At 43.8% G+C, this 57,671-nt stretch carries 44 protein-coding genes (1 of these 44 running past the window's edge); 15 read left to right on the top strand and 29 right to left on the bottom strand.

Annotated elements, in window-relative coordinates; genetic code table 11:
- The 4 genes from IW644_RS17855 to IW644_RS17840 form a co-directional block, all read right to left on the bottom strand.
- Nucleotides 1-1,461: the 5' portion of a M36 family metallopeptidase gene (locus IW644_RS17855; protein WP_269918731.1), read on the bottom strand. Its footprint begins 1,968 nt before the window's first position; 1,461 of the gene's 3,429 nt are visible here — the first part of the coding sequence; it begins with the start codon at nt 1,459-1,461; the stop codon falls past the left edge of the window.
- Nucleotides 1,462-1,662: 201 nt separating this feature from the next.
- Nucleotides 1,663-2,067, bottom strand: a complete 405-nt coding sequence (locus IW644_RS17850) for a hypothetical protein (RefSeq protein ID WP_269918730.1) — start codon at nt 2,065-2,067, stop codon at nt 1,663-1,665.
- Between the two features lie 98 nt (nt 2,068-2,165).
- Nucleotides 2,166-3,080, bottom strand: a complete 915-nt coding sequence (locus IW644_RS17845) for a PA2778 family cysteine peptidase (protein ID WP_269918729.1) — start codon at nt 3,078-3,080, stop codon at nt 2,166-2,168.
- 31 nt (nt 3,081-3,111) lie between these two features.
- Complete coding sequence (locus tag IW644_RS17840; protein ID WP_269918728.1) at nt 3,112-3,492, bottom strand: PA2779 family protein; 381 nt, start codon at nt 3,490-3,492, stop codon at nt 3,112-3,114.
- Nucleotides 3,493-4,024: 532 nt separating this feature from the next.
- Between IW644_RS17840 and IW644_RS17835 the strand changes: the two genes are divergently transcribed.
- Nucleotides 4,025-5,617, top strand: a complete 1,593-nt coding sequence (locus IW644_RS17835; protein WP_269918727.1) for an ABC-F family ATPase — start codon at nt 4,025-4,027, stop codon at nt 5,615-5,617.
- Nucleotides 5,618-5,734: 117 nt separating this feature from the next.
- On the opposite strand, the gene IW644_RS17830 is transcribed toward IW644_RS17835, so the two are convergent.
- The gene (locus IW644_RS17830; RefSeq protein ID WP_269918726.1) at nt 5,735-6,631 is read right to left on the bottom strand and encodes a hypothetical protein; all 897 of its coding nucleotides are present in this window, start codon (nt 6,629-6,631) and stop codon (nt 5,735-5,737) included.
- 411 nt (nt 6,632-7,042) lie between these two features.
- Here IW644_RS17830 and IW644_RS17825 point away from each other — a divergent pair, with 411 nt between their 5' ends.
- On the top strand, nt 7,043-7,810 hold the full coding sequence (locus tag IW644_RS17825; protein WP_269918725.1) for a MipA/OmpV family protein: 768 nt from the start codon (nt 7,043-7,045) through the stop codon (nt 7,808-7,810).
- A 154-nt stretch (nt 7,811-7,964) separates the two neighbouring features.
- Here the strand turns inward: IW644_RS17825 and IW644_RS17820 are convergent, their stop codons facing one another.
- From IW644_RS17820 to hutC, 4 genes are all read right to left on the bottom strand, one after another.
- Nucleotides 7,965-8,507, bottom strand: coding sequence for a CreA family protein (locus IW644_RS17820; protein ID WP_442864463.1), 543 nt, complete (start codon nt 8,505-8,507; stop codon nt 7,965-7,967).
- Nucleotides 8,508-8,576: 69 nt separating this feature from the next.
- Nucleotides 8,577-10,169, bottom strand: coding sequence for a histidine ammonia-lyase (gene hutH, locus IW644_RS17815; RefSeq protein WP_269918724.1), 1,593 nt, complete (start codon nt 10,167-10,169; stop codon nt 8,577-8,579).
- A gap of 2 nt (nt 10,170-10,171) precedes the next feature.
- Nucleotides 10,172-11,932 (bottom strand): urocanate hydratase, encoded by a 1,761-nt coding sequence (gene hutU / locus IW644_RS17810; protein WP_269918723.1) that lies wholly within the window; start codon nt 11,930-11,932, stop codon nt 10,172-10,174.
- Between the two features lie 106 nt (nt 11,933-12,038).
- Nucleotides 12,039-12,761 carry a histidine utilization repressor gene (gene hutC, locus IW644_RS17805; RefSeq protein WP_269918722.1) on the bottom strand — a complete coding sequence of 241 codons (723 nt, stop codon included), beginning with the start codon at nt 12,759-12,761 and terminating at the stop codon, nt 12,039-12,041.
- A 166-nt stretch (nt 12,762-12,927) separates the two neighbouring features.
- Between hutC and hutI the strand changes: the two genes are divergently transcribed.
- Both hutI and hutG read left to right on the top strand, forming a co-directional pair.
- Nucleotides 12,928-14,205 (top strand): imidazolonepropionase, encoded by a 1,278-nt coding sequence (gene hutI / locus IW644_RS17800; protein ID WP_269918753.1) that lies wholly within the window; start codon nt 12,928-12,930, stop codon nt 14,203-14,205.
- Nucleotides 14,198-15,166 (top strand): formimidoylglutamase, encoded by a 969-nt coding sequence (gene hutG / locus IW644_RS17795; protein WP_269918721.1) that lies wholly within the window; start codon nt 14,198-14,200, stop codon nt 15,164-15,166. The genes hutI and hutG overlap by 8 nt, the downstream gene beginning before the upstream one ends.
- 18 nt (nt 15,167-15,184) lie before the next feature.
- On the opposite strand, the gene sstT is transcribed toward hutG, so the two are convergent.
- The 5 genes from sstT to IW644_RS17770 form a co-directional block, all read right to left on the bottom strand.
- Nucleotides 15,185-16,405 (bottom strand): serine/threonine transporter SstT, encoded by a 1,221-nt coding sequence (sstT, locus tag IW644_RS17790; protein WP_269918720.1) that lies wholly within the window; start codon nt 16,403-16,405, stop codon nt 15,185-15,187.
- Between the two features lie 115 nt (nt 16,406-16,520).
- Nucleotides 16,521-17,942, bottom strand: a complete 1,422-nt coding sequence (locus IW644_RS17785) for a S41 family peptidase (protein ID WP_269918719.1) — start codon at nt 17,940-17,942, stop codon at nt 16,521-16,523.
- Nucleotides 17,943-18,066: 124 nt separating this feature from the next.
- A complete protein-coding gene (locus IW644_RS17780) occupies nt 18,067-21,804 on the bottom strand; it encodes an AAA family ATPase (RefSeq protein ID WP_269918718.1) in 3,738 nt (1,245 codons plus the stop codon).
- A 4-nt stretch (nt 21,805-21,808) separates the two neighbouring features.
- A complete protein-coding gene (gene sbcD, locus IW644_RS17775; protein WP_269918717.1) occupies nt 21,809-23,347 on the bottom strand; it encodes an exonuclease subunit SbcD in 1,539 nt (512 codons plus the stop codon).
- Nucleotides 23,348-23,607: 260 nt separating this feature from the next.
- On the bottom strand, nt 23,608-24,900 hold the full coding sequence (locus IW644_RS17770; RefSeq protein WP_269918716.1) for a TMEM143 family protein: 1,293 nt from the start codon (nt 24,898-24,900) through the stop codon (nt 23,608-23,610).
- Between the two features lie 208 nt (nt 24,901-25,108).
- On the opposite strand from IW644_RS17770, the gene IW644_RS17765 reads away from it, so the two are divergent.
- A complete protein-coding gene (locus IW644_RS17765; RefSeq protein WP_269918715.1) occupies nt 25,109-26,407 on the top strand; it encodes a PAS domain-containing methyl-accepting chemotaxis protein in 1,299 nt (432 codons plus the stop codon).
- Between the two features lie 119 nt (nt 26,408-26,526).
- Here the strand turns inward: IW644_RS17765 and IW644_RS17760 are convergent, their stop codons facing one another.
- Nucleotides 26,527-26,850, bottom strand: a complete 324-nt coding sequence (locus IW644_RS17760) for a DUF3718 domain-containing protein (protein ID WP_179982493.1) — start codon at nt 26,848-26,850, stop codon at nt 26,527-26,529.
- A gap of 328 nt (nt 26,851-27,178) precedes the next feature.
- On the opposite strand from IW644_RS17760, the gene IW644_RS17755 reads away from it, so the two are divergent.
- Entirely contained in the window at nt 27,179-27,775 is a 597-nt protein-coding gene (locus IW644_RS17755) for a YigZ family protein (protein ID WP_269918714.1), read from the top strand.
- A gap of 168 nt (nt 27,776-27,943) precedes the next feature.
- Entirely contained in the window at nt 27,944-28,483 is a 540-nt protein-coding gene (locus IW644_RS17750; protein ID WP_269918713.1) for a hypothetical protein, read from the top strand.
- Between the two features lie 144 nt (nt 28,484-28,627).
- Here IW644_RS17750 and IW644_RS17745 read toward each other — a convergent pair whose 3' ends face one another.
- The 3 genes from IW644_RS17745 to IW644_RS17735 form a co-directional block, all read right to left on the bottom strand.
- Nucleotides 28,628-29,164, bottom strand: coding sequence for a redoxin domain-containing protein (locus tag IW644_RS17745; RefSeq protein ID WP_269918712.1), 537 nt, complete (start codon nt 29,162-29,164; stop codon nt 28,628-28,630).
- Between the two features lie 244 nt (nt 29,165-29,408).
- Nucleotides 29,409-31,349, bottom strand: coding sequence for a M1 family metallopeptidase (locus tag IW644_RS17740; protein WP_269918711.1), 1,941 nt, complete (start codon nt 31,347-31,349; stop codon nt 29,409-29,411).
- A gap of 145 nt (nt 31,350-31,494) precedes the next feature.
- Nucleotides 31,495-31,923, bottom strand: coding sequence for an organic hydroperoxide resistance protein (locus IW644_RS17735; RefSeq protein WP_269918710.1), 429 nt, complete (start codon nt 31,921-31,923; stop codon nt 31,495-31,497).
- Between the two features lie 139 nt (nt 31,924-32,062).
- Between IW644_RS17735 and IW644_RS17730 the strand changes: the two genes are divergently transcribed.
- From IW644_RS17730 to IW644_RS17720, 3 genes are all read left to right on the top strand, one after another.
- On the top strand, nt 32,063-32,503 hold the full coding sequence (locus IW644_RS17730; protein ID WP_269918709.1) for a MarR family winged helix-turn-helix transcriptional regulator: 441 nt from the start codon (nt 32,063-32,065) through the stop codon (nt 32,501-32,503).
- A gap of 153 nt (nt 32,504-32,656) precedes the next feature.
- Nucleotides 32,657-33,313, top strand: coding sequence for a PAQR family membrane homeostasis protein TrhA (gene trhA, locus IW644_RS17725; RefSeq protein ID WP_269918708.1), 657 nt, complete (start codon nt 32,657-32,659; stop codon nt 33,311-33,313).
- Between the two features lie 24 nt (nt 33,314-33,337).
- Nucleotides 33,338-33,853, top strand: coding sequence for a hypothetical protein (locus IW644_RS17720; protein ID WP_269918707.1), 516 nt, complete (start codon nt 33,338-33,340; stop codon nt 33,851-33,853).
- A 57-nt stretch (nt 33,854-33,910) separates the two neighbouring features.
- Here the strand turns inward: IW644_RS17720 and IW644_RS17715 are convergent, their stop codons facing one another.
- Nucleotides 33,911-34,819 (bottom strand): hydrogen peroxide-inducible genes activator, encoded by a 909-nt coding sequence (locus tag IW644_RS17715; protein ID WP_269918706.1) that lies wholly within the window; start codon nt 34,817-34,819, stop codon nt 33,911-33,913.
- 309 nt (nt 34,820-35,128) lie between these two features.
- Here IW644_RS17715 and IW644_RS17710 point away from each other — a divergent pair, with 309 nt between their 5' ends.
- Entirely contained in the window at nt 35,129-36,106 is a 978-nt protein-coding gene (locus tag IW644_RS17710; protein WP_269918705.1) for a universal stress protein, read from the top strand.
- A gap of 87 nt (nt 36,107-36,193) precedes the next feature.
- Here IW644_RS17710 and IW644_RS17705 read toward each other — a convergent pair whose 3' ends face one another.
- From IW644_RS17705 to IW644_RS17685, 5 genes are all read right to left on the bottom strand, one after another.
- Nucleotides 36,194-37,465, bottom strand: a complete 1,272-nt coding sequence (locus IW644_RS17705) for an inorganic phosphate transporter (protein ID WP_269918704.1) — start codon at nt 37,463-37,465, stop codon at nt 36,194-36,196.
- Nucleotides 37,466-37,805: 340 nt separating this feature from the next.
- Nucleotides 37,806-38,522, bottom strand: a complete 717-nt coding sequence (gene phoU, locus IW644_RS17700) for a phosphate signaling complex protein PhoU (protein WP_014948403.1) — start codon at nt 38,520-38,522, stop codon at nt 37,806-37,808.
- A gap of 170 nt (nt 38,523-38,692) precedes the next feature.
- Nucleotides 38,693-39,499 carry a phosphate ABC transporter ATP-binding protein PstB gene (gene pstB, locus IW644_RS17695; RefSeq protein WP_269918703.1) on the bottom strand — a complete coding sequence of 269 codons (807 nt, stop codon included), beginning with the start codon at nt 39,497-39,499 and terminating at the stop codon, nt 38,693-38,695.
- A gap of 15 nt (nt 39,500-39,514) precedes the next feature.
- The gene (gene pstA / locus IW644_RS17690; protein ID WP_269918702.1) at nt 39,515-41,074 is read right to left on the bottom strand and encodes a phosphate ABC transporter permease PstA; all 1,560 of its coding nucleotides are present in this window, start codon (nt 41,072-41,074) and stop codon (nt 39,515-39,517) included.
- Nucleotides 41,067-43,244: an ABC transporter permease subunit gene (locus tag IW644_RS17685; protein ID WP_269918701.1), complete on the bottom strand. Its 2,178-nt coding sequence runs from the start codon at nt 43,242-43,244 to the stop codon at nt 41,067-41,069. Before IW644_RS17685 ends, pstA begins: the two co-directional genes overlap by 8 nt.
- Before the next feature lie 209 nt (nt 43,245-43,453).
- Here IW644_RS17685 and IW644_RS17680 point away from each other — a divergent pair, with 209 nt between their 5' ends.
- The 4 genes from IW644_RS17680 (at nt 43,454) to IW644_RS17665 (ending at nt 48,702) form a co-directional block, all read left to right on the top strand.
- Nucleotides 43,454-43,960, top strand: a complete 507-nt coding sequence (locus IW644_RS17680; RefSeq protein ID WP_269918700.1) for a glycine cleavage system protein R — start codon at nt 43,454-43,456, stop codon at nt 43,958-43,960.
- Nucleotides 43,961-44,135: 175 nt separating this feature from the next.
- Nucleotides 44,136-46,208: a polyphosphate kinase 1 gene (gene ppk1, locus IW644_RS17675; RefSeq protein ID WP_269918699.1), complete on the top strand. Its 2,073-nt coding sequence runs from the start codon at nt 44,136-44,138 to the stop codon at nt 46,206-46,208.
- A 16-nt stretch (nt 46,209-46,224) separates the two neighbouring features.
- On the top strand, nt 46,225-47,787 hold the full coding sequence (ppx, locus tag IW644_RS17670; protein WP_269918698.1) for an exopolyphosphatase: 1,563 nt from the start codon (nt 46,225-46,227) through the stop codon (nt 47,785-47,787).
- Nucleotides 47,788-47,934: 147 nt separating this feature from the next.
- Nucleotides 47,935-48,702, top strand: a complete 768-nt coding sequence (locus tag IW644_RS17665) for a substrate-binding periplasmic protein (RefSeq protein ID WP_269918697.1) — start codon at nt 47,935-47,937, stop codon at nt 48,700-48,702.
- Between the two features lie 51 nt (nt 48,703-48,753).
- On the opposite strand, the gene IW644_RS17660 is transcribed toward IW644_RS17665, so the two are convergent.
- The 5 genes from IW644_RS17660 to IW644_RS17640 form a co-directional block, all read right to left on the bottom strand.
- The gene (locus IW644_RS17660; RefSeq protein ID WP_269918696.1) at nt 48,754-50,880 is read right to left on the bottom strand and encodes an alpha/beta hydrolase family protein; all 2,127 of its coding nucleotides are present in this window, start codon (nt 50,878-50,880) and stop codon (nt 48,754-48,756) included.
- Nucleotides 50,881-51,065: 185 nt separating this feature from the next.
- Entirely contained in the window at nt 51,066-52,571 is a 1,506-nt protein-coding gene (locus IW644_RS17655) for a TolC family protein (RefSeq protein WP_269918695.1), read from the bottom strand.
- On the bottom strand, nt 52,561-55,746 hold the full coding sequence (locus tag IW644_RS17650; RefSeq protein WP_269918694.1) for an efflux RND transporter permease subunit: 3,186 nt from the start codon (nt 55,744-55,746) through the stop codon (nt 52,561-52,563). The genes IW644_RS17655 and IW644_RS17650 overlap by 11 nt, the downstream gene beginning before the upstream one ends.
- A gap of 10 nt (nt 55,747-55,756) precedes the next feature.
- Nucleotides 55,757-56,845 (bottom strand): efflux RND transporter periplasmic adaptor subunit, encoded by a 1,089-nt coding sequence (locus tag IW644_RS17645; RefSeq protein ID WP_269918693.1) that lies wholly within the window; start codon nt 56,843-56,845, stop codon nt 55,757-55,759.
- Nucleotides 56,846-57,078: 233 nt separating this feature from the next.
- The gene (locus IW644_RS17640) at nt 57,079-57,393 is read right to left on the bottom strand and encodes a hypothetical protein (protein WP_269918692.1); all 315 of its coding nucleotides are present in this window, start codon (nt 57,391-57,393) and stop codon (nt 57,079-57,081) included.
- Between the last annotated feature and the right edge of the window lie 278 nt (nt 57,394-57,671).

Genomic DNA, 57,671 nt, shown 5'->3' with positions numbered 1-57,671 from the left:
TTCACCCGCAATTTCCTGTGATAACGGCACTGCAAATGCGTTGTCTAACCCCAACAGCTTCGCCATAAATTCAGGATCTGCTGGATTATCTGGTGGATCCAGCACATTCGGTATATGTACCACACCGGTTAACGGTACCGCTTCGTTAGGATAGCTATTTGGAAACGAGCCATCACCCACGCCACGACTATGCACAGCATCGCCGTCTTTATGAAGGTAATCTAAATATTCGAGTAATGTGGTGATGTAAATAAACTGGCTGATGCCATCAATGTGGTGTGCCGTTGAAGGTGTTACATGATCATCTTCGACAGGTCTTGCCTCTATGGCAGCATCTTCACTGAAGTGATACGTGCCCGTTGCTGCCTGTGGGAACGGCCCTTTTGTCAGCAGCGCGCTTTCAATAAGCGCGTGCTTACCGGTAAGTAAACCTTCAACGCCTGTTACTAAGTTTGATTCATCAAACTTCCGTAAGTTGATGCGTTCCATTCCTTTTGGTTTCCCCGTGTAGCCACCTGCATCATCCTCTATTAAACATTCGCTTTGCATCGATGGCGTAACTGGCGGGAAGGTTGGAAAATAATCCGCAGTCTGCTGAACTAAGCCAATCTGCTCGGTTTGCGTAGCTTCGTTTTCACCTGTAGGAAGAATGGTTTTAACTCGGTCATTACGCGCCAGAATCTCTCCCGACTGCGCATCGATAACATATTCAAAGACACCAAACGGGTTCGTAGAGTAATAGAAAAACTTCCATGCCAGTTTAAGTTTATTGTTATCTTGTACGACTATTTTCTGTGGAACAGGCTTGGCGAATACGCCGAGGCTTTTCTCTATTTGAGAAAAAGCAGGGTCCAATACATCAAGAGCTTCTACTGGAAGTGTTCGCTTGTAAGACGCTAAATCGGCGGTTGCCACGCTGATGGCGCTATTAGCAGAAAGAACCTGTGTGTTTGCAATAGGCGTATTTATAGCAGTATCGGCGAACACTGCTCTTACCACCTGCGACTCGTCAATTAAAAGACCGACGCCTCTGTCTTTGATTTTTACACCATCTATAACTTGGTCAAATCTTACTAAATGACCACCCAATGCAGCTTTACTGCGGTGAGGGTTAAAAACGAAATCTCCATCACTCAGGCCGCCTAGAAGAGCTGAATGACGACTTATAAAGTCATACCCCATTTGTTCAGGCGACGCCCCCGAAACGTCAATGGCAATACCAAAAACACTGTCTAGATGGCCATTAGCCGTTCTTAACGTAGATGATGGGAACGAAGTTTGCAGTTGGTCTAACGCCATTTGAAACAAATCATTTGCCGGCGGGTTAACAACATTATCAGTGAGATTTATTTCAGCAATACGGTGCGATGAGGTATCTAAAGGAGCGTGTACCGCAGAGGCGCTTGCTACAAAAGGTAAAGCAGCTGCTATCGCAGCATAAATAAGGGTTCTTTTTTTCATTATTCAATCCTTAAAAATCGGAGCTACCAATGCGCTCAGCGTTAATACTGAACTTCCACTTGATAGCGTTAACCAAATTAGGATCGAGCAAAAAGAGAGCATTCACCATAGGGGTTAACCACTAGAGCGAACTGCACCAACCAGATAAGGAGAATTAAGCTTCCTCTCCGCTTAAATGTATTGATTATTAATAGGTTATAACTAAGAAAGAGACTGTAATTTGCTTTTATATTCTTGTTCAAGCCATTCAAAAGCACTTTCAAAACGTGTAAAAAACAAGTAATCCATTGCAACAAGCTCTGGGATCCGTTGATACATTATTCCGCGGATCACCGGCCCTTTGTATACATAGGCTTTTGCAACGAGACCCATTTCGGGAAGACGATTAATAATGTGCTTAACCATATCAAACGCTTCGGGCGTAGCGCCTTCTACTTGGCTAATGTCGGCAAGTAAGGCAAAAGGCTTTCCCTTCAACCCCATAACTAATTTGAAAAGCTCTGCTCGATAGCTTTCGGCGCTACTTTCATTAAAGATGCCATAAAGCTTAGTTGTAATAATCCCATTTGCGTGGGATATCGAAGCGTTGCTCAAATTCTTTGACATATCCAACGTTAGTTTTTCTAAACACTACTAAAGGATAGCTGAAAAAGTAACGTTGGCATTAAATTCGCGAAGTTCTCACTAAGATTCACTGAAAGTTACTACTCTTTTAGTGCTAGCAACCTGTCGTTATCAGGAAAGCGTGCAAGTGCTTGTTTAAGCACGTTGTTTGCTGACTCAAGCCTATTGCCTTTACGCAATGCAATAATATAGTTATGCACATACGCTTGTTGATGTTGGCCTACGTTATACCCTTTTTCAAACCAGGTTATCGCCAGTTTGTTGTTGCCTTCGATATCAGGGTGTTCGAGATAATAATTTGCAATCAGAAAGTAGCTTAACCAATAAGAAGGCCAGGTCTGGGATGCGGTTTCTAAAAACGCTAGCGACTGCGCTTTGTCTCCCACTTTAAGCATATCGTAGGCTGCACTTACATAAGTAAAAGGCCTCATCTCAGAAGACGTCACTTTGGGAGGGACCGGAGCTAAATACCAGTAATTTCCTCTTGCCCAGGTTCGTTCAAAAAGCTCAAGGGACATTTCGTGATTAGGCGTAAGGCCCGTATGTAAAGTGACTGTTCCCCTATCACTATCGAACCCGATAACAACGGCGTAGTGCCACTGGGGTATTAATTGGATAGATAAATTTTGAAAAACAATCACCGGGATGTCTTCTTTAACTAACGATATAATGGACGATAATGTTCCTCGCTCAGTATATGGCAAGAAACCAAATTGTCGTGTGGCGCTAACCATTTCTAGCTGCAGACTCCCTTCTTTATCGGGAATGAACAACTTAGGCGCAATGTCGTTTGGTGAGGTATTTTTTCCATAGTAACCAAACACTTCAGAAAGTGTGGTAGGTCCGCAATAAAACTGCTCTTGGGGAAAAAACGGCACAGATTCAATAGTGTGGGATTCGGGCAACGAGACGAGTCCCTCTTGCCTTAGTTTGTCAGCTTGAGGTGTAGACTGACAGCCTGAAAGTAAAAATAGAAGCGAAAGGCCTGCTAACATGCAGACCTTTTTAACTGAATTTATCATCCAATTAGCTGTTAACTGGACGAATAAACGGGTAAACGTCAGTTACACCAATGAGATCCAAAATTGCGATAATAGCAAGTACAGTAAGCACTGCGCCTACAACACCACCCGCTGGCGCTTGATTAATTTCATCATTTAGTTGCGCAATCTCGCTGTCGGTCATACCGTTGATTCTGGCAATAGCTTGGTTGCTATCTACACCTAAGCTCACTAGTTTACTCTGCACGTCTGAACGGTCGACCATGTCAATAAGCTGCTGCTTATTGTAGTGAGCGGCTTGAGTTTGCATTACAGAGTCTGAGCTAATTGCTTCTGCGTGAACACTACCAGACATTAGAACTGTTGCCGAAAAGCAACCAATCGCAATTTTTTTTAAAAACTTCATGATGTTTCCCTCTTTAAAATGCACAGTTTTATTCTTCTTTTGCGTTACCTAACGCACAGTAAACTAAAGTGAGATAAAACTTCGCACTGATTCAACAGGCGCAAACGCGACCTGCGGTTTATTTTCAGTAGGTAGGTGCTGCAAAATTAAGACCAACCAATAAAGTCTCTTATTTACATTAAATAAGGTTCTACGTTTTTCCATGCTGAAATAGTAGTTTAAGCGAATCTTTAGTACCAAAATGGATGAAAAATTTAACTTCTTCTCTCCTGAATTAAGCATTCACCATACACTCACTTTTATGTAATATTTTCTTTATACTGGAACGATTTGCTCAACGTTAATATAGAGATTAGGCGGTAAACAAATACAACGCGTCACTCTTTCTTGTGAACCCCGTGCAAAAGCTGTTCAAAATTTCCTCGACATAAAGCGCTCAATTCCTTATAGTGCGCGCGCTTTTATATATTAGTGGAGCGATAAACGCTTTCACTACTATCTCTTCTCATCGTTTTACCCCTGGATACCTGTTTTGATTACCACCGCAAATATCACAATGCAGTTTGGCTCTAAGCCATTATTTGAAAATATTTCCGCAAAATTCGGCAACGGCAACCGATACGGCCTTATTGGCGCAAACGGTTGTGGTAAGTCTACCTTTATGAAAATTTTGAGCGGTAAACTTACGCCAACCTCGGGCAACGTCTCGATGGCGCCGGGTACGAAGCTAGGTATATTAAGTCAGGACCAGTTTGCGTTCGAAGAATACAGTGTGGTTGACACCGTGATCATGGGTGACCGTGAATTATGGGAAGTTAAGCAAGAGCGTGACGCCATTTACAGCAAGGCTGAAATGAGTGAAGAAGATGGTATGCGCGTAGCAGATTTAGAGACCCAGTTTGCCGAAATGGATGGCTATACAGCCGAATCCCGCGCCGGTGAAATTCTAACATCTGCTGGCATTGATGAAGACTATCACTTCGGTTTAATGAAAGAAGTGGCTCCAGGTAAAAAAGTACGTGTACTTTTAGCCCAAGCCCTATTTGCCGAGCCTGATATTCTGCTTTTAGACGAACCAACCAACAACTTGGATATCTACACTATCAGCTGGCTTGCAGAGGAACTTAATAAGCGTAAGTCGACTATGCTTATTATTTCGCACGACAGACACTTCTTAAACTCTGTGTGCACACATATGGCCGATATCGATTATGGTGAACTACGTGTTTACCCAGGTAACTACGACGATTACATTCAGGCGGCCATGCTAGTTCAGGAGCAGCTTCATGCAGAAAATGCTAAAAAGTCAGCGGAAATTGAAGAGCTGCAAAGCTTCGTAGCGCGATTCTCTGCCAACGCATCGAAAGCAAAACAAGCTACCTCGCGTGCACGTCGTCTTGAGAAAATTGAACTGGCTGAAGTAAAAGCGTCTAGCCGTCGTAAGCCTTATATTGTGTTTAAGCAGCACAAGAAACTTCACCGCCTTGCTATCACCCTTGAAGAACTGGGACATAGCTATCCAGACCTTCCGTTGTTCGACAAGGCTAATTTATTGTTGGAAGCAGGGCAGCGCTTAGCCATAATCGGTGAAAATGGCGCAGGTAAAACTACGCTTTTAAAATGCCTAGTGAATGACATTGAGCCTACCGCTGGTAGCTATAAGTGGGCAGAAAATGCCGCAATCGGCTACATTCCGCAGGACAATGCCAAGTACTTTGCTGAAGATATCACTATGTTTGAGTGGATGAGCCAATGGCGCAGTCCGAAACACGATGACCTTCAAATTAAGGGCATGTTAGGCCGTTTATTGTTTACTTCTGACGATTTCAATAAGCGTGTGCAGGTATGTTCTGGTGGTGAGAAAAACCGTTTATTGTTCGGAAAGCTTATGCTTGAAGACATCAACGTATTGGTAATGGACGAGCCTACCAACCACATGGATATGGAATCGATTGAAGCGCTAAACAATGCACTTTATAAGTTTGATGGCACAGTGATTTTCGTAAGTCATGATCGCGAGTTCGTTTCATCACTGGCTACCCAGATCATTGAAATAAAAGACAAACAGCTGAACCACTTTGATGGAAACTACGAAGAGTTTTTGGCTCATAAAGAAAACGCATAGGTAACGTAAAAAGGGGCGTACAAATCACCAACATCACCTACACGCCTTTTAGGTTTGGATGGTAAACCCCAAAAAAACGGGCACTTAAATAAGTGCCCGTTTTTGTTTTTTTATAATCTATTTATTGGAAAAGTACTTGGCCACCGTTTCAGCTAAACGATCGAAGTAACTAATGATTGAATCTTTGATAGGCGCTAGCTCTTTTTCTGTAACTTCATCAAAGTCTTCAGGTGGGACAAATTCTTCAATGCGCACGTTCTTCATTGCGTCATCTTGTAACTCTTTAAACAAAGGTTTCGACGCTATGTCTACGGGCTTGTCTAAGCTTTCAATGCTGATATCAAAACTTGCTGACGCGATGTAATAATCGGTTCCCAAGAAGCTCCTAGTAAATAGGCCGAAACCTTCACTTTGATGTTCTGAGCAACCATAAGTACCGCATTCTGTAATGGCTACTGTTGGTGCCTCTTGAACAATAATAATTTTTGTAACACCGTCAGCTAACAGCGATTTTCTAAGTGCATTTTGATTTTCATTAAAAGACCAATTATTGTCTTGCTTCACCACAAAATCTAGTTGCCATGCTCCTTTAACTTTGGGTGATACATCAACCACTTCAAATCGGCTTGATTGCTCTATTGCTGTTTTAAGTTTAGTAAAAAGCGTAGACACTATCTGCCAGTCGTATGCGTACTCTTTCGTGAAGTTATTAAACTTAGTCGTACCAACATGGGTGTGCGATGGGAATTCATTAGCATTGATGAAAACCCCTATCTTTTGCTTCGGTACTTCTGTCGGCTCTTTAGCTTCATCGGCTTCGTCCTCGCTTACTTGCTCTGAACCATCAACCTCTTTATCTAGCGCATCATTGTTTGTTTGTTCACCTGAACTTGGTTTATCGGCATTAATCTCTGTAGGAACACTTTCATTTGGATCCACACCTCTTTGCGTTACACATCCTGTTGCCAGCATTAATATGGCAACCAGCACACTAAACTTTGTCACAAACTTCATAACACTTCCCTATTTCAAAGCTAATGAGCTTAATACTGAATTTAGACTATTCTGGTTTTGCACAAACCCTGCTCTCAGTGTATTAAAAGCAATTTTCACTATCGATAGAAAGTTACTTTAAGCATTCTCATATACAGTTTAACTTCCCTAAACACTTTAAATTTACCTGTAACAAACAACCTTCACACGGCTTCCAGTGATTTCGTTTTCTCATAAAGGAAAAGCTAACAATAGAGGGGATTATCGCCGCTACTGCAATAGTGAGTTAGTTGATTTAGTAGCCACTCATTTTGAGAAAGAGATAGCCCTTTTAGATTACACCTTTGAATAAACACTGTACGTGAAGAGCAGGCAAAGAATTGATCGAACCTGAAGTTTAGGCTGTATTGTGATTAAAAAGGAAATTAATTAATGACTCTATTAAAGTGTTTAGGCTCAGTAAGCCTGTCAACATTACTCGTGTTCTCCTCCACCGTTTCTGCACAGCAGTCAGCAAGACCACAACAGCCTCAAGGCTGGATGTGGGGTTTTGGTGTTGCCGCATCTCAAGACGTTTATACCGACTTTGATAACCGTATTGTGCCTATTCCTATTATTGGCTACACAGGTGAAAAGCTTAGGGTTTACGGGCCATTCATAGGTTACGAGTTATTTAGAGAAAAGGGCCTCACCCTTGATGCCCAACTTGTGCCGGTATTTGCAGGTTATGAAGAAGATGACAGTGCCGTGTTTACAGGTATGGAAGATAGAGACTTTAGCTATGCGGCTGGCGTTGGCCTCAACTATACTGCGGGCAGCTGGGTATATTCATTATCAACCAATGCGGATATTTTGGGCAAGTTCGATGGCTACCAAGCGTCTGCTCGAATAGGCAAACAGTTTAGAGTAGATAACTTCATGATAGAGCCATCGGTCGGCGTTACCTACCAAGACAGTAACTATGTCGACTACTATTACGGTGTACGTCCCGAGGAAGCTACTGCGTTTCGAAACACATATAACGGCGATAGCGCGCTTAATACAGAAGTCCGCATTGCTGTTTCTACCCGCCAGTTTTTAGGCGGTATGACGCGTTTAGAGGTTGGCGCGACTTTCTTTGACGATAGCATTAGCGATAGCCCGCTAACCGACGATGACACCGCATTAAGTGCCATGCTGGTTTATACGCGCTTTTTCTAAGCGTTTACTACCTTCTCACCAAAGATGTGTAAAGTTTCATAGCTAAGCTTTTTTACTAGTACATAAACGCTATTGCGCTTAGCCTTAAAAGCTATGAACACCATTAAAAATGCCCTCACTTTCGAGGGCATTCGCGTTATATTCACATTAGTATTTACGTTGACTTTTTGAAGGCAAGCGTCTCCCACAGGGGAACAGTAGACAAGCTATGTTTGTAACTTCCTGATGTTTCTTTAGTACTGTAAGACAAGTAAATAAGCGTCTTCGAGTCTGCATCATAAATTCGTCGAAGCTTCATGTTTTTGAAAAACACGCTTTTAGATTTTTTAAATATCACTTCACCGGAATCTGACTTATCAATAGCTTCTAGCATCTCTGCTGTGATTGGGCCGGTTTGTCTGCACGCTATAGAGCTGTCTGATGGGTCAGACAAATCTAAATTCGCTTCAATACTTGAAATATGACAGGTAACGCCAGTGACAACAGGGTCTTGAAGCGCATCAATTTTAATATCTTTTGTGGTAAAGAGCCCAAGCGACACGTCGCCAACTTCGCTATCACTACAGCCTGCTAATGTAAAAAGCGAAGCAGTGAGTAGCCCAAGCACAGAACCTTTGAAAGCGGTGCTTTTTATTGAAATCTTATTTGAAAAAGCACGGTGTTTTTTGAACTTCATCCCACGTCCGCTTGTTTTCATACCTTTATCGCCTCTATGCTAATTATAACCTTTTATGTACCTACTCGAATTACCGAGTCTGTGATCATTTTAGCCTAACAGGTTTAGCTGTATTTTATCCATAAGCGCATACTGTTTTATAAGTTGCTTGGCTTTTTCTATATCTGGCGCGAAATAGCGGTCCTTGTCGTAAAAAGGCACCTGCTTTCTTAGCAGCTGTATTAATTCCTGCAGCTTTTCACTCGTTGTTAAAGGTTTTCTAAAATCTAAACCTTGGCAGGCCGCTAACCATTCAATGGCTAAAATGCCCGCTACGTTGTCAAAAATGTCTCTTAATCGCCTTGCCGCAAATGTAGCCATAGACACATGGTCTTCTTGGTTAGCAGACGTAGGCAAAGAATCGATGGATGCGGGGTGCGCCAAGGTTTTATTTTCACTAGCAAGTGCAGCACAGGTCACCTGCGCAATCATAAACCCTGAATTTACCCCACCGTTTTCAACCAAAAATGGCGGCAAGCCGCTTAAGTGAGTATCTATCATTAGCGACATTCTGCGCTCTGACAGTGCGCCAATTTCAGACAGCGCAATAGCCAACATGTCTGCTGCCATCGCCACCGTTTCCGCATGAAAGTTTCCGCCAGACAAAATATCGCCAGCGGTCGCTTCGCCAACATTCGAACCATCAATGCTTTCAACAAAAACTAGCGGATTATCGCTAACGCCATTAGCTTCAGTCACTAGAATATCTTGGGCGTAGCGCATTTGCTGTAAACAGGCCCCCATTACTTGCGGCTGACAGCGCAATGAATACGGATCTTGCACTTTTTCACATTTTTGGTGTGAGTTACCAATCTCAGAGGTATCTAACAATGCTCTAAACGCAGTCGCCACATCACACTGGCTTTTATGGCCTCGTACCTCGTGAATGCGCGGGTCGAAGGGCACCCGAGAGCCTAACGCGGCTTCAACCGTAAGCGCACCAATACCGATAGCACTATGAAGCGCATTTTCAGTATAAAACAGCCCCTGAAGAGCAAACGCTGTTGATGCCTGTGTACCGTTTAACAGTGCCAAGCCCTCTTTGGGTGCCAGCGCAATAGGCCGCATACCAGCTATTTCTAATGCTTTGGCCGCACTAATACGTTCTCCTTTATAGAAGGCTTCACCTTCCCCTAAAAGCACTACACTCATGTGTGCTAAAGGGGCTAAATCCCCACTAGCTCCTACCGACCCTTTTTCAGGAATGGCAGGGTAAACCTGTGCGTTAAATAAAGTAATCAGCGCCTCTATTACGCTCAACCGAATGCCCGAATAACCCCGTGCTAGCGAATTAATCTTTAGCAGCATAAGTAAACGCACAGTGTCCTCTTGCATAAAGTCACCGGTACCGGCCGCATGAGAAAGTACTATACTGCGCTGCAATAACTCCAATTCATCGACATCAATTCGCGTATTAGCCAATAACCCAAAGCCCGTGTTAATGCCGTACACGGTTCGATTTTCTTCTATGACGTTCAGCACTACTTGCTCGGCAGCGTTTATGGCAGGTATCGCACTTTCAACCAGCGACAAGTGAATATGGTTTCGATGTACTTCTCTTAACTGTTCTAGGGTCAATGTGCCAGGAACCAGCATTAGCTTTTTAATACCGTCTTGCTCAGTGAAAAAAGACGTCTGGGACATAACTACGCCTCCCCGTCTAAGTTTTGGTGTGAACTATTTTGGTGTGAATGAAAGCTAGAACTTGAACCTTCATTGCCAGCCCCTTGATTATTAGCCATGGAATTTACCATAGGAAGGTCAAGGTTGTGTTTGGCGGCACAATCTTTTGCAATGTCATAGCCTGCATCGGCATGACGCATTACGCCTGTGGCGGGGTCGTTATGAAGTACCCGAGCTATACGCTCGGCCGCTGCATCAGTACCGTCACAGACAATAACCACGCCTGAATGTTGACTGAAGCCCATTCCTACGCCACCGCCATGATGAAGGCTCACCCAAGTCGCACCGCCTGCGGTGTTTAATAGCGCGTTTAATAACGGCCAGTCCGAAACCGCATCTGAACCATCGAGCATGGCCTCAGTTTCTCTATTTGGGGAAGCGACCGAACCAGAGTCGAGATGATCTCGACCAATCACTACCGGAGCGCTTAGCTCACCACTACGCACCATTTCGTTAAACGCAAGTCCAAGCTTTTGTCTTTCACCTAGTCCAACCCAGCAAATACGCGCAGGCAGGCCCTGGAACTGAATGCGTTCTTTGGCCATATCTAGCCAGTTATGTAGATGTGGATTATCGGGTATAAGCTCTTTAACTTTAGCGTCCGTTTTATAGATATCTTCTGGGTCGCCAGATAAAGCAGCCCACCTAAAGGGGCCAATACCCTGACAAAACAGCGGTCGAATATAAGCGGGTACAAAACCCGGGAAATCAAAAGCATGCTCAACGCCTTCTTCCAGCGCCATTTGCCTAATGTTGTTGCCATAATCGAGCGTTGCCGCGCCTGCCTGTTGAAAGCCCAGCATGGCTTTAACCTGTAATGCCATCGACTGCTTCGCTTTTTTAATCACACAAGCTTCGTCTTTTGTACGCTGCGCTTCGGCTTGATCTAGCGTCCATCCAACCGGCAGATAGCCATTAAGCGGGTCGTGAGCACTGGTTTGATCGGTTGCGACATCAGGAATGATCCCTTTCTCTAGCATATCGGGAAATACTTCAGCAGCATTGCCGAGCAAGCCTATAGAGACTGGTTTACCGTTTTGTTTGGCTCTCTCTAGTAGTTGCATAGCTTCTTCAAGTGAATGGGCTTTTTTATCTAAATAGCCTGTGCGAATTCTGAAATCTATGCGGGTTTCATCAACTTCCACTGCCACCATTGAAAAGCCAGCCATGGTAGCCGCAAGTGGCTGTGCTCCACCCATACCGCCTAAGCCGCCCGTTAAAATCCAGCGCCCTTCAGCATTGCCGTCAAAATGGGTTTTAGCCACGCTCACAAAGGTTTCGTACGTGCCTTGCACAATGCCTTGCGAGCCTATATATATCCACGACCCTGCCGTCATTTGGCCGTACATCATCAAGCCTTCTTTATCCAGAGCATTAAAGTGCTCCCAATTGGCCCAGTGTGGAACAAGGTTAGAGTTAGCAATTAACACGCGAGGTGCGTTTTCATGGGTAGGAAATACGCCAACAGGCTTACCTGATTGAACAAGTAATGTTTCGTCAGTATTTAAGCGCTTAAGCACTTCAACAATTTTGTCGTATGACGCCCAGTCTCGGGCCGCGCGCCCAATGCCGCCGTAAACTACCAAGTTTTGTGGATGTTCCGCCACTTCTGGATCCAGATTATTCATCAGCATGCGAAGCGGCGCTTCGGTTTGCCAACTTTTTGCATTTAACGTACTGCCTCTTGGGGCACGAATTTCTCTTGTAGGGACGAGGCGTTTCATAAACTTCTCCTAGGCATCTTTTTCTTTTACTGAAATATTGTTGTTATAAGAAGCAGTATCTTTATAAAAAGCGCCTTGAGAGTTAGCGTCTTAGGCGCGTTTACACTTAAAACTCCAAGTGTCCTCCCAGTCGGTATCTACTGCCAGGGTGGAACAACACGGCGTGGCTAACCACAGCGGCTGTCCCATTTTCATTACCCGTTCCACGGGAAAATGTCCTTCGAGTAATCTTTAGGCAAGGCTCTTTAGGCTTTATCAGTAACGCTTGTGCAATATCTTTTTCAACAATTACAGCTTCTACGCTATGGTCCGCCTGTGAAAGTGGCGCGACTTGATTCAGATAAAAGTTTGCGGTTTGCGCTTTAAAATCCTTATCTAAGTAGTCGTTAATCCAAGCTGGATTAACCCACCTGTCTTCATACTGAACGGGCAAATTGTTCTCACAGTGAACGATAATGCTGTGAAATACAGGCTCTCCTACATCAACGGCTAGGCGCTGTGAAATAGCATCACTGGCAGGTGCAGTTTCAAGCACCAATATCTCGTTAGTGTATCTATGCCCCCGCCGCTCAATTTCATCGCGAATACTTTTGATTTCTAACATTGAACTCATAGGGCGGCTATCTGACACAAAAGTGCCTATCCCCTGACTACGCATTAAGATACCTTCATCTACCATTTCACTTAACGCACGTCGTGCAGTCATTCGACTAACACCATGTTGCTGAGCAAGTTGGTTTTCTGAGGGCACTTGACTACCCGGCTTCATTACACCGCTTTCAATAGCCTCTAAAATTGCCGTTTTAATTACCCTGTATCGAGGTTGCATATCGTGGGTTCACAACTAAATTGTTAATAATATGCTAACAGCATACTTGTATATACAAGTATGCACAAGTACACTGAATTTAAAAATCTGCACATTGTTTCAGTGAAGGCACTGGCTAGAACTAGGCAAAGAGCTAGGCAATAGGTGACTTAAGGTGGAGCACATTATGGGTTATCAGTACGACACGCTTATTTACAATGTTCGCATAGCATCTATGCAAAACAATGGGTTGCCTTATGGCGAATTACCTTCACATGCCATTGCCCTAAAGGACGGGAAAATTGCTGCACTAATTCCCTGCGACAATTCACTGAGCGAAGTGCTTAAGCAAGCCAAAAACGTACTTGATGCCACTACGCTTATTTCTCAAGATGAAGATGAAGGTGAAGATGAAGGAGCAAACGCTAAACACCCATGGTTATTGCCTGGATTCATCGACTGTCATACTCATCTAGTGTACGGCGGTAACCGCGCTGAAGAGTTTGAGATGCGTTTGCAGGGCGCAAGTTACGTTGATATAGCCCAGCGAGGCGGCGGCATTAAAGGTACAGTGGAAAAAACACGATGTGCTGATGAGCGCACTTTGCGTAATACCGCTATAAAGCGAGCAAAGCGACTATGCGAAGAAGGTGTTACCACCATTGAAGTAAAATCAGGATACGGATTAGACTTAGACACTGAAGCGCGCATGTTGCGTGTGGCTAAATCTCTTGAACAACACCTTCCTGTTAGCATTCAAACCACTTATTTAGGCGCTCACGCCCTACCGAATGAATTTACTGAGGACCCAGACGGGTATATTGATTTTATTTGCAACCAGGCACTCCCTTATATTGCTTCGCAAAACTTGGCTGACGCCGTTGATGTATTTTGTGAAACCATCGGCTTTTCTACTTCACAAACAGAACGTGTATTTTCCAGTGCACAAAAGCATGGCCTGCCAATTAAAGCTCATGTAGAGCAGCTTAGCGACAGTAAAGGTGCTGTTCTGGCGGCTAAATACGGTGCACTATCAGTAGATCACATCGAATACTTAGCTGACAGCGATATCCCCTTACTTGCCCAAAGTGGTACCGTTGCCGTATTGCTTCCGGGCGCGTTTTATTATCTAAGTGAAGTGCAAAAGCCGCCGGTAAATGCACTTAGGGCCCACAATGTTCCAATGGCGATTGCGACAGACTTTAACCCTGGCAGTTCACCGTTAGCCTCTATACTTACCGCGATGAATATGAGTTGCGTGTTGTTTCAGTTAACCCCAGAAGAAGCGCTTCGCGGTGCTACGGTACACGCGGCGAGCGCACTCGGGCTACAAGACCGAGGTATTATCGATGTAGGAAGGCTGGCAGACTTCACCTTATGGGATGTCGAAACCCCCGCAGAGCTTGCCTACTGTATTAATGGCCACCGCCCTATTGCTGTGTACAAGGAGGGGAAACATGTTTAGGTGGCAGGGCAGAATAGACAGCGAAGATGGTGCTGGAGGCTTGCGCTGGCATCAAAAAGTTAACGAAATTGAGGATGGTGAAGATAGCGCCTTGACCAATACCATTACTCTTGTTGGTTTTGAAAGTGACTTGGGTGTGGCATTTAACAAAGGCCGCGTAGGTGCAGCCGCGGGCCCAAATGCTATTCGCCAAGCACTTGCAAACTTGCCCTGGCACTGGCCAAGTGCATCATTAGCTGACTTAGGAAATGTTACCGCCAAGGAGAACTTAGCCCAAGCACAAACCCAATATGCCGACGCCATTTGTTATGCGCTCAAGCAAAGTGATGGATTGGTCATTGGGCTGGGAGGGGGACATGAAATTGCTTGGGGTAGCTATCAAGGCGTTTTCAATGCTAAGCCTAAAACGTCTCGCATTGGTATTATTAATTTCGACGCCCATTTTGATTTAAGAAAACCTTCTCCCAACACCAGTTCAGGTACGCCGTTCAGGCAAGTGTATGAGCACTGCCAGTTACACGAGACACCGTTTCATTACGCTTGTTTGGGCGTATCAAAAGCAGCCAATACTCAAGCACTATTTAACTTTGCCAACATGTCTAACACGCGCTATTTAAGCGACGTGGCATTAAGTGATGAATCGCTCTGTATGCAGCGAATAGATGAGTTGCTATCTCCCATGTTAAAAGACATCGATGAGCTTTATGTCACCGTATGTTTAGATGCATTTCCAGCAGCACAAGCACCTGGTGTTAGTGCTCCCAGTGCATTAGGGATTTCTCCGGCTCTTGTTATTAACACGCTACACTTTTTAGCACAGCACCAACTTACTTATGGATACCGATGGAGATTGTGTGACGTTGCGGAAATGAACCCGAATTATGATATTGATAGCCGTACAGCAAAGCTGGCTGCACGGCTAATTTTTGAAGCGGTAGATGCAATAAGTTCGCACACTTGATGCGTTGAACATTTGCGTTTACTTGCCCCCCGCTCTTTCACATGCAGCGGCGGTAAACAACACGTCAGTAGAGCTATTTAATGCGGTTTCAGCAGAGTCTTGCAATACGCCAACAATAAAGCCCACCGCGACCACCTGCATAGCCACTTCATTAGGTATATTAAACAGGCTACAGGCAAGCGGAATCAGCAATAGCGAACCGCCAGCAACACCTGAACTTCCGCATGCTGATACCGCAGCAATAACGCTTAACAGTACAGCAGTAGGGAAATCTACAGAAATACCTAAGGTGTTAACCGCAGCTAGTGTAAGTACCGTAATGGTGATCGCAGCACCAGCCATATTAATGGTGGCGCCTAACGGAATGGATACCGAGTAGGTATCTTCATCTAGCTTTAAGCGTTTGCACAGTGCCATGTTTACCGGAATATTGGCGGCAGAACTACGGGTGAAAAATGCGGTGATACCGCTTTCTTTTAAGCATTTAAACACAAGAGGATACGGATTCTTTTTCGTTGCTAAAAAGACTAACAGCGGGTTGGTTACAAGTGCGATAAATAACATTGCGCCAATGAGTACCGTTAATAAGTGGGAATAGCCAAGCAAAGCTTCGAAGCCTGTTGTAGCAATAGTGTTAGCTACCAAACCGAAAATACCAAATGGCGCAAGCCTGATAACAAAACTCACTACGGTTGTTACGCTATCTGCCATATTTTGCAGCAGTGCTTTCGTTGCCTCGCTAGCGTGTCGAAGGCCTAAGCCTAGGCCTACAGCCCAAGTAAGAATACCGATGTAGTTTCCATTTACTAACGCATTCACCGGGTTATCCACCATATTGTAAAGCAAGGTGGTAAGCACTTCCGACACCCCTTTGGGTGCAGCTTGGCTAATGTCGGAGGTCACTAAACTTAAACTTGTGGGAAAAGCAAAGCTTGCTAATACGGCAGTTAGTGCAGCCAGTAACGTACCTAATAAATACAGCACTAGTACCGGTTTGATAAAGGTTTGCTCGTTTTGTTTGTGGTTAGCAATGGACGCCATGACCAAAACAAACACTAATAGAGGCGCTATCGCTTTAAGGGCCTTTACGAATAAACTCCCCAACAGCCCTGCAGATTGAGCAGCTGAAGGTGAAAAACTCGCTATCGCAATACCACATACAATACCGATGATAATTTGCAGTACCAAACTGCCATTCATGTAGCGCTGAAACAGGCTAGGGCGTGACGTTGAATCCATAAATGTTGGTCCATTATTATTTTTGACGACGCACCATAATGTAAAACCCCACACAAATGAACCTGTTTAGCCTTAGTTACTCGCAAATTACCGCACGCTTGCCGTTTATGAGTGTTTACATGCCTTCAAGTATCTTTTGCGTATAAGACGTCCACTCGTAAATAGGAATCTCTTCGTCAATATAATAGTCTGGCTGAATGCCCACTCCATCAATGGCCATGTGGGGAATGCGCAAACTTTTGGTTAAACTGTAATGCAAGGTAAAAGCACCGCTCGGCGAATCAGTTTTATACATATTAGAGATATCGAGCACACCCGCAGTGGTCTGCCCAAACAGCTTTACTTTCTTGCTTTGTTTAGCCGCCAACAAGAACTGCTCAGCGGTGCTGCCATTACTTGAATCAACAAGTACGCCTATACCTTTTGGCAAGGGTTCAATTTTATCGAATGTCTCCACCGTTACATCTTCACCAATATTGATGTAGCTGCCAATGTGTTGCTGAAGTATGTCATATCCGTCTTTAGCCCACTGCTTTTCTTCTTCACTGAAATGAGGGTTTTGCAAAAAGCCAAGCATTCTAGAGTTGTTAAGCTGGGTTGATAAGTATTCCACGCCTACAGTGCGAATGGGATTGGTATACAAAACAGGGAGTAAAGATGCATAGCTTGCATCACTACCACCACCGTTTCCTCGGATGTCGATAATGAGGTTTTCGGTTTTTAAAATCTTGTCTAGGTGCTTAGCAATTAGCGCGTCGATATCTTTTTTGAAGGCATGGTTGAAAGACGGTATGCGAAAAAGCACTGTGTTCTCAGAAAGTTTCTCAAATAGCGGGGCTTTTGCACTAAGTAGGCGCACATAACGCGTTACTTCAGGCGATGATTCTTGTCGCGGTTCCTTACGGGACATAACAATAAAGCTGTTTCCCAGTACCACATGATTGTTACCCAAGAACATCATGTTATTTATTTGTCGTGCAGAGTGATCGCCCATAAAAAACGTTACTTTTGCGGCATTGTCGTCTTCAGGGTCGTTAACAATGAACTTTACTTGCCCTGCCTTCCATGACGGATTGGTACTTTCAACGATATAGCCTTTATGGACATTGCCTTCTTTTTTTAACGCAACCGTATAGCTGGAAAATTGCCAAATCCCCTCAAGAGACTCATCACTTTTAGTTTCTAAATGCTGTTTAAATGCTGATAAGTCGAAATCATGTACTTTCGATTCGGTTACCGTTTCGTTTGAATTATTTGTATTTAGCGCAAGACCAATATGCCCCTTGCGAAAAAACGCGAGCCAGTCGCCAAGCACCGTGTGGCATTGCGCTTCGTTTTTCGCACTTTGAACCTGATCCAAGATGGCACTATTGTGGGCGGAATAAAGGTCCGGCCCTTTTTGCTCAACAGAATATTGAAAGCCGGCATCGTTATTTTCGAACGTCTCTTTTAGCCATTCAAACTCACTTTCGCACTGAAAGGTACTACCAAACGAACAGAAAGAGGCAACAAGAGGGAATATTGCAAATCGTTTCACTATTTATGATGTCCATATCTACTTTTAAGAACAATAAAGTATCATAAAACCATGATCTTGCGAGCATTTAACGCGCACATACTTGTAAGCAAACGTTTTAGCTACTAATTCCTAAGCGGTGAGTTCACCCCACCGCATAAGGTTTTTCTAGTGCACTTAACCCCACACCATTGCGTTTAATTACTTTGAGCTGAGTAGGAATACGCTCTTTCATGGCTTCAATATGGCTTATCACGCCAATCATTTTTCCGCTGGCATTTAAGTTGTCTAGTGCATCAAGGGCCACATCTAACGTTTCTGCATCAAGGGTGCCAAAGCCTTCATCTAAAAACAGTGAATCGATACTGGTTTTGTGGCTGACTAGGTCAGATAACGCTAAAGCTAGCGCAAGGCTTACCAAAAAGCTTTCTCCGCCAGATAGGGTTTTGGTATCTCGTACAACGTCACCTTGCCAGGTGTCCAATACACTCAAACCCAACCCTTCGTTTTCTTTTCGCATTACCTGATAACGACCGTGTAATTTATCAAGCTGCTTATTTGCAAGCTGCACTAAGTTGTCTAACGTAAGCCCTTGGGCAAACCGTCTGAATTTGTCGCCGCTTGCCGAACCAATTAGCGAGTGCAAGTAAGTAATATCGTCGTAATAGGCATCGAATGCAGCCATCTCTTCTACAAGCTGCAACTGCTTTTCACGGGCTTGATTGTTAGCGTTTAGCTGCTGTTCAATTTGCCCTAAGGAAGATAACAGGGTGTCTCGCTGCTGTGCTTGTTGAGATATTTTCGTATCAAGCCACTGTAAACCATGTTCTTCTAACTCGCGCTGCCACTGCGCTGCATTAGCATTCGCTGTTAGCGATTGCCGCGTAGTCAGCACGTTTTCTAGCTTTAAGTCTGCTTGTTGTTTTTGCTGCGTTAATCGCTTTTGCAATTCAAGCAAGGTGTTGCGGGTATCTTCGTCTAAAAGCGCACTGATGAACGCTTGCTCGTCGGTAAATGGGCTGCTCGCCAACTGACGGTTAAAGTGCTCTATTGCCTCTTTAAGCGCCAGCTCTTTTTCGATCAGTTGTTCGTTAAGCTGGGCAATTTCTGCTTCTAAACGAGACAAAATAGTGTCCGTTTGTTGCAGGCGAGATTTGCATTCATTTACGTTTCGCTCAGCCTTTTCTTGGGCGGCGTTTGCTTTATCCCTTGTTTCAGCAATATTGCCCTCAGGGAATACGGTTGTGCGCGAATCTCGCAGCGCCTTCAGACTGCTATCTAATTGCACAAGCTCTTCAGTTACGCCCTTTAGCTGGTTGCCAGCGCTTTCCATATCGCGGTTAAGCACAAGCAAGTTACTACTCACCTTTTGCAGCTCATCTTTAAGTTTGGCGTGCAGTTGATGATTGTGTTTATAAGTCTTAAGCGCTTCGGCTTTCTCATTTAACCACGTAGCGATACCATCAATAGACAGATTGTGAACTTCAGCATTGTGCGATGCCATGCTCTCACGAAGCGTTGCAATGCTATCGTTAACCACTTTGGTTTTATCCGCCAACTCTGCATTGCGTAAAGTGTATTGCTTATCCAAGGTTTCGCGCTGCTGCAAAGAAACTGCAAGTTCTGACTGCTTGGTTTGTAACGCTTGCTTTGCTTCGTTTTTGCTCTGCACTGCGGCATTGAGGGCTTGCTCGCATTGCTCTATACGCGCTAACTGTGCGCTAATGTCATCAAGTCGGGTTTTAAACTGCTCGGTGAATTGGGCTACGCTTTGCGATGTTTTAATGTCAACGTTTTCAAAGCTAGGTATATCAGCGCTAAGTACGCTTGAAATCTGCTGCCACTTTTCTAGCAGCGTATCTCGTTGCCCGCTTGCCTGTTCTAGCTGCTTATTAACCTGAGCAAGCGTGAATTCAGTGTGTGTAACGCTTTCTTTTGCCCGCGCCCCTTGCTGCTCAATATCATCTAACTGCTGCTTTAAGCTATCTCGCTTTTGAATAGTTTCAGGCACATCAATTTCCACGCTTGACGTGGTATGTTCGTTAGCACCACATACGGGGCATGGCTCGCCACTTTTTAGCTGGGCGCGCAGGTGTGCAACTTCAGCATCTAGAGCGATAAGCGCCTCTATGTCTTTTAAATTACTGCGAGTTTGCTTGTAAGCATCAACCAAGGCTTGGCGCTCAGTTTGCTGCTTAGCTAGTTGCTTCGCCAAGTCTTCCTTCTGCACACTCAGCGATATTTTATCTTGCTCTAGTGCCAAATATTGCTGTTGAATATGCCCTATCTGTAACACGTTATCCCAATGATGAAGCTTGGTATCGCGTTCTTGCTGAAGACTCGCTTTGCTGGTTGCATTAGCACTATTAGTATCAGTTGTTTTGTCAGATAGAGCAGCCTGAAGTGCCTTTTCACACTTGGCAACTTGCGCGTTTTTGTCATCGAACGTCTGCGTTAATGTTTTTAACGATTGATTCGTCTTTGTAATAGCTTCATCAAGTGACGAAAGCGCGTGGCGATCATCTTCTGCCCGTTGTTTAACTGTCGCTAATTGCTGCTGTTCACTTTCAATATGCCGCGCCGTTTCACTCCAGCCACTTATAAATTCCGCTATACCGCTAAGTGAATGATGTTCACGTAAGTAGGTTTCCAGTTCACCGAGCTTAGTCTTGTTATCTGCCGAAGCGTTTTCTATTTCTGTGCGCTTTAGCGTTAACGCGTTTATTGACTGCCTTAAACGTGCCGCGCTTTCGTTTGCTTTTTGCTGTTCAGTAGTCAGCTGCGCTATTTGGTTATCTAGCGGAACCACCTGCTCGTTTATGCGCTTTTCAAGCTCACTGCCTTGTTGCTTTGTAAGAACTAACGCTTGTTCAGCGTTAGTCACTTCTAGGCTGAGCTGTTCTTTTTGCGTTTTTAAATCTGGAAGCTGAGCTGCTTTCTCATTCAGCCTTTCTTTATAACGGGTTACGTCTTGCTGAAGGGCGTTTTTTTGCAAAAAAGGCAAACGAAGCTTTTCAGCGGGCTCACTTTGGGTTAGAAGATCAAGCTCTTGTTTCGCCTCATCAATGGCGTTATCAGCAGCGATCTGGGCTTCTTTCGCCTCTTTAAGCGCGTGTTCATTTGTGTTGAATGATTGTTGCCACTGCTGTTGTTGCTGTAATTCAGCAAGTGTTTGGTTGAAAGCTGAAACTTGGCTCTTGGTTTGTACTTGCTCTTCTTCAAGCTGGGTGATTTGCTCGTCGCTAAGCAAGGTTACGCCTTCCAGCTTTATCGCAAACTCTTTTTTCTTTTGTTTAGCCTCGCTAAATTGCTGATGTACTGCCTGTGAAATTTGGCCATAGATTTCCGTACCAGTTAGCTCTTCAAGCAGCTCGGCTCGGTCGCCTTCATTAGCATTTAGAAAAGCTGCAAAGTCGCCTTGCGACAACATCATAGACTTGGTGAAGCGAGCAAAGTTAAGGCCTGTTAGCTTTTCAATTTCTTCACTTTTCGGCCTAACTTGGCTAGCCAATACTTTGCCGCTTTCTACTTCGGCAAGCTCGACATCGGCGCTTTGCAGGTTACCGTCAACTTTCCCTCTGGCCCGGCGCATACTCCAAAACGCACGATATGCTTTACCCTTAATATCAAACTCAACCTCCGCCAAACACTCTGCCGTGCCGCGGGTCATGATATCGTTGTTTGACGTTGAAATTGGTCCCAAGCGAGGGGTTTGGTGATAAAGCGCTAAACAAATGGCATCAAGCAGCGTGGTTTTACCCGCCCCGGTTGGGCCTGTGATAGCAAACAGCCCGTTGTCGATAAACGGCGATTGAGTGAAATCTATCTTCCACTCCCCTTTTAGGGCGTTTAGGTTTTTAAGGCGTAAGGTCAATATTCTCATTGTACTATTCGCCCTTCCAATTGTGAGCTTGCTCTGGCTCTGCCTTGCCTATGCCTGCTGTTGCAGTATGGCTTCCATTTTGCGGCGATGCTCCAGCGCTGGTTTTACCTACAGACCCTATTAGTGACGCTTCACCTGATAAATCGGCATCCTCATCATTGGTATGCACCAGCTCTACCGCTTCATTAAATAGCTGCCTTATTCGGTTTATGCGTGAACAGCTTTTCTCTGACTCTACTTCTTCTGTTTCGCCGGCGTTCTGTTCAGAATCTGTAAGGGTATCTTCCGTCGTTTCGCTTGCTGAGTATTCTTCTATGCTCTCTAATGCCAAACGCGCTTCAAATACATCGGTTACCGACAGTTCGCTAAGCTGTACATTTTGCTTTTCCTTTAAGCTATTTACCGTGCGCTTACGCTTGCGTTTCAACTGCAAGATTTCAGCGTTTTTCCCCTCTAACAAGCCTTGGATACGCTGCTGCAAATCAGTCAGGTAGTCTTCTGTTTCAACTTCAATGCACAACCACACGGGGTTTCTAAAGCCATAAGGTTCTGAACTTTCGTTTTGCTCTTCGCTCGCTCGAGAAGCTTGTGCTATGGCGTCGCTTTCATTAATAGCTGCCTCAATCGCTTTTAAATCGCCTTTTATGACTTCCATCGCTTGAAAGCGTGGAACTGGAAGGGTTGAAATTGTGGGCGTAGTGCTTTCACATTCAAACGAGACTAGCACCACTTGTTTTTGTGTATTCAGTTCGTCAAAGCTAAGCGGTATGGGAGAGCCTGAATAGCGAATGTGTTCAGTTTTTGCTACCTTTTGTGGCCTGTGAATATGTCCCAACGCGATGTAATCAGCTGGCGGAAACCCTTTGGCATCAAAGCCTTCAAGAGTGCCAATGTAGATATCTCGAACACTCTCCGACTGACTCACGCCTAGAGCGGTTAAGTGCCCTGTAGCGATAATAGGAATGGCTGCGCTATTTTCGCTGCCCTTTTCTACATGCTTTTCTTCTATTGAGGCACGTAATGACAAGGCCTCATTATAAAGTGAGGCATAATGTTGCTTTATCGCATCGCCCAGCGCTTGACGTTTGTCAGTGGCGCTTTGCCCTGCTTCACTGACTAGCACATCACGTGGGCGAATAAAGGGTACGGCACACAATACGGCACCGGGCAGCCCCTTGCGATCATTCAGCGTGATGACTTGTTCGCTTATTTCGCCATAGGTACTGGCTATTACGTGGCTATTAAGATATTTCAGTAGCGCCTTACTTTCGTTCAATACCGATACTGAATCGTGATTTCCCCCCAGCACCACCAATGTACACTGCATGCCCTGTAGTTCACCGATAAACGCATGGTAAAGCTCTCTGGCATAGCTAGGCGGCGTGCCCGTGTCGAACACATCACCCGCGACAATAATCGCATCTATTTGATGCGCTTCTACTTGTTGAAGAAGCCATGTGAGGAAGGCGGCATGTTCGTTTTTGCGGCTTTTCGTAAAAAAACTCTGACCTAAGTGCCAGTCAGACGTATGCAATATTTTCATGTAGAAGTGAACCAGGCTTGTTGCATTGGAGATAGAGAAACGCATTGGGCGCAATGACGCTGCAGCTATGGAGTGTCGATTTTGATCAACGCACCGTACAGCAACTATAGAGATTTTATGGTTTTATGACAATGGTTTGGTAACTTGGTCGCCTGTCTTGATACCTCCTTAATGCCTAGCCTGTTTAAAATGCAAACTTTGCAAAGAATACCAAACGGAAAAACCTAGCGTGCGCACTTATTAGTCGGTACAACAAACAATCAAACTGGCTGATAAATATTGTCCCAATAGTCATCAAGTATTTTCACAGCATCTTTCAGCGTTCGAGCGACAAAAACATCACCGTTTTGCTCGACCAACTGCATAGCGACCAATTTTTCAATTGCATCGGTAACGTCGAAGTCGAGAGCGCAGTTGAGTTCTTCTAAAAAGTAGGTTTCTATTGCGCTATCAAGGTTTGCTAATGTCATTCCACCAGCAGCTATTTCACTGTCTGATTGCATCTTACAAAATGCCGCAGAGCCTTCACCGGATACACGACTGCATTTCAGTAAAAAAGTATAAGCTAACAAAGCTTCTTTGCAGTCTTCTTCCTCTGCCGCGTCAATTAACGTATGAAATACACCTGCATTGTTATCTAAATTCTTAAAATAAAGATTGTCAGACAAAGCTTTCATAAAACGTATTTTTCTGTTTTTAAACTTCGTCCATTCTTTAAAGATAAAACTACCAAATACGCCCATGCCAATACCAAAGGTAATTAAGCTTTGCTTAGTTAACTCCACTTCTTCGTTTTTAAAGCCCAGCCAAAACGCCAAAAAGGACGCCATTAGAAGTAGCGACGCGCCTAATTTAGTCACCAAGACGACGGTGCCGCCTATTGCAGCCGATGCACTTATAATCAACTTATCGAGCGGGCGCATTTTTACTTCGCTATTGGGAAACAGCATTTCTAAGTCTGCTTTAGGTACATTTTGAAAAAGCTTTACTATGGTTGAGCCAGGTTTGAAGGTTACGGGGGGTTGGCCCTTATCTTTAAAGTAAGCCTCATCTTTAAAAGTGATATAAACAGCTACTTTGTCATAGTTAGTAAACGACACCTGCTTTTTACGTAGCCCGAAAAAGGTACGTACAGTTTCAGTTTTTATAGACTCGCCCCGTCGATAAAACACCACATTTTCAAAGTCATCGAAGCTTACCGCGAGACGTACTTTGAACAAGGATTCTTCATTCAGTGCAGCTTCCAAATCATTATCTGTGACTTTCTCAAAATTTGCTGCGTTTAAGAGGCTGGCAAATTCCTTGGCAAACGTTTTTTGATTCTGCTTGCGTACCCTTTCATTCGAAGGCTGCAAATCACGTGTGTCTTTATTAGGGTCGAAATGGCTATAACTGTCTTTCAACGCCTCTAGTTGTTCATGGTACTGGTAGTGTATACGACTAACTAACAACTTAGAAAAAGTGTGAAAACCTGCAGAATCGTAAGAGAGTAACCCCTCACATAGATTAGCAACATCGCGTTTACGAAAAGGAATAAATCGTTCTAATGGCATCGGGTGGTCTTATCAGTTTTATTAATTCTAGCTCAATGCGGATAGTTACTTTACTGTAATAAAAACACAACCATTCTTGGCGGAATTAAGCCCAATGGATAATGCCTAGATCATGAAACCCGCCTAATGTCTAAACGAAATATTTCTTCAACACAGATAATCTATACTACACTTATTCAAAACTATGCATATAACTTCAGGAGACGTTATGTTCGTATCAAGCTCTCGATACAATAATGACATGTCGGCTCTTAGGGATGAGAGTCAAGGTTTGCTTGGTACGCTGGATGCGTTCAAAAATAATATGGCTTATGCCATCTACAGTACAGATGGGCAGTGTACCTATGCCTCTCAAGCATTACTTTCCATTTTGAATTATCCAAACTCCACTGTAGCTTCGTTTTCCCATGCTGCAATGCGTGTGGAAGGTATTGAAACCGAGTCTCAATACAAAGCGTTTTGGCAACAACTTGTGAATGGTGGCAGTTTTAGCGACACGGTTGCAAGAAAGTCAGCACTTGGTGAAACCAAATGGCTAAAAGCAAGCTATGTTACCGTGAATAGAAACGGTAGCGTGGACATACACGCTATTTATCACGATATTACTGAGCACGAACAAGCGTACTTTGAAGGTAAAGCAGTCACTGATGCACTAAACAAATCAATGGCAGTTATCGAGTTTGAACCAGACGGCACAATCATCACGGCGAATGAAAACTTCACTGCCACAGTAAAATACAGTTTGTCTGACATTCAGGGCAAACACCACCGCATGTTTTGTAAAGATAAATTTTATCAAGATAATCCCAATTTCTGGGATAACCTTGCTCGCGGCAACTTCTCTTCAGGTCAATTCGAACGCGTCGATGCTAACGGTAATACGTTGTGGTTAGAAGCAACGTACAACCCTGTTTTCGATGCCTCAGGTCGCGTTACTAAAGTTATTAAATTTGCTTCAAATATTACCGACGCAGTGAACGAAAAACATGCCATTGCTCAAGCGGCAGAGTTAGCGGTATCAACAGCAGAAGAAACCTCGCAGATTGCTGCTGATGGTGCCTCTTCCTTACAGCGCAGCGTAGAGACTTTCGACGCTGCTCTTTCAGAAGTTGAAGAAACCAATCTACTCATGCACGAGCTCAGTGAACAGTCGCTTAAGATTGAAACCATTGTTACGACCATTAGTGGTATTGCAGAGCAAACCAACCTGTTAGCGTTAAATGCGGCGATTGAAGCAGCACGAGCTGGCGATCAAGGCAGAGGTTTTGCCGTGGTTGCAGATGAAGTTAGACAGCTTGCACAACGCACTAGCGACTCGACGGTGGAAATAGAAAGCGTGGTTGCAGAGAACAGGAAACTTGCAGACAAGTCTACGAAGAAGATGGCCGGAGTAAAAGATAGCGTGGACCAAAACAGTCAGCAAATTGCGCAAGTTCAAAGCATAATTGATGAAATTCAAAAAGGTGCGTTGAATGTATCGGAAACGGTTTCGGGTATATTGCGTTAAGAAACGTTGGTGAGAAATACAAAGGGGCTATTGATATTCAATAGCCCCTTTCTTGTTAAGTCTCGATGGTATTTACTTTTTTAAGTCTATTAATTGCGCAATAACTTACCTCGACAGTACTATTTATTGTATTCGACACTGGCGATATGCTGCTGGTGAATATTCAGGTATTTTTTAATACTATCTGCGTTATTACCGTACTGATCGACGAATGCAGAGACTGTTAATCCGTTACATGTCATTTCTTTTGCAACGTACTTTTTGCCTAATGCTGAGTCTTTTATTTGATTGTGCAACTTCAATACGTTGCCCGAAGCCGCCGTTACGCAAAGGTTAGACGTTACCGAGTCGTCAGTAGGAGTAAATTTTACGGAAGCAAAAGCACTTCCAGTGAAAAGTGTTGTAAGAGTAATGATAGCAATAGCAGTGGTACGTGATTTCATAGCATAATTTCCTTTTGGAGACGAAGTTACCTTGTTGTGGCATTACGTCTTAGCCACATTCACAACTAACATTGCTATTACAAACACTAGGCCAAAATTGTAAAATCAATAAAATTCATACACTTATAGACGAACAAGAATTTACCGAGTCGTTTTGACCATAAAATAAAAACCACAGTTCTAGATAATTCACCAAATAGTAGTATTTTTGACCACTTCGAGTAGTAAGCAATATTCAAAAGTCAAAAATCCCCTTTACTTATCGATAAAATCATCAACCTGACTTATTTGACTTAAATAAAAAACTGTCTTCGCTTACAATGCGCCGATGACTTATCCCGTTCCCGCTAAGCAGGTTGAAACACTGTACGAAATTAAAAAAAGTAAATTCATTGCGTGTGCTGGCTTTGCCAACTCTCGTGAAAGTGCAATGGCATTTTTGGAAAGTGTTAAACAGCAGTACCCCGACGCCAGACACCACTGCTGGGCCTATATCTTTGGAAACCCTAACTCACCAAGTAGTGCGGCCATGGCTGATGACGGCGAACCTAGCGGCACAGCAGGAAAACCCATATTAAATGTACTTCAACACAAAGATATTGGCGATATCATGATCATTGTTACCCGATATTTTGGTGGTGTTAAGTTAGGTGCAGGAGGCTTAGTTAGAGCCTATTCCGCAGCGGCGCAACAAGCGATAGATGCCTTAGAAACCAGAGAAGAATTACGTTTAGAGACTCTATATGTAACCATCGACTTTAAACACGAACAGTTTGTACGTCATCTTACTGAGCAAGCAATAGGCACAATAGCGTCGTGCAATTACAGCAGCAGTGTATTTATGGAAATAAAACTTCCTAGCGTTGAGGTCGAACACTTCAAGCAGAAGCTAGCTTCGGTCGCTTTAACAGTTAAAAGTGTTTAGGTAATAACTCCACTTACTGTTTAAAGATAATATATTTTTTTAGTTTATAACTTTTACTAAGACTAGACATACCTCAATCAACTAAAGGTTAAGCTACAGTTCATATAAAACGGTGTATCGTAACATCTTCCAAATTTGGGTTACAGAAGCGTTAAAGAGGATGTAGACATGCAAAAACATTTAGCAATTATTTTTATCGCCATAAGCTTTATTGGGCTAGCGTCAACAGCAGCGATGGCTCAAGAACCAAAGTATCAAGAAGAAATTGAGCACGAGCGTGAAGCCGAAAAAGAGCGTCTGAAAGCAGAACGGGAGGCACGTAAAGAAGCCATTAAGGATCAACGTGAAGCCGAGAAAGAGCGTTTGAAAAACGAACGTGAGGCGCGTAAAGAAGCCATTAAGGATCAACGTGAAGCCGAGAAAGAGCGTTTGAAAAACGAACGTGAGGCGCGTAGAGAAGCAATAAAGGATCAACGTGAAGCCGAGAAAGAGCGTTTGAAAAACGAACGTGAGGCGCGTAGAGAAGCGATAAAAGATCAGCGTGAAGCCGAGAAAGAGCGTTTGAAAAACGAACGTGAGGCGCGTAGAGAAGCGATAAAAGATCAGCGTGAAGCTGAAAAAGAATACTTAAAAAACGAACGTGAGGCGCGTAAAGAGGCTTTAAAGCAACAGCGTGATGCTGATAAAGAGCGGATGAAGAAAGTTTAAAGCAATGATATGAAGAAAAAGCGCTACCAGTGAGATAAAACAGTCAATTTTTCTTCCGAAAGATAAAGAGAGTAAATTTAATAAGACTAATTTTCTCGTTTAACCAGAGTTAGGCAACATATACCCAACTCTGGTTTTTCATATTTAGCTTTTGTACGTACCGCGAATAGGGTAATTATTCTCAGGGTTGCGAATAAACTCTAGTCCAGATACTAGTTGCTCTAGATCAGGGCGAACAAAAGGCGCATTAGCAATTTCAGCAATATGAATTTCGTTATCACCGTTAAGCACAAACAATGCTGGTTCTGCAAAATTATGATCCGTTTCTTTTTCTGAACGTGGCTCAGAAATATACAGACCTAGCTTTTCCATATCACTTTGCGACAATCCGTATGCAATAGGAAAGTTTATCGACAAATCGTCTAAATGCTCTTCAAGCTGCGCTTTACTGTCGCCGCTTACAGCAACAACATCAATATTAAGCTCGCGTAGTCGACCCGTAAAATCTTCAAGTTTGTTTAAGTATTTGGTGCAAATCGGGCAGTGCTTACCACGATAGACAACCACCATCTTCCAGTCACATCCTTCGCCCTTGTCAGCTAGCGATATAGTTTCGCCAGTTGATAGCGTTGCCTTTACTTCAGGAAAAGTAGTAGCTGGGTGCATCTTTTGTGTATACATAAAAACTCCTTAACGATTAATTCAAATCCTTCAGCGTGCGGCTAGCAAATAAGCAGCTCAGCTGCACTTGAACTACACTAGGTAAACGGCACTAGGTAACGTTAGTACGCTTGTCTTAACTTTAAGATCGCCTTTTTGAACAATCGTTCAATTTTTATATATGAGTTTTACTCTTAGTAGAAATAAAAAAGCAGCGCCTAATGCGCTGCTTTAATTGTTACTAACTTAACAGAACGACTGATGATCAATTCACATAGCCTTCATTCGCTTTCACCGTAAGTGGGTGGTAGCCCGATTTGGCTTCTTCAAAAGCGCGCTTTGCAAACGCTTTGCCTTCTGGCGTTTTCGAAAGCTCTCGATAAAGCGGCTTAACCAGTTTATTTCGACCAATCGAAACCAGGTAACTATACAAACGTTCAAACGCAGGCTGATAGTTATTTTCTACCGCGATCATCAACCAGCTATGCGCAATTTCGTTGTTTTTCGTCGAGGTTAATGAAAATGCTGAATCAAGTTCAGCTAGCTGAGCTTTGCTTAACGTTTCAGGCATGTTGTTTAAGAAATATAACCACTCATGTACAGTCCACTGTGCTGTTTCAATATCCGCGGCTTTCACATCGCCTGAAAGCCACGCGCTTCGTGTTTCATCGATTTTAGTGAAAGCATCAGATTCTGGCTGCGGTGCGCCTTTTGGAATACCAGGCTCAAAGATCCAAGTATGAATTCGCTCTGCGTCTAGCTTATCTGGGTACTGCTTCAATAACGTATCGTCTAAGTAGGCGATAAATGTATCGGTGGTAATACTCTTAAAAGCAAAGTCTTTGAAGTATTGCATTAAAAATGCGTCAAAGTTTTCGCGACCAATCTTTTTTTCAATTTCACGTAGGAAAAGAGCGCCTTTTTCGTAGGGAATATTGGAGAAAACGTCGTCTGGGTTACGGCCTCGAAGATCGATGGCAAGGATTTCATCATTCTCATCTAGGGCTGCAATATCGTTCTCTAAATCTTGATAACCCAGCACGGCTTCTTTCTTGAAGCGATCATGGCCGTAGATCATCTCCATAATGCGGTAGGTTAAATAGGTCGTGAAGCCTTCGTTTAACCAAAGGTCGCGCCATGTAGCATTAGTAACGGTGTTACCAGACCAGCTGTGTGCCAGTTCGTGAGCTATTAACGACACCAAGCTCTTATCACCTGCGATAACCGTCGGCGTGATGAACGACAAACGAGGGTTTTCCATACCGCCAAACGGGAACGACGGCGGGAGTATAAGAAGGTCGTAACGGTCCCACTGATAAGGACCATACGTTTCTTCAGTTACCTCCAACATGGCTTCGGTATCTTCAAATTCTTTTGCGGCGCTTTCAAGAAGGGCGGGCTCTGCATACACACCCGTACGCTCCCCCATGGCTTTAAATTTCAAATCACCTATTGCTAACGCAATAAGATACGAAGGGATAGGTTGCGGCATGGTGAACTCATATTCCCCATCGCGCGCAGTGGTAGGGTCGTTCGATGCACTCATCACCGCCAATAGCGCTTCAGGTGTTTTAATGGTTGCGTCATAAGTTACCCGTACTTGTGGAGAATCTTGAAGCGGAATAAAGCTTCGCGCATGCACTGCTTGTGCTTGAGTGAACAGGAACGGGTGCTTTTTACCCGCAGTTTGCGCAGGCGTTAGCCATTGTACGCCAGACGCGTCAGGCGAGGTTGAATACGCTACCGTCACCGAGTCTGCCTCGCTAGGCAGTGTAATTCTAAGCGGCGTACCTAAATCCGCGTCCGTCTCTCCCATTTCAAAGGGAACACTTTCACCTTCAACGGTTACACTTTTAATGTCTAGAGCGCGGGTATCTAGGATTAGTGTATTGTTTTCAGGCTTTGTGCGCTTTATATCAAGAGTTACGTCACCAACAAGCTGCTTGGTCTCAAAGTTAGCGGTTAAATTTAGGTTTAAGTGGGTAACCTTGACTTCACTTGGGTTCGCAAATGAGTGGTAATCTACGCCAGAAGCAATGGCTGCATCAGCCCGTTTTTCCACATTCGCATTCTCGTCTGTAGCGTTTGCGCTTACATTAGCGGCTTGTTGTTTTGCTTCTGTTGCTGTGTCTACATTGCTATTGTCACTGCACGCGAATAACGCAGGCGCGCACAAGAACGTAGCCAGTAATCCGTACTTTTTCATATAACTTCCTAAAGAATGATTGATACTAAATTAGTGTATCAAGCTGTTATATGACTGGCGAATCTAATTCAATAAGCACGCCCGCTGCGGCGGGCGTTATTATCTGTGTTTATTCGCCTTAACATCTAAACCAATTGAAGTGAAATTAGGCTAGGCTAATTTCTACTTCAATATTGCCACGAGTAGCATTTGAATATGGGCATACCTGATGGGCAGTGTCGACTAAGCTTTGTGCTTGTGCTTTATCCATATCACCTAAATCTACGGTTAGTTTAACCGCAATAGCAAAGCCTTGCTCGATAGGGCCAATTGAAACGTCACCCGTTACGCTAATGTCATCAGCTAGCTTTATCTTTTGCGATGCTGCCACATGCTTTAACGCACCAATGAAACACGCTGAATAGCCTGCCGCAAACATTTGCTCAGGGTTAGTACCTTCACCGCCAGCGCCACCCAGCGCTTTAGGCGTAGACAATTTAAGGTTTAAATTACCATCGTTGGATTTTGCTGTACCTTCGCGTCCGCCGGTTGCTGTTGCGGTTCCGGTATAAACGACTTGTTGAAGCTTATGCATAGTTGCTCTCCTCAATAATGAACTGTTAATTTACTTTGCATGCAAAGTAAATTAACACCGAACCCAGTTGCGGATCAAGTACTTTGTATGCAAAATATAAATGGTATTCAGAGACTAGTAACAATAAGGGTTAAGTGTCATGTCAGAATTATTAAAGTTGGAAAATCAGCTTTGTCATCGTTTTTATACGCTGTCGAATGCATTCACTCGCGCTTATCGTCCACTTCTTAAAGCATTAGATATCACCTACCCTCAATACGTAACCTTAATGGCCCTGTGGGAAACCGATGACATCACTATTGCTGAGCTTCTTGAAAAAACAGTGATTGACGGTGGAGCCATGTCTTTGATCTTAAAAAAGCTAGAAGAAAAGGGCTTTTTAGTCGTGATTAAAGATGAGGTCGACAAACGCGTTAAACGTGTACAACTGACAGAAATGGGTAAGGAACAGAAAGCCCTAGCAGAAGACGTCCCCGCGCAAATGCTTTGCAAGTTCAATGGTATGAGTACAGAAGAAAGTAGAACATTAAAACACCTTCTTGATAAATTGGGCGGCTGCTTCGAAAACACCGATTTATAAGTCCCTTTGTAATCTTATTGTCACCAGACTATTGGCGTTTTCTGTTAATATTTTCATATTCAGCGAACAAGTGTGCGCTATAATTGTCCAAGATATGTCGATAGATAATTAAGAGGTGCGCATATTTCTACTGATTACAAAACAGGAAACGTGATGACAGACGTAAAGGAACAAACAAAAGCTATTTCTGCCAAAGCCTACTCTGTTTTAGAAGAGTGGTTGAATAGTATTACTCACGGTATTGGCTTTATAGCGGCTATCGTGGGTTTAATATTTATGCTGTACCGCGCTGAAAATACATTAGCGCTAACCACAGCCGCCATTTACGGCTCTACCCTCATTCTCGTTTTTTTAAGCTCCACGCTTTACCATGCAATTTCGCACCAAAAAGCTAAGGGGTGGCTTAAGTTATTCGACCACAGTGCAATCTATCTATTGATAGCAGGTACTTACACACCTTTACTATTGGTTTCAATTGGTGGCGTCTTAGGTATTACCATGACCGCTATCATTTGGAGCTTAGCGATAGGTGGCGTCGCGTTTAAACTTATCGCTCAGCATAGGTTTCCAAAAGTGTCGGTAATGACCTACCTATTAATGGGATGGATTGCTCTAGGTCTTATTTACCCACTCTATGTCGCCTTGCCAGGCGCTGGACTCTGGTTACTGGTAGCAGGTGGGCTGTGTTTCAGCGTAGGCGTGTGCTTTTATGTGGCAAAAAAGGTAAAGTATACCCATGCAATTTGGCATTTATTCGTAATTGGCGGATGCAGTTGCCATTACTTTTCTATTTATTATTTCGTCGTTTAACAAAAGGTTTTAGATAACGCAGCTATGCAAGAAGCTGAGAAAAAAGAAGTCAGTACAACAGAAAAACCGAATATCGCGTGGTTTTCTTTGCGCGCCGGGCATATATGCCTTGGTAAAAAACCTGTTGAAAGTGATTTTGAAAGACTTAAATCACTTGGCGTAACTCACATCGCTACGGTGCAGACCAGTGAAGAAAATGCACCGGTTATTCGGGACCGTTCGATTGCGGCCGGGTTAGAGTGGTTATGGGTTCCTTTTTTACACCCGTCTTCTGAGTCTCCCACCGAAGATGTACATCTACATCAATACCTTCATGAGTTGTCTCAAATGCTGACTGAGGGGGCTAAAATATATTTACACTGCGACGGTTCACAACACCGCTGTAGTCTTTTGTTCTACGCACTTTGCCACTATTGTCGTGTTCCATCAAACAGCGCTTACAATGCGCTGCACAGCTTTGGCGCTAGTGCGGCAAATAATCTTAAAAGATCAGAACTCACATGGGCTGCAGAATTAGGGCATATCGCACCTAAAATGTAGACCATCAAAAACGCGCGGCGATAAAAATATTAAGCCGCGCGTGCTGTTAGACAAAAACTATTTCAATGTGGGCTTTGGCAGCAAAGGCGAGATGATTTCACCAATACGACGAAACAGCTGCATACGTGTTGTGCCTGAACGCCATACTAATCCAATCTCTCTAAACCCCTGTTCTTCTGCTGGGAAGCTTTTAAGGCCAGTGTGCTCAAGAATGGATTGATTGATCGCGAGTTCAGGTAAAAAAGTGTATCCCATTTTGCTATTCGCCAATTGCACCAAGGTGTACAGACTGCTTGCTGCCACGCTGCTAATCTGGTCGCTATGCTGAAGGTTACACGCGCTTACGGCGTGCCCTGTCATACAGTGCTCTTGCTGAAGTAGAAAAATACTCTTTTTAGGCAAGTTCGAAATATCCACAGGGTTAGGCAGTTGCTCGGCCATATCTTCATGAGCGATAAGGTGAAACGGGTCGTGCCCCAAAACCATTTGTTTACACCCAGGGGTATCCATTGGCAGCGCTAAGATCAGTAAATCTAACCTACCGTCGGTTAACTGCTGTAGTAACTTCTCTGTAGTGTCTTCCTGCATTTCTAGATTGATTTCAGGTAGAAAAGTAGAAAACGCGCCCATCATACCTTCAAATAAAAACGGCGCGATGGTTGGTATAACACCTAGCTTTAACGTGCCTCGCTGCCAGTTACCCGCATTTTGCGCGTATTCAACTAGCTCACCGGCTTCTTGGAGTAGCACCTTACTGCGCTCAACAATATCTAAACCCAGTGAAGTAAACACAAACGTTTTGTGTTCACGTTCCAGAAGCTGGCTTCCAAAGTGTTCTTCTAGGTTCTGAATGGCCGTACTCAGTGTTGACTGACTTACATTACAGCGCTGGGCAGCACGATGAAAATGTTGCTCTTGATGTAGCGTCACCAAATAGTGCAGGTGCTTAAGATTAGGCCATTTCATGGATATCTCACAATGATTAAAAAGGGATTAGAAAATATTGGATTAATCTAACATAAAGATTAAATGCAGCCTAGGGCTGTTGCTTACGGTTAACCACCCTTACAAGTTATTATTTAACACCGCGTTTGTATATTAGCTGCCTGCTTCCTTCTATAAGAAGCTTTTAAGAATTTGTCATTCCCAACTGGAAAGCCCCTATAAGTAACGTTAGGATTAAAGAAGTGCGTTAATTACCACATATTTTTACAGCGAAGTAAGACCCGCTCTTGTATCATTCAATCAATTAAGCGAACCACTATTGAGGGCAGTATGAAAGGACATTATAAAAACATTTTATGTGTGTTGAGCGACTCACATCGTCAAGATGACACAGTTGCTCAAGCACTGCATATCGCCAAAGCTCACCAAGCCTCGCTTACCATTATGCTTTCTCTCGAATCACTCCCGCCTAATGCGAGTATGGTCATGGAGTCATTCTCATACGTGGACTCTCAGCAAACCATGGAAACTCAAGCCCAGCTTTGGTTGAAGCAGCAGGCTGAAAGCTGGAGTAAACAATATGAAGTGTCGACAGCAGTAACAGTGGGGCACCCGTTAATTGATATCGTTCGCTATGTAATGAATAACAATATCGACTTAGTTATAAAGCGAGCAGAAGAGAGCTTTTTAGATAAACTGTTTGGCAGTTTGGATATGCAGCTGTTTCGCAAATGCCCCTGCCCTTTATGGGTGATAAACCACAAACCTCGCAGCCAATACAAGAACGTAGTAGCCGCACTAGATCTTAACTATCACTACCCGAACCACGAGGTTTCAATAAGACGCGACCTTAACCGGGATATACTGCGACACGCAAGCCAAATAGCCTTATTAGAATTTGCTCAACTACATATTGTTCACGTATTTGATGCAGTACCGGAAAATATAGCCCGAGATGGCTTTATTACTGTCGATAACGACAGAATGGAAACTGACCTAGCGAAAATTCACGCTGAGCGTGAACAGGAATTAGAGAAGCTACTTTCTGAACTTTCTGATGAACTCGACGACAATGTCTGGGAATACTTACAGCCTAAGAACCATATTGTGCATGGTTACCCGCGTCGAGAAATTGCAGCTACAACCACATCGTTAGATACCGATGTAATCGTTATGGGCACAGTATCTCGCCTTGGCGTGCCTGGTTACATCATGGGTGATACTGCCGAAGAAACTATTCACCAGTTAAAGTGTGCTGTGGTAGGTGTTAAACCAAGAGGATTTGAATCGCCAATCTCACGAGATTGATAAGGTTAATTAACTATCGATTTAAACTAAAAAGGCCGCGCTTCATTGAAGCGCGGCCTTTTTGCATATAACAATAAGGTAAGCTTACTAAGCTACACCAAATGCTGCCTTCAGTATAAAGAAGAAGATAATTGAAAGCAGCGCACCTGCTGGCAAGGTCACAACCCAAGACACAACGATATTCCTAACAATACCTAGGTTCAGTGCAGATACACCACGTGCCAAACCTACACCTAAAACTGCACCCACTAACGTTTGCGTAGTTGAAATAGGCAAACCAGTACCTGATGCAATAACTACCGTACACGCTGCGGCAAGTTCTGCGGCGAAGCCACGGCTTGGCGTTAAATGTGTAATACCTTGGCCGATGGTTTTAATAACGCGATGACCAAATAAAGCAAGACCTGCAACAATACCTAAACCGCCTAGTGGTAAAATCCACCAAGCCAATGTGGCGCTTGAGTTAATCTCGCCACCACTGGTAACAACACTTACTACAGCCGCAAGAGGGCCAATTGCGTTAGCTACGTCATTAGAGCCGTGGGCGAATGCCATACAGCACGCAGTTACTACCATAAGCAGAGCAAATACTTTTTCAACGTTTGCTGCCTGTAAGTCTGCATCTTCAGAACCGCTGAATTTCATACGGCCTATAAACCATTTACCCAAGAAACCCAGTGCTACAGCTATGCCAATTGCTAGCAAATAACCGTTGACAGCACTAAGTTCCAAGCCTACGTGCTTAAGCCCCTTCTTAATAGTGACAAGGGACATAACAAAGCCCGCTAATGCCATATAAAACGGCACATAACGCTTGGCATTGGCAAACGGAGAAGCGGTTTGGAAGATGAGCTTGTGAGCGCTCATAAAGATAAGGTAAGCAATGATGCCCGATATAGCCGGTGTTACTACCCAACTACCTACAATACCACCCACTTTATCCCACGCCACTGCGTCCATACTGACGCCAGTTGCCGTAAAGCCGATGATGGCACCAATAATAGAGTGCGTTGTAGATACAGGCCATCCCAACCAAGACGCTACCGCTAGCCATATTCCAGCCGCAAGTAGTGACGAGATCATGCCTAATACTAGGTATTCAGGTATGTCTATAAAAAAGGTTGAGTCGATAATCCCTTTTCGAATGGTAGACGTTACTTCGCCACCTGCTAGGTAGGCGCCAGCAAACTCAAATATCATTGCAATGATAATGGCTTGTTTTATGGTTAAAGCTTTAGAACCCACTGACGTACCCATTGCGTTGGCAACGTCATTCGCTCCAATACCCCATGCCATGACGAAACCAACGCCGGCGGCAAGGATTATAAGAATTAGGCCATAACTTTCAAAAAATTCCACGGATAATCGCTCCCGATCTAAACGCGATTTAGGCTGGACGCTACTTGAGTAAGTAGCATGATCTCTTCACCCCAAGGGTTAGAGAAAGAAGTTAAAGACAAATTGTGTTTTATCATAAGGTTCGATTAAATTTTGCACGATCTGTTCTTGGCTGCGGCGCATGATAACGTAATCGTCATAGAAGCCATAGCGAAAATCACTGAAAAACGATAAAAGTATACGGAATTATTTGAATGCGATGATAAATTCACCAAATATTGCAGTTTTATGACAAATAAATTTCGCAAACATCCATATTTAAATACCGTTACGCAAAATAATACTGACCATTTGGACAGGATTACGTCAAATCTTCCAGTTTTTGCTGCATGTTTTCCAGCGGCGTATGCCTTACATCTGTACCGCGAGTAAGATAAACCACATATTCACACACGTTTTTACATCTATCCCCAATGCGTTCTAACGAACGCATTGCCCATAAAACATCCAGCCAATCCTGCATATCGTCTGTACTTTTCTGCATTTCTGACGTGGTGTAGGACAATAACCGCTTATACTCACTGTCAATGCGGTTGTCTTGGTCGTACACTTCTAGTGCCGCTGCTTCATCCTGACGGGCAAAGGCGTCGAATGTGCCACGCATCATAGCCGCTACCCTCTCACCAATAAGCAACATGCTACTTTTAATGGTATCTGAGCTTGGCAGCTTATTGCGCGTTACTAATTTGGCAATACGTTCAATCTCATCACCCATTCTTTCTATATCGGTAATGGCTTTTGAAATGGTCATAATTAAACGCAGATCACTGGCGGTAGGATGACGTTTGGCAATAATGCGCAAGCACTCTTCGTCAATTTGAATTTCCATGGAGTTAATTTTTAAATCATTTAACACCACTTTTTCAGCCAGTGCGGCATGGTTGTGCTTTACCGCTTTTAAGGTATCCACCAGCTGCTGTTCAACTTCACCGCCCATGGTCAATACCGAGTTACGCAAGTTTTCTAACTCAATATTAAACGTACCAGAGATGTGCGTATTTAAGGCTACTTGTCGCATGGCAATTTCTCCTCGCGGCTTAAGCTTGGTAAGTAGCATTTGATTAAAGTGCTAATCATTTCCGTTTGCTCGATCTGACAAATCGCTTTGCCCTCAAAGCAGTCAAAAGAGCTGCGATGAAACACAGTATCGATGCAAAATTCCTTATATGAACAAACACTCACTTCTGATTATCCATATCGACCCGTAATGTAGTCTTCCGTTTGCTTTTTAACCGGCATAGTAAACAGAGTATCGCTGTCGGCATACTCTATCAGCCTCCCCTGATGGAAAAAGGCGGTATAGTCGCTTACCCGCGCTGCTTGTTGCATGTTGTGCGTCACAATAATAATGGTGCACTGCTTTTTCAGCGAGTCCATCAGCTCTTCAATAAAGAGTGTGGTTAAAGGGTCAAGCGCTGACGTGGGCTCATCTAACAGAAGTATGTCAGGTTTTAACGCAAACGCTCTGGCAATCACTAAGCGCTGCTGCTGTCCACCAGATAGAACATGGGCAGATTCAAATAAGCGATCTTTTACTTCATCCCACAATGCAGCTTGTTTTAATGCGCCTTCAACGGCATCGTCTAAGTGTCGGCGAACCTTCACCCCTTGAAGCTTGAGCCCGTAACACACGTTTTCATATATGCTCATAGGGAATGGATTCGGGCGCTGAAATACCATACCTACATTAGATCTAAGGCGCGATACGTTTACTTTACGGCTATTGATATTTCGACCGTCTATTATAATTTCGCCCTCATACTTACAGCCGTCATACAAGTCGTTAAGGCGATTAAAACAACTTATTAGCGTTGATTTGCCGCAACCACTTTGACCAATTAACGCCGTAATTTTGTTTTTGGGTATTCGCATGCTGATGTCATTTAACACATGCTTATTACCAAACCATAAATTGAGGTTTTTCACCTCAACTGCAGTTTGTGCTTCACTAATATCATTAACGTTTAGCGTATTGTGTTCAAACAACTTCAACATGTTATAAAACCTGTATTATCCTTTGATATAGCGTTTGCGCAGGCGCGCTCTAAGTACCACTGCCAGTATGTTTAATACAAAGACCACGACGAGTAAAAGCAAGCAGGCGGCAAACATCATACTTGCACTTTTCCCATCGGTTTGGCTGTGGAAAGCACCGTCATAAATAAGCACACCCAAATGCATAAACTGTCTATCAAGATGAAGATAAGGAAATTCACCGTCTATGGGCAGCGTTGGCGCAAACTTAACCGCCCCTACAAGCATTAAAGGAGCAACTTCTCCTGCCGCCCTTGCAATAGCTAAAATTACGCCAGTCATAATGCCAGGAGACGCAATAGGCAAAACGGTGCGCACTATGGTTTCAATTTTAGTTGCACCTAATGCGTAGCTGCCTGCTTTCAACCCTTCTGGTACACGGCGCAAGCCTTCTTCTGTAGCAACAATAACTACAGGCAAAGTCAAAATTGCCATGGTCAACGCCGCCCAAAACACACCTGGACTGCCCATGGTTGGCGCGGGTAGTGTTTCGCTAAACAATAGCTCATCAATACTGCCACCTAGGGTATAAACGAAGAAACCAAGTCCGAATACCCCGTATACTATAGAGGGTACCCCCGCCATATTACTTACGCTCACACGAATAATGGTAGTTAGCGCGGTATTGGGCGCATATTCACTTAGGTAAATAGCCGCTAGCACACCAAAAGGCGTCACAATTATGGTCATTAAAAAAACCATGAGGACAGTGCCAAACAAGGCGGGGAATACGCCGCCAGAAGTATTAGCTTGCTTAGGGGAATCGGTTAGAAACACGCCAATTTCTGAAAACACTACCTGCCATTTTTCGAATGTACTTAAACGGCTTACGAAATCCACATCTTGAATGCTTGAAATGGGGATAACAAAGGGCGCACCGTCTGCAAAACTCACCAGCAAGGTATATTCAGCCCGTGTTTTTTCCAGCGCCTCTACTCGTTTTTGGTATTCATTAAATGAAGCAACTAAGCGCTCTCTTGCCGGCGCATCTTCTACTACGTTACGTTTATCAAATTGCGAAAGCGCTTCATGTATAGGCGCAAGATGACGAGTATTGAGCGCTTCAATTTGTGCACTAATCTGTGCTACTTCTTCTATTACTGTATCAATATTATCTAGGGTTTGCGGTGGCTTAGACGGTACAACGATATACTCAGGTACCGATAAAATACGCCTACCATCTATCAGCTTAATTTCAGCGCTCTCTTTAGCAAGTCGCGTGTCACTCACCTGGCCGCGGGATAACTGAACTTGAAAACCATAAGGATGCTGAGCATCCGAATACTTAAGGGTAATGTCGTTATTTGATGGCTCATCAAAGAGGTTCGCAAGAACTGAGAACGTGGAGCCGTCTTGATATTCGCCCTTTACCGTGTAAATAGGCTCTGGCCAAAAATAAGCGGTACCGCGAAAACTAATCAGTATAAGTACACTTACCAGCGCGATCAGCAATAGACTAGTGAAAAAGGCGGTTAAACTAATGACTAGCGATTGACGTTGGACTGGATTTAATCCAAAAGATGCTTGATTAGCCATAGTACGCCCTTCTTCTTATACGCTGTCGCAATAGCTCTGCTATGGTGTTTACTATGAAGGTAAACACAAACAAAATGCACGCCGTGAAGAATAAAATTTGGTAATGCGCTGATGAAACATCAGCCTCAGGAAGTTCAATTGCCAAGTTAGCAGTGAGTGCTCGCAAACCTTCTATGAGCCCCCAGCTGGAGATTGGCGTATTCCCCGTTACCATAAGTACTATCATAGTTTCGCCAAACGCGCGCCCGAAGCCTAACATTATTGCGGCAACAATACCTGGTAGGGCAACATGTAGCACAACATACAGCAAAGTTTGTAGCCGGGTCGCTCCCAATGCGAATGAAGCATGTTTTAAGTCGTGAGGCACGCCATTGATGGCATCTTCAGCTAGCGAGTAAATACTGGGTGAAATAGCTACCCCCAACGCTAGGGCTACCACTATGGTCGTTTTTCCAATAGGACTATCTGATTCTGCCGCTAGCAACGTAAAACCATCAACCCCCATCAACGAGAAGATGAGCGATGGCGCATATTCCACACTGACAAAACCTAAAAGAAACACGCCACTGATCGCAAAAAACAGTTCTGCACCATGCCTAAACTTCTTTGGTAAATGTTCTGCAACGGGGCGCTGCACTAAAGCAACCGCGATAAGTACGAAGGGAATAACAATAAGAAAAAAGGCAAAAGAGAATAAAAACTGCTCAGCCTTTGGTGATAACCAAATGGCCGCGATAAAACCGATAAGAACACTGGGAATAGCTTCAAGGAGCTCGATGGCAGGTTTAACAATGTTGCGCAATCGGTTTTTAGCGAAGAACGCGGTGTAAATTGCAGCGCCGATAGCAACAGGTATAGCTATAAGCAGCGCTAAAAGAGACGCTTTGATACTGCCTATTAAAAGGGGGGTTAAGCTGAATTTTGCCTCTTGAAAGTCAGAGGCACTGGTAGTTTGCCATACAGTTTCTTCCGTTTCATATCCCTCGTAGTGCTGAGGTTCAAAAAGCGATGCCCACGTAGTAATACCACTTAAATGCTTGCCCTCCCACACCGACAAGGTGTTGTCAGAGTAGCTGTAAAGCTTATTCCCATACCAAATGATATTATCAGCGGTGCGTTCTATTTGTTGAGAAGCCACCACATCGCCAGACACCCTATTTACTAGCAATACACGTGCTTTGTCAGTTAGCACAGCCACTAAGTTCATACTGGCGTGCTCTGTTACCGCTTTTACTTTTTCACCCGGAACCGCTATCTGATAAGTTTGCTCAAAGGTGAGACCTTTTTCACTTTTACTGAGCACCCAGCGGGTCAATGTTTGATTTTCTGAATCCATTAGGAAGAAGGTGCGGTCTTTAGCTAAAGGAAAAATAATTGTTTCATCTAATGACCCGGATATGCCTCCCGCGATAGGAAGCAGTAAAGCGCCTTTATCATTAAGCCGGTTAAGGTAAAGGGCGTCATCTACTTGAAGCAACACACTTTCGCTGCCCGGTAACAACACTAGTCTGTCTATATTGTAAAAACGTTTATCTACCACCTGCGTAGGGCGATGCCGATTTACCCAGCGAATGAAAAAGCTGTCGTCTTGAGCGATAGAGGCTACAGCCCACTTAGAAGACAATGCCATGCTCCAGCTACTGCGCTTATTCCACTCATCTTTGGGAAGCGCGAACGTAATGCTATTCGATAGGGCTGTTTGGGGTGCATTAGTGGCAATATCCACTGCCTTACTACCTGCCAAGTTAAAAGACCTTACCGGTAAGACCCGTACCTGCGCGTTGGGAGAAACGTCGACAATATAATTCTCCCCCATCACGCTGTGAGCCGACAATCTATGCTCGCATGGACGAATATATTCGTGGTTACTTACCAGATCTTTGCCTTGGAGCAATTTAAGACCTAATCGACAGTCTGATTTTCTAACCAGCATAGGCTGGCTATTGATAATGTCACCTGCACTTATCACCTTTTCATTGTCTGGTGTTTCAACACTTAACTGATGATGTAAGGTAGGAGTGTAAGCTAGGGGGAGCGCTTGGCTTATGAGATGGGTAATAAGAATAACCAGGGTCAACAAAACAAGGCCGCCAAAGCCCGTCACTACATAGCGCGACCAACTATCTCTACGCTGGCGTTTTTTGTTTGTGCTGTTGCTGTCGAAAGTCATGGGGCTGTTTAGTCATTTTTATTTTCGAAATTCTTCTTTTTTAAGAAGAATAACCCTAAATTGCACTGGTGAGCAGTGTAAGTTTTGTTATGCTAATAGCAAGCAAAAGTTTATAGCATTACCTTCGCGCAACCTACTCGGCGCTTATGGTATTACCCTACAGGAAGACGATCAAAGTTTTTCTCTACACGCCCAATAAGGAGCTTTGCATGCAATCACTGGTTATCAGCATCATGGGTAAAGACAAGCCTGGTTTGGTAGACGCACTCGCTAAGTGTGTATATAAGCATGAAGGCAACTGGCAAGGGTCAAGCTTTGCGCATATGGCGGGTATGTTTACCGGCTTTGTAGAAGTACATGTTGCCGATGAAAATAAGCAAGGTTTAGTAGATTCGCTAGACGCCATCAAAGACTTGTCTGTTCAATCTGTTGCTGTTGCAAGCAATAAAAATGACAACACAACTAAGCTAACCGTAGATGTAATGGGCAATGACAAGACAGGTATTGTTCAGGAACTAACATCCGTACTTAACCAGTTTAACTTAAATATTCTCACTTTTGCTTCTCATTGTGAAAGCGCGCCTAACTGGGGTAGCCTGATTTTCAAAGCAAAAGCTGAAATTGCGGTAACGGAAGACTTCGACGACGGCGCATTACAAGATGCACTAGAGTCGTTAGCTAACGACTTAGTCGTAGATATTACCGCAACGCGATAAATATAGGGGCATGATTGCGCGAGGGACTATCGCAGTGTCTCAGAATCATGCCCATAGGTAACGGAATCACCGCAACGTATTATGTAGGCTTTAGTGCCAGAATACGTGTTGTCACAGTAGTGTCACTGACTGGTGGCAGTCTTTGACCATTTTTATGAACGTGAATTGAGACATTATGGATAACGACGTTTTATATTATCCCAAAGAGCTAAGCTGGCTATCGTTTAACGAACGTGTATTGCAAGAAGCCGCGGATAAGAATAACCCTGCAATAGAACGCATTCGCTTTCTTGGTATTTACTCTAATAACCTTGATGAATTTTATCGGGTACGTGCGGCAGATGTTAAACGCCTCATCACTATTGCGCAAAACGACGGGAACGAAGAAGAAGCAGAGCGCCTCACCGAACTTATGGCGCAAATACAAAAGAAAGTAGTGCAGCTTTCTGAAAAATTTGACCAAATCCATAAAGACGTCGTCAAAACCCTTGCTCGCTACAATATTCATATCCTGCGTAAAGATGACTTAGACGATTATCAGAAGCAGTGGGTACGCAATTATTTTATCAACAAAGCATTGCGCCATATTGCACCTATTCTTATTGATAAGAAAACAGATCTACTAAGCCGCTTAAACGGAAACTCCGTCTATTTGTATGTTGCGTTACGTAGAAAAGAACGCAACCCTAAATTCGCCGTTATTCAAGTTCCCACTTCTGAGATGTCGCGCTTTATGCTGATCCCTCCGCAGAAAAGCCGTAAGAAAAAGAGCATTGTTATGCTCGATGACATGATTCAGCTGTGCATTGAAGATATTTTCCGCGGTTTTGTGAAATTTGACGAAATTGAAGCGTTTTCATTTAAAATGACCCGCGACGCGGAATACTCGATTAACGAAGAAATTGACGAAAGTTTCGTTGAAAAAATGTCAGAAAGCATGAAGCAGCGTCTCATTGCTGAGCCTGTGCGTGTTATCTACGACACTGACATGCCAGAAGATATGCAGACAGATCTTCGCAAGCGCCTTAAAATTACCAAGCTCGATACCATGCACGCTGCTGGGCACTATCGCAACTTTAAAGACTTCATAGGTTTTCCAAATGTGGGGCGGGATTATCTTGAACACGCACCGCTCCCCGCTATCGACAGCAAGGCATTTTCTAAACACAACACGGTATTTGATGCGATAACCGCACGGGACATTCTGTTGTATTATCCGTATCACCGCTTCCTTCACTTTACTGAGTTCGTGCGTCAGGCCGCTTTCGACCCGAACGTTAAAACCATACGCATTAATATTTATCGGGTGGCGCGTAATTCGCGCATAATAAACTCGTTAATTGATGCGGTAGATAACGGTAAAAAAGTAACCGTAGTCGTAGAGCTTCGTGCGCGCTTTGACGAAGAAGCAAACATTGAATGGTCTAAGCGCATGACAGATGCGGGCATTCGTGTGGTCCTTGGCGTGCCAACCCTAAAAATTCACTCCAAGCTGTGTATTGTCACTCGCGAAGAACGGGGCAGTTTGGTGAACTATGCACATTTCGGTACGGGTAACTTCAACGAGAAAACCGCGAAAATTTATACCGATTACAGCTTATTCACCCGCAATCAAGAATTGGCTAATGAAGGGGTGGCGGTATTTGATCTTATTCAATATCCTTATAGACGTTATAAATTCCAGCACCTACAGATATCACCTTTAAACGCCAGAACCAAAATTCAGTCGTTAATTCGTCAAGAAATTCAGCATCTGAATCAAGGCCAAGATGCCCAAATCACCTTTAAGATTAACAACCTTGTTGATAAAGAACTTATTGATGATTTATATCGCGCAAGCCAAGCCGGGGTAAAGATCCGCGGTATTGTGCGTGGTATGTGCTCACTTAATCCCGGAATAAAAGGAATAAGTGAAAACATCGAAATCATCTCTATCGTTGATAGATTCCTTGAACACCCTCGCGTGATGATTTTTGAAGGCGGCGGCGAGAGAAAAGTGTATATCTCATCTGCTGATTGGATGACCCGAAACATGGACAACCGCATAGAAGTTGGCTGCCCGGTTTACGATAAAGGCCTTCAACAGCGCATTGTTGATATAATGGAACTACAATTTAAAGATACCCTGAAAGCGCGAGTGATTGACAAGGATCAGAGCAACAAGTACGTTGCGAGGGGAAATCGTAAAAAACTTCGTTCGCAAATAGAAATATACGACTATTTGAAGACGCTAGAAGACAATATGTAGGATATAAAATTAGTACATGACCCAGCACGAATCAGTTTTTAATGATGTGGAAACCCGCGAAGTCAGCAAAGTCGCAGCACTCGATATTGGCTCGAATAGTTTTCACTTAGTAGTAGCACGTATTGTTGCTGGGTCTGTGCAAATTCTGCATAGAGTTAAACAAAAAGTTCGCTTGGCCGAAGGGCTCAACGAAGACTACATGTTGTCTGATGAGGCAATGGAGCGCGGGCTAGCTATGCTTAAGGTAGTAGCAGAAAGTCTTAAAGGTTTTGAGCCTGACTCGGTTAGAATCGTTGCCACTCACACGCTGCGTAAGGCCCGTAACGCCCGAGACTTTATTAGCGCAGCAAGAGACATCCTTCCCTACCCTATAGAAGTGATTTCTGGTGTAGAAGAAGCGCGTCTTATTTACTCTGGCGTAGCCCATACTAATCATGCAGACGGTCAACAGCTGGTAGTTGATATTGGCGGTGGTTCAACGGAATTTGTTATTGGCGAAGGGTTCACGCCTTTGCTTTGCCGCAGCCTTCAAATGGGGTGTGTTAGCTATACCAAACGCTTTTTTGCAAATGGAGAGCTAAAACCCAAAGCGTTCAACCGCGCCATCACGGCAGCGCAGCAAGAACTTGAGTTAATCGACAATAAGTATCGCAGGCTTGGCTGGGTCCAATGTATTGGTACGTCAGGTACCATCCGCTCGCTGTTCACTCTTTGTCAGCAAGACAGACCTAATGGCCACGATATTCCGGTAACGCTTAAGAGTTTGCGCAATTTAATGAAGCAATTCACAAGCGCAGGCCATATAGACAAATTAAGCTATCCAGATTTAAGTGAAGATCGTCGTGTTGTTATTGCAGGCGGTCTCGCTATTCTTATTGCTGTTTTCAGAGCGCTAGAAATTGAAGGCTTGGTTTACTCGCCTGCCGCCTTGCGCGAGGGTGTACTCTATCAGATGGAAGATGAGCTTCATCACGCTGATATACGCGGCAGAACAGCAAGTAGTTTGGCAACCCGTTACGATGTAGATACAACGCAAGCCACCATGGTGCTTAATACAACGCTGTCACTTTTCGATGATGTGGAAAAAGAATGGAAACTTAAAGGGCGTGACTTTAAAAGTATGCTTGGTTGGGCTGCTTTACTTCATGAAGTAGGCATGCAAATTAACTCTCGGGGTATTCAAAAACACAGTGCCTATATTCTTGGCAACGTGGACATGCCTGGGTTTACTCAGGAACAACAGTTGTTGCTCGCTACACTCGTGCGTTTTCATAGAAAGAAAATCCGTACTAATGAACTCCCTACGTTCAACCTTTTCGACGAGCAGTCGGTAAAACATTTAATTGCGTTACTTCGTTTGGGTGTACTGCTTAATATTAAACGCCAAGAGGGCTTTTTACCTGATCTCGTTGTTAACGTAGAAAAGAACGAGCTGGTCATTACTTTTCCAGAAGGCTGGTTAGATGAAAAACCTATTATCTCTGCAGACTTGTTAAGAGAAGGCCACTACTGGAAGGCGCTCGATCTAAAACTTACGGTTGTACCGGATATCTCGCAGTTACATCCCACTGTAGAGTAGGCATAGTCCGTAAAACAACACTTTAATCTGAATATTTTATAGGCAAATATCGGTATTATTTGCCTAAGATCCTAGTATACTACGCATTAGCATTACCTTATTTACATCTGCGATTAGTGTTGTCTCTATAGGTTCTTAACAGTAATTATGTTTCGTAGTATTTGGATATATTTGTTGCTGATCGTACCTTCATCAGCCTTTGCTTCGCCTGACCATGTTTATTTCCTCAGCGAGGTTACCCCGCCCTATTATTGGTATGACAACAATGGGAAAGCGCAAGGGGTTAATGTAGACCTTGCTAATGCTTTAAAGCCTCTGCTGCCTTTTAGCAGTTCTCTAGCACATATGCCCTGGGCACGCGCTTATCGTGAGACACTTGAAAAACCAAACCTTGTGCTGTTATCACTATTAAAAACCCCAAAGCGAGAAAGCCAATTTGAATGGTTAGGCGAAGTAAATCATGTTCAGGCAGCACTTATTCGACTGAAGCAAAGAGACACAGCACAAGTCACTTCATTAGACGAGGCGAAAAACTTTCGGATAGGTTCAATACGCGGCTATGGTTCAGCATCTTTTCTGCAACAAAAAGGCTTTGAAGAAAACAAAAATCTAGCTCTAGTTGCCGAGCCTGAACTCCTGTGGAACTTGCTTTATATGGAACGAATAGACTTTGCACTTGCCAATTTGGAGACTGGAAAGTATGAAATCAGTGACGCTGGCTTTGACCCCAACGATGCAACGAGCGAGTATGTCATTGAAGCATTGGGAGCAAATCTTTTTGTTGCTACTGGTCTAAAGACAGAGAAAGACAAAGTAAACTCGCTAAAAAATGCACTTTCTATTTTAAAAGCGAATGGCGAGTACGCTCGAATATTAAAAAAATGGGGCCTTGAACCGATTGAATTGGAACAGTAGCCCCATTTATCTCTAGCCTTGCGAAACTAACGTTTCTAAACGTTGATTTAGTTACTCGGCTTTGGCTTTGGCATCATCAAAGTGCGCGCTGTCGTATTTTTTAAACCACGCCAAAATATTTTCCACTTTACCAATCATTCTAGAAGGTTTAGAGGCAATACCATGAGGTGAGCCGGGTACTTTCACCAGTACACTATCAACCTTTTGAAGTTTTAACGCTTGATAGAACTGCTCAGTTTCAGACATTGGCGTGCGTTTATCTTCCACTCCAGTAATCAACATGGTGGGGGTAGTTACATTGCCCACGAGCGATAATGGCGAGCGCTTCCAATAGTGTTCTACGTTATCCCAAGGCTTGCCAGGGAATTGGAAAGGTATCTGGTACAGGCCCGAATCGGCAGTCAATACCTTCGATAACCAATTAATAACGGGTTTTGCAACCACGGCTGCTTTAAAACGGTTTGTAAGTCCAATGGCATAGGCTGATGCAATACCACCTGCTGAGCCACCCGTTATAAATAAACGTTCTGGATCGGCAATGCCTTTTTCAATCAGCGCGTCTACTCCAGACATATGGTCGGCAAAGTCGTACTCAGAGCTATATTTCCCCTGAAGTAGCAGTGCAAAGCGCTCACCATAACCCGTACTGCCTCTGTGATTATCATAAAACACCACATAGCCCTCGGCTGCCATGCGCTGAAGTTCAGCGGTAAAGACGGGGCCATAAGCGAGATTAGGTCCACCGTGAATTTCTAAAATTAGTGGGTAGGTTTTCGAGCTGTCATAGTTAGGTGGCAGGATGTACCAACCTTGTATTTCTTCACCGTCAATAGAAGATTGATAGACTATTTCTTTAACTTCACCTAATTGTTTGTGACCTAAAACGTCTTCATTAAGTGCCGTAAGTTGTCGTTCGTTTTTTGTAGTGACAAACAAATCTGCAGGACGGTCTGTACGCCCTTTGGTGTAAGCGACCACATCGCCTACCGCATGATAAGTACCAAACACATAAGGTCGACCAAGGGTAGTGCCACCTAATCCACTAGCCACTGTTTTCACTCTGCCCGACAGAGACACTGTATTAACTTGTACTAGGCCACGAACTGATTGTTGAAAGTAGATACGTTTGTTGTCTTTCCAGTAAAAATTAGACACCGAGTTATCAATGTCTTTGGTTATGTTTCTTTGTTCAGAGCCGTCGCTATTCATTACATACAAATAGCTATTTTTGTACATCACTTTTTCGTCGTCACGATACGCATAAGCAATATGCTTTCCGTCCGGCGATACAACAGGTGACGACTCTCGCCCTTTATCCTGCGTCAATTGTTCAATATTCCCCGTCATATCAACAGAAAATATATCAGCCTCAACTGGTTCATACTCCCAGTTATCACTGCGGTTAGCAGAGAAATAAATCTTCTCCCCGTTCGGCGCAAAACTTAACCGCCCCTTATGATGATAATTACCCGAGGTTAATTGCCTTGCCGTGCCCCCGTCAGAAGGGACAATAAAGATATGAGTATAGGCAGGGTCAAGCACGCCTTTGCCATCGGCTTGGTAACGCGCCTTAGTGATGTATTGGAATTTAGGCGACCACTTTGCGCCTTCCGGCTTCTTCGGCATTTTAACGTCTAGCGGCTTTTCCTTTGCATCTACACTCATGGTGAAAGCAATGTATTTACCGTCAGGTGACCACGTAATGTTACTGGGACTTGAAGTAACATTGGTAACTAGCGCCGTTTGCCCCGTGTCCATCCAACGCACGTAAAGCTGAGGTTTGCCCTCTTCATTGGATAGATAAGCGAGTCGGCTTCCATCCGGTGACCAGCGAACAGAGTAGTAACTCTTTTTTGAGGAAAGTAAGGGGCGGTTTGACTTGCCATCAACCGACGCTAACCAAACATTTGCGCGGCTACTATCTGACATGATGTCGTTTGAACGACGCACATAGGCGATATTTTTACCGTCTGGAGATATCTGGACATCACTGACGTATTCCAAATTAAAGATATCTTCCGATTGGAAAAATGCATTTTTCTCTGAAGTAGCGTCATCCGACTGAGAATTTGCAAATACAGGGGAGGACAACACCAGTGCACCAAGACTCAATAGAGTCAACGCCCCCCGATTCCGCTTAATTATTTGCTGTAATCGTCCATTTTTAAAAAAAGACATAGTTCACCTTTAGATTATGGTTATTGTTCTGCCGTCTTGTGTTGGCGGTGATCGCTCAATTTTTTCATCTTACTTAAATATTATGACCTATAAGAATTAAACGTTGGAATGCTTAAAGAAGACGATAAAACAAAAAAAGGAGAGCAATTGCTCTCCTTAACAACTTTCAGCTTAGGTAACTTAATTTAGGTCGACGAAGATTGCCAGCCTCCTCCTAGAGCCTGATATAAGTCAACGAGTGCTGCCAGTTGCTGCTGACGAGTTTCTATAAACTCACTGCGCGCTTCTAATGCTTCGCGCTGCGCCAATAGCACTTCTAAATACTCACCATGCGCTGACGTAAACAAACGATTTGCGATATCAACTGACGATTCCAAGGAAGAAATTTGCGCTTTTTTAGCATCCGCACTTTTTCCCAGATTATCCAACTTAGACAAACTATTCGACACTTCTGACACCGCTTTTAGCAGCGTCAGCTCGTACTCATAGGCGGCCTGGACCTGCTCGGCACTCGCATTTTTATAAACAGCTTCAATAGCACGTCGATTAATTAAAGGAGCAAAGATATCGCCAGATAGCGAATAGGCCAGTGACTCTGGTACATTAAACAAATACCGGCTATCAAACGCTGACAACCCTACCCCTGCTTTAAGCTCTAATGAAGGGTAAAAGTTCGCTTTAGCTACATCTATATTTAAGTTCGCAGCCTGCAGCGTAAGTTCAGCCTCTCGAATATCGGGTCGGTTTTCTAACAGTGAAGCAGGCACTCCAATATTAGGCTTAACAATGTCTTCGCTAAACAAAGCGTTGCTATTTCTTTGTATTGGCTGAGGCATTCGCCCCAGCAATAGGTTGATTGTGTTCTCTTTCTCCACAATTTCTTGTTTGATGAGAAAGCGTTCACTTTCATTTTTCTTCACTTCAGCGTTAAAGCGCGCTACAGGTAAAGAAGAAGCTCGGCCATATTCTTTAAGTGTATTAATGGTATGTATAACGTTGCGCTGCAGCTTTATTGTGGCATCAATATTCGCCAGCTTGTTATCCAAAGCTAATAGTTCGTAGTAGCTACGAGACACTTCAGAAACAAGTTGAGTGATAAAGAAATTCTTACTCTCAATAGAAGCTAAATATTCGAGTGACGCTACCTTTGAAGCATCCCTGAGCTTATGCCAGATGTCCACTTCCCAAGACGCATTCAACCCAAGCTCTAAATTAGCTAAGGGGTCAGGGAATGCTTCACCTTCTCTGATATCAAGCTGCTCTTCCACCGCGCCTTCTCGCGTATATTCACCCACTTTTTCGGTTTCAGCAGCGACACCTGCAGACACGCTTGGCAAATATTCCCCTTCCCGTGCATACACCTCGTTAGACGCCATATTAATGCGCTGTACAAGTACGGCGACTTCCTTGTTATTTGCTACAGCGGTTTCAACTAACGCTGTTAAATACGGGTCGTTGAACCACGACTCCCATTTAATTTTTGCTTCACCATTACTGGAGTTATTGCTTAATTCAGTGCCCAGCTCTGTACTAAGATCAGTACTTTGCCCTGTACTTGCTCTGAACTGTTCTGGCAAAGTTACATTCGGGTCCCGAGTTTCTATTGTCGGGATAGCACACGCTTGAACTAGAAGTGCACTGCCAATCGCCATAAAAAGAGGCTTTTTCAAAAGACGCGTGTTATTTCTCATCGCTTAGCACCTCATCGTTGTAGTGGTAGGTTTCTGTAAGTGGGACGTGATCTTCGTTTTTAATTAGCGACTTACCCTCTTCTAACTTAGCGAAAAGGTAATACAAGCCTGGAATAACTATGATGCCGAAGACACTTCCGCAAAGTGTACCTCCCAGTGCTGAAGCACCAATCGTACGGTTTCCTACAGCGCCTGCACCTGTGGCGATGACCAGAGGGATAAGCCCCGCCACGAACGAAAATGAGGTCATTAATATAGGGCGGAATCGCTGTTTTGCTGCGTCGACGGCGGCTTCTGCGATAGATAAACCCTGCTGATTTTTCTGTACCGCGTATTCAACAATCAGCACTGCGTTTTTGCCCAGCAGTCCAACTAGCATTACAAGCCCTAATTGCGCGTAGACATCGTTAGCTAGGCCCATTAGGTCAAGCAGAATAAATGAACCAATCAGGCCGCTTGGCAAAGACAATATAACCGCTAGGGGAAGCAATAAGCTTTCATATTGCGACGCCAATACGATATACACAAATAGCAGAACTACACCGAATATAACGATGGCTTCATTTCCGCGTTTCGCTTCATCAAAAGATAGCCCTTCCCAACCTATGTCATAGCCTTTGGGTAACGTTGCTGCGGCAACTTCTTCTACCGCTTTAATGGCTTCGGCAGAGGTATAGCCTTTTGCGGGCTCCGCTCGAATGGCTGCAGAGGTGTACAGGTTGTATCGAGTGATTTCATTTGGCCCTTGCGTTTTAATTAGCTTCATAAATGCAGAGTAAGGCACCATTTCACCTTCCTCATTTTTAACGTAGTAGTCCATTAAATCGCTAGGGTAACGACGATACTCTGGGGCGCTTTGGGTATACACCTTGTAGAAGTTATTGAAACGGGTAAAGCCTTGCTCGTAGGTACTACCAATCAAAATGTTAAGGTTTTCCATTGCCTTACCAATTGATACGCCCTTTTGCATCGCTGCTTGATTATCTATTTCAATTTTATATTGCGGATAATTAGCCGCGTAAAAAGTAAATAGCCCTTTGAGCTCTTTACGTTTTGACAGTTCATCCATAAAGGATTGGTTTATTTCATCAAACTCTTGGTAGTCCGTCGTGTTCGTTTTATCGAGCAAACGGAATGAAAGCCCTGATGAGGCGCCATAGCCAGGCACTACAGGGGGCTCGAAGTATTCAACCACAGCGCCAAGGTGATGGGTCTTAGCCTCAAGTTCTTCAATGATTTCCTGTACCGTCTGGTCTCTATTAGCCCAGTCTTTGAGGTTAATTAGACAAGTACCCGCATTAGAACCTCGCCCTTCCGTTAAGATTTCATAACCTGCAAGTGAAGAAACCGATGACACCCCTTCTACATCAAGAGCAAGGGTTTGGAGTTCTCGCGCCACCTCATTTGTTACTTCAAGGGTACTTCCTGGGGGAGTTTGAATAATGGCGTAAATTTGCCCCTGATCTTCTCCAGGAATAAACCCGGTAGGAAGAATGTGGTTAAAACCAATAGTGCCTGCGACAAACGCAAAGAGCGACAGAATAGTCACCACGCGACGGGTTACTAACGCTTTAATAATGTTAGTGTAACCACCGGTGAGCTTGTCAAACCAACGATTAAATACATCAATAAGCTTACTGATTGGCGTGGCTTTTTTGGTATGTGTATGCGGATTTTTAAGCAGCATCGCGCACAACACTGGCGTTAATGAAAGCGCTACAATACAAGAAATGATAATAGACGATGCCATGGTGATAGAGAATTGGCGATAAAAGACGCCCACCGGCCCAGTCATAAACACTAAAGGCACAAATACTGCTGTCATCACAAGCGTGATAGCAATAATAGCGCCGCCCATTTCACCTAATACCTGCTGCGTCGCCATATAAGGCGTCAAGCTAGCGCTCTCTTCCATTTTTGCATGCACAGCTTCGACGATAACAATGGCGTTATCTACCACTATCCCGATAGCCAATACCAACGCGAAAAGGGTGATCAAGTTAATGTTTACACCCGTTGCTTGCATACAAAAAAAGGTACCGATTAAAGATACCGGGACGGCCAATAAGGGAATTAAGGTGGAACGCCAGTCTCCTAAAAAGATGAAAACCACCAGCGAGACTAAGATAAACGCTTCAAATAAGGTATGCAGTACCTGTTCTATTGATGCATCGAGAAACTTAGACACGTCATAGTTAATTTCGTATTTCATGCCTTCAGGGAAGGTTTCTTCAAGTTCTGCCATTTTAGCTTTTACTTGAGATATCACTTCATTAGCGCTACTGCCGTAGTTTTGCTTTAACACGATTGCCGCAGAAGGGTATCCATCTTTATTTGAATAGATATCGAAAAACTCACTGCTAAGCTCTACGTCTGCTATATCACTTAATTTAAGCAGTTTGCCGTCACTATCCGCTCTGATAATGATATTTTTATATTCATCAGGCTCGTCATACCGACCTTCGTAAACAAGCACATATTCTTTAGACTGCGCACTTATTCCCGAGCTTCGTCCGAGTCGGCCTGGCCGACCAATAAGACTTTGCTCATCAATCGACTCCATCACTTCATCGACTGAAATGTTATACGCTCGCATGCGATCTGGCTTTAACCATATGCGCATAGCATACTGACGACTACCCAATATTTTAGCGCTGGCAATACCGTTAACACGCTGTATTTCTGGTATAACGTTGATGTTCGAGTAGTTATAAAGGAACTTCTCATCGGCGTCTTCGTCTGTGCTGTACACGTTGATGTACATCAACATGCTTGGCTGCACCCTTTGAAGTACCACCCCCTCTAGTTGTACCAACTGCGGGAGCCGGTTCATTATCTGGTCAAGCCGCGTTTTCACGTTTATTAACGCTTGGTTAGGGTCTACATCCAAGTCAAAAATAACTTGGATAGTAGCTTCACCGGCACTTGTGGCATCAGACACAATGTACTTCATGCCCGGCACCCCATTTATTGAACGCTCAATGGTTACCAAGGATGACTTTACAAGTACATCTGCACTTGAACCAGGGTATGCCAAAGAAATTAGAACCCTGGGAGGAGCGATATCTGGAAATTGAGAAGTAGGCAAGGTAAAAACTGAAAGCGCGCCTAAAAAGATAATCATAAGGGATAGCATGATCGCCATCACCGGACGTTTAATAAATACACCAAACATACTAAATCCCCTACTCTGCCTGAAGTGCAAGTTCAGCAAACGTATCGTCAGATGAAATAAGGTTTGGCTTAATGCGATCGCCATTACTTACTCGTCTCAAACCCTCAAGAAGAATAGTGTCATCTTCTTTCAGCCCTTCTGATACCAAGAAGATGTGAGGTAACTCAGCTGCAATCTCTATATGTCGTGTGGTAAGGGTATTGTCAGCATCTAGAACATATACATAGTTCTGATCCAATATTTGAAAAGTCGCCTTTTGGGGGATGACCAGCGCGTTGGGATAGTCGACGTCGACCAGTATATTGCCTGTTTGCCCATGTCGTAACATTTCATCAGGATTAGGGAATGACGCACGCATTTCGATGGTGCCAGTATGGTTATCAAAATCGGCTTCAATGGTATCTATTACGCCTTTGTAAGGATAAATTGTACCGTTTGCGAGTTTTAACCGAACGCTCGTTCCCTCATTCGCTTTTCCGCTTTGTACATAATCTAGGTATTCAGACTCTGGTACATTGAAGTAAACCCACATTTGACTTAAATCAGACATGGTTGTGAGAAGTTCCCCCTCATCGAGCAGACTGCCTGTTCTTGCTTCTAAGTGGTCCATCTTACCGGTAAAGGGCGCTTTAATATCAGTAAATGCCAAATGCGCTTCTGCTAGTTCAACTTCAGCCTGCGCTTTTTGATATTCGGCTTCCACAACAGCAAGCTCGTTAGGTGACACTATATTTTGGTCAACTAGCGACTTGGTGTTTTTGAACTCCATTTGCACAGCTTTTGCCTCTGCCTTAGCTCGCTTAAGCTCTGCTTCGTAGATAGTAGGCACTATTTTAAACATAGGTTTTCCCTTCTCTACGGTCTGACCTTCATCAACGAAAGTAGAGGCAAGGTACCCTCTTTCCATAGCCCTTAGTTCAATGTGCTGAATGGCGCGAATTTGACTGACATACTCCTTAACAAGAACTGTATCTTTGCTTATTGGGTGCGAGACATTGAATTCTAGCGGGCCGCTATGGTGAGCTTTGTGCTCTTGATGACCACACCCAGTTAAAATAATGGTAAGAATACTTGCTGCTAAAAGCGTTTTTTTGCTCATAATTTTAAAATCGTTCTTATAGGTGTTACCTATACCCAGGCAACAGCATTAGTACGGCATAGCGAGTAATTTACTGCTCGTTTTTGTTTACCGGTCAGTTTTATTGCCGCTCGGGCTTTTTTACTCGTTAGCTATGCACGCACGAATATATCCAGCTCTGAAGAGAACTGACGTTTGTGAAAATTTTGAAATTGAAGGGCTTTTCTCTCGAAAATTAAAGCAAGAGTAAAAGCTTAGACAGCAGGTGGCGCTCTTGTAAGTGGGGTGACGTAGCTCTTTTTAGTCCAAGAGACTAAATACGGGGGAGGGTTTTCACTAAGTGAACTAATAATCGCAGCGTTACCAAACGTATTGATAACGGACAAAAATAGGTCGTCTTGCCCATTTTCTTCTGCGCTACTTTCTATTGATAGGGTCGATACGGATGCATCAAGCTGATGCTTAAACGAGATGGGCTTAATATCTTGTTTAATCGTAAGCAAGCACGTAAACAATAACAGCGCTAAACCGTAGCAAAAGCGTTGAGTATTTATGTGTTGGAAATTCACCAGTTTACTTCCAATGCTAGGCTTCAATGATATCAAGCAATGACAATGGCGCGAAATGCTACACAGTCCCCTTTTTTTTGACAACAGGCTTTGAATTGAATGCGTTAATATAAACAAAAAGAGCGCTGAATAGCGCCCTTTGTAATAAACATGACCCATCCTAAATAGCGTTGACACTTTTCAAACTTAATTTGGAGAGTGTTATGAAATCAGATAGTAAAAGAACTCAACGAGATTATTCTCTCGCTTTTAAATTGGCAGTTGTAGACCAAGTTGAA

The organism is Alteromonas sp. PRIM-21 (genome assembly GCF_027563165.1).
Classification (GTDB): Bacteria; Pseudomonadota; Gammaproteobacteria; order Enterobacterales; family Alteromonadaceae; genus Alteromonas; species Alteromonas macleodii_A.
This window is presented reverse-complemented; position numbering and strand designations above follow the sequence as displayed.

Coding starts and splice junctions, on each gene's coding strand:
- IW644_RS17850 (WP_269918730.1), bottom strand. CDS start 2,067: ATGTCAAAGAATTTGAGCAACGCTTCGATATCCCACGCAAATGGGATT.
- IW644_RS17845 (WP_269918729.1), bottom strand. CDS start 3,080: ATGTTAGCAGGCCTTTCGCTTCTATTTTTACTTTCAGGCTGTCAGTCT.
- IW644_RS17840 (WP_269918728.1), bottom strand. CDS start 3,492: ATGAAGTTTTTAAAAAAAATTGCGATTGGTTGCTTTTCGGCAACAGTT.
- IW644_RS17830 (WP_269918726.1), bottom strand. CDS start 6,631: ATGAAGTTTGTGACAAAGTTTAGTGTGCTGGTTGCCATATTAATGCTG.
- IW644_RS17825 (WP_269918725.1), top strand. CDS start 7,043: ATGACTCTATTAAAGTGTTTAGGCTCAGTAAGCCTGTCAACATTACTC.
- IW644_RS17820 (WP_442864463.1), bottom strand. CDS start 8,507: ATGAAAACAAGCGGACGTGGGATGAAGTTCAAAAAACACCGTGCTTTT.
- hutH (WP_269918724.1), bottom strand. CDS start 10,169: ATGTCCCAGACGTCTTTTTTCACTGAGCAAGACGGTATTAAAAAGCTA.
- hutU (WP_269918723.1), bottom strand. CDS start 11,932: ATGAAACGCCTCGTCCCTACAAGAGAAATTCGTGCCCCAAGAGGCAGT.
- hutC (WP_269918722.1), bottom strand. CDS start 12,761: ATGCAACCTCGATACAGGGTAATTAAAACGGCAATTTTAGAGGCTATT.
- hutI (WP_269918753.1), top strand. CDS start 12,928: ATGGGTTATCAGTACGACACGCTTATTTACAATGTTCGCATAGCATCT.
- hutG (WP_269918721.1), top strand. CDS start 14,198: ATGTTTAGGTGGCAGGGCAGAATAGACAGCGAAGATGGTGCTGGAGGC.
- sstT (WP_269918720.1), bottom strand. CDS start 16,405: ATGGATTCAACGTCACGCCCTAGCCTGTTTCAGCGCTACATGAATGGC.
- IW644_RS17780 (WP_269918718.1), bottom strand. CDS start 21,804: ATGAGAATATTGACCTTACGCCTTAAAAACCTAAACGCCCTAAAAGGG.
- sbcD (WP_269918717.1), bottom strand. CDS start 23,347: ATGAAAATATTGCATACGTCTGACTGGCACTTAGGTCAGAGTTTTTTT.
- IW644_RS17770 (WP_269918716.1), bottom strand. CDS start 24,900: ATGCCATTAGAACGATTTATTCCTTTTCGTAAACGCGATGTTGCTAAT.
- IW644_RS17765 (WP_269918715.1), top strand. CDS start 25,109: ATGTTCGTATCAAGCTCTCGATACAATAATGACATGTCGGCTCTTAGG.
- IW644_RS17760 (WP_179982493.1), bottom strand. CDS start 26,850: ATGAAATCACGTACCACTGCTATTGCTATCATTACTCTTACAACACTT.
- IW644_RS17755 (WP_269918714.1), top strand. CDS start 27,179: ATGACTTATCCCGTTCCCGCTAAGCAGGTTGAAACACTGTACGAAATT.
- IW644_RS17750 (WP_269918713.1), top strand. CDS start 27,944: ATGCAAAAACATTTAGCAATTATTTTTATCGCCATAAGCTTTATTGGG.
- IW644_RS17745 (WP_269918712.1), bottom strand. CDS start 29,164: ATGTATACACAAAAGATGCACCCAGCTACTACTTTTCCTGAAGTAAAG.
- IW644_RS17740 (WP_269918711.1), bottom strand. CDS start 31,349: ATGAAAAAGTACGGATTACTGGCTACGTTCTTGTGCGCGCCTGCGTTA.
- IW644_RS17735 (WP_269918710.1), bottom strand. CDS start 31,923: ATGCATAAGCTTCAACAAGTCGTTTATACCGGAACCGCAACAGCAACC.
- IW644_RS17730 (WP_269918709.1), top strand. CDS start 32,063: ATGTCAGAATTATTAAAGTTGGAAAATCAGCTTTGTCATCGTTTTTAT.
- trhA (WP_269918708.1), top strand. CDS start 32,657: ATGACAGACGTAAAGGAACAAACAAAAGCTATTTCTGCCAAAGCCTAC.
- IW644_RS17720 (WP_269918707.1), top strand. CDS start 33,338: ATGCAAGAAGCTGAGAAAAAAGAAGTCAGTACAACAGAAAAACCGAAT.
- IW644_RS17715 (WP_269918706.1), bottom strand. CDS start 34,819: ATGAAATGGCCTAATCTTAAGCACCTGCACTATTTGGTGACGCTACAT.
- IW644_RS17710 (WP_269918705.1), top strand. CDS start 35,129: ATGAAAGGACATTATAAAAACATTTTATGTGTGTTGAGCGACTCACAT.
- phoU (WP_014948403.1), bottom strand. CDS start 38,522: ATGCGACAAGTAGCCTTAAATACGCACATCTCTGGTACGTTTAATATT.
- pstB (WP_269918703.1), bottom strand. CDS start 39,499: ATGTTGAAGTTGTTTGAACACAATACGCTAAACGTTAATGATATTAGT.
- pstA (WP_269918702.1), bottom strand. CDS start 41,074: ATGGCTAATCAAGCATCTTTTGGATTAAATCCAGTCCAACGTCAATCG.
- IW644_RS17685 (WP_269918701.1), bottom strand. CDS start 43,244: ATGACTTTCGACAGCAACAGCACAAACAAAAAACGCCAGCGTAGAGAT.
- IW644_RS17680 (WP_269918700.1), top strand. CDS start 43,454: ATGCAATCACTGGTTATCAGCATCATGGGTAAAGACAAGCCTGGTTTG.
- ppk1 (WP_269918699.1), top strand. CDS start 44,136: ATGGATAACGACGTTTTATATTATCCCAAAGAGCTAAGCTGGCTATCG.
- ppx (WP_269918698.1), top strand. CDS start 46,225: ATGACCCAGCACGAATCAGTTTTTAATGATGTGGAAACCCGCGAAGTC.
- IW644_RS17665 (WP_269918697.1), top strand. CDS start 47,935: ATGTTTCGTAGTATTTGGATATATTTGTTGCTGATCGTACCTTCATCA.
- IW644_RS17660 (WP_269918696.1), bottom strand. CDS start 50,880: ATGTCTTTTTTTAAAAATGGACGATTACAGCAAATAATTAAGCGGAAT.
- IW644_RS17655 (WP_269918695.1), bottom strand. CDS start 52,571: ATGAGAAATAACACGCGTCTTTTGAAAAAGCCTCTTTTTATGGCGATT.
- IW644_RS17650 (WP_269918694.1), bottom strand. CDS start 55,746: ATGTTTGGTGTATTTATTAAACGTCCGGTGATGGCGATCATGCTATCC.
- IW644_RS17645 (WP_269918693.1), bottom strand. CDS start 56,845: ATGAGCAAAAAAACGCTTTTAGCAGCAAGTATTCTTACCATTATTTTA.